This is a genomic window from Ruegeria sp. AB7 (genome assembly GCF_056542625.1).
The window spans coordinates 279,271-324,034 of the sequence record NZ_JBQGAC010000005.1; the positions used below are offsets into that span (position 1 = coordinate 279,271).

A 44,764-nucleotide genomic window follows, 5' to 3' on the forward strand; every position below is an offset into this window, starting at 1 on the left:
CTCAGCATCGTTCAGACCGGCATCCGCAAGATTTCCTGATAGGCTTCAACGACTTTGTTCCGAACAATCACAGCCGTTTCCACTGCCAACTCTGTCTGCGCCAGCGCCTGAACCAAAGCGTGCGGGTCGGCCTGCCCAACCATCGAAGATTGCGTGACTTGCTCGCTTTGTTTCAGCGTCGCCACGAAATCCTGAAACGAGGATCGCAGCCCTTGCGCTGTCCCCTGATGTTCGGGGTCGGCCTGCGTTGCAGGGCGCGCACCCGTATAGTTCTGCGCGGCGGTAAGTGAGCGAACATCCATTCTGGTATTCCTTTATTTACGGAGTAGATCCATCAGACTCGATGACATCTGCCGGGTCTGGTCGAACATCTTGAGGTTGGCTTCATAGCTACGCTGCGCCTCTCGGGCGTCTGCGATTTCGATCATCAGATCGACGTTTGATCCTCTGTAATGGCCTGTCTCATCAGCCATAGGGTGGCCAGGATCATAAATTCGGCTCAGGTCGCGACGATCGAGTTTGACGCGCCCCGCCTGAACCATCTCTTTTCCGTCCCGTTCGACTGTCTCAAACGGGACTGTCTTACGCCGGTATCCCGGCGTATCGGCGTTCGAGATGTTCTCGGACACATGACGCAACCGCGCTGCTTGCGCACGCAGTGCGCTAGCCGACGCGTCCAACGAGTAGGAAAAATCGCTCATCGTGAAACCCCCTATGCCCGGCCCAGACTCGTGCGCAGCACACCGATTGAAGACTTGTAGATCGCTAATGCCCGGTCATGTTGTCGCTTGACCTCGACAGCTTTCAGCATCTCTTCTTCCAATGAAACACCATTGCCATTCGGATCGCTCGAAGCCGCGACCGTGAATTCAACCCAAGGCTGAGCGCGCACATCACCATTCAGATGACCCGTCCGAGTCGTGGTCATCGCGACCTCTCGGCTCGTGTTTTCAAACGCTGTCTGGAAGGCTTCAATATCGCGGGGCTTGTATCCCGGCGTATCCGCGTTGGCCATGTTGCGCGCAACAACCGCTTGCCGTTGTCCGGCATGGGTTGCCATTGCGTACGCAGTCTTAAAGACGTTCAGGTCATTGAACATCGGGGCTTCTCCCTCGATCAATTTCAATCAAGGCTTAACCCCGATTCCTTTAGAAACCGTTTTCAACAAATCTATTTGGAGGACCTGCGATGGCCGATCTCGATCCGATGCGTTTGAAATGCGAATTCGATAGGATGTCGGCGGTACACCATATCGGGCGTGTGACCGGTGTTGCGCGCGGCGTGGTTGAAATCGATGGTCTGACCGCCCAAGCCCGGATCGGGGATCATCTGACGCTACGCCGACGAAAAGGCCCGGACCTGCCGGGCGAGGTCCTGCATGTCGAAGCAGGCGCGATCCATATGCTGCCAGCCTCCGCACCCGATGGCGTAAGCCTGGGGGATCAGGTCTCTCTCGACCAGATGCCTGCCTTTGCGCCCGGAATGCATTGGCTTGGGCGGGTGATCGATCCGTTTGGCAAACCTCTGGACGGCAAGCCCCTGCTGCCTGGCACGCTTGAACGTGACCTTATGCAGGCCCCGCCAACTGCGGTATCGCGCAAGCCGCTGGGCGGTCGTATGGAAACCGGGTTGGCCATCCTCAACACGATGCTGCCCATTGTCCAGGGTCAGCGAATCGGCCTGTTCGCTGGTTCAGGCGTTGGCAAATCGACACTTCTGGCGACGCTTGCCCGCTCAGTCCAGGCGGATGCTGTGGTCGTTGCATTGGTGGGCGAACGCGGGCGCGAAGTGAATGAGTTTGTCGAGAACGCCCTGGGTGCCGAAGGTCTGAAACGATCCGTCGTCGTGGCCGCAACCTCAGATCAATCGGCCCTGAGACGCAGACGGTGCGCATGGTCGGCCATGTCGGTGGCGGAATTCCTGCGGGATCAAGGGTTAAACGTTCTGTTTCTGGCCGATTCAGTTACCCGCTTTGCCGAAGCGCACCGCGAGATTGCCGCCGCAATGGGTGAAGCCCCATCGCTACGTGGCTACCCGCCATCGGTCACGCCGCTGATTGCAAATCTGTGCGAACGGGCGGGTCCCGGAACTCCCGATCAAGGTGACATCACCGCAGTCTTCAGTGTTCTTGTCGCGGGTTCTGACATGGACGAGCCCATTGCGGACATTCTGCGCGGCGTCTTGGACGGACATGTCGTGCTGAGCCGGGACATCGCCGAACGCGGGCGCTTCCCGGCCATTGACCTCAGCCGATCCGTATCACGCAGCCTACCAGGTGCGGCGACCGCAGATGAGAACCAGTTGATTACAGAAACCCGCAAGCTGGTCGGCAGTTATGAGCAATCTGAGGTGATGATCAAAGCCGGTCTCTATGCCGAAGGAACAGATCCTTTGTTGGATCGCGCCGTCCGGGTCCACGAAGAGCTAGATAGCTTTTTTGCGAAGGCTGATCCCGATGGTATCGAAAACAGCTTTAATCGATTATCTCTGATTTTAAGGCGCGCTGGTGTAAACCCGGTGTCGCAGTCTTAGAATTCAGAACAGTTTTAAGTGTTAAGCCCACCTTAACACCTGCCCTGCTAGGCCAGTAAGCGGGTGAATAGAAGGTGGTGGAGATGGGTGCGCAATCCAATGTGGCGCCAATCATCATCAAGAAGAAACGTGTATCGGGTGGCGATGCTCACCACGGTGGTGCGTGGAAGGTCGCGTATGCGGACTTTGTCACTGCCATGATGGCGTTCTTCATGTTGATGTGGCTGCTGAATGCAACGACCGAGACGCAACGCAAGGGTCTGGCGGATTATTTTTCGCCCACGATTCCGGTCAATCCGGTCTCGGGCGGCGGCGATGGTGCCTTCGGCGGTGACAACATGTTTTCGGAAAAAACCATGGTTATGGATGGATCAGGTGCCAGCAATCGGAACCCCACCGAGGCGAAACAGGCGCGCGGATCAACCGGCGTGGATGCGAAAGGCGGCGGTAAGGGTGCGTTCGAAGATTTCTCGTCGCTCGAGGCGCAGTTGTTGGGGCGCGCTGGGGAAAGCCTTGTGTCCGATAAGATGCGCAAGCACATCGTGACCCGCGTCACCGACGAAGGGCTGGTGGTCGAGCTGTTCGCCACTGAGGATCAACCGTTGTTCGAAGCGGGGACAGACACGCCAACCCAAATGATGCGCGCGCTGACACTTTTGGTAGCGCGGTCTTCTGATCTGGTGACAAACGCAATTGCGGTTGAAGGGCATGTGCGGTCTGCACCCGTCGTGTTGGCGAATAACCCGGTCTGGGATCTGTCGACCGCGCGGGCGCAAAGCACCCGCCAACTGCTGCAGAACAAAGGCATCCAGCCACAGAGGTTGGACCGCGTGACTGGGCACGCGGACCGAGAGCTTTCGGATAAAAACCCCATGGCGGTACGCAATAATCGAATTGAGATCATCTTTTTACGCAACCCTTAAGGGGTAAAGGATAGACAGCATTTTAGCTGTTAGCCGGCTGTTAAGGGCCAGTGCGGTACGTGTTGCAGCAACGAATGACGCAACAAAAGGGCGTACCGATGACCATATCCTCTTCGCTGAATGCCGGTGTGGCAGCGTTGAAGGCCAACGCCAACAGGCTGGCCACGATCTCTGACAACATCGCCAATTCATCAACATTTGGCTATAAAAGGGTCGAGACCGACTTTCACTCCATGGTCACGTCTGGTCAGGGCGGCAGCTATTCGGCAGGCGGGGTCAGAACCACCAGCCAACGCCTGATAGATCAGCGCGGATCGCTGGTAACCACCAACAATTCAACCGATCTGGCCGTGCGCGGTAGAGGCATGCTGCCTGTCCGTCCCAGTTCGCAGATCGCGTCAGGTTCAAATGAGATGCTGCTGACCACGACAGGCTCATTCCGCACCAATGAGGAGGGGTATCTGGTCACACAATCCGGCCTTGTACTTCTTGGCTGGCGTGCCAATCCAGATGGCTCGATCCCCAGCGTCCCGAGGGATACGCCCGCCGCTCTGGAACCCATTCAGCTAAGCGTTAATCAACTTTCGGGCGCCCCCACAACATCCATGAACCTGCGGATGAACCTGCCTGCAACAGCGACCGACGCCGGTGCTCCGGGTGACACGCAGCCCTTGTCGGTCGAGTATTTTGACAATTTGGGCAAGTCTGAAAGCGTCGATATCGAATTGGTCCCCACCGTTCCTGCAACCGGCAGCAGCAATGAATGGACCATGACATTGCGCGATTCAGCCTCGGGCGGCGCTGTCATCGGAGAATATACCCTGACCTTCACCGATAGCCGTACAGCCGGTGGTACACTAGCCAGCGTCACCGCCGTGACCGGCGGTGCCTATGACCCGGCAAACGGCAGCGTTGTCGTCAACGTCGCCGGCGGACCGATGGAGATCAACATCGGCCAGATCGGCGATGCGGACGGCATTACACAGCTTTCCGATACCTTTGCTCCGGTTTCGATCACACGCGATGGTTCGGCCGTTGGCACGATGACAAGCGTACAGGTTGATGAGAACGGCTATGTCTATGCTTTCTATGATACTGGGGTCAGCCGCCGGATGTTCCAGATTCCACTGGCCGATGTGCCGAATCCAAACGGTCTGACGGCGTTGGACAGTCAGACCTATGCCCCCTCGCGCGACAGCGGCACCTTTTTCTTATGGAACGCAGGTGAAGGTCCGACAGGCGATCTCGTGTCTTTCGCACGCGAGGAATCGACCACCGATGTCGCCACCGAGTTGACCTCAATGATCCAGACCCAGCGGGCCTATTCCTCAAGCGCCAAGGTCATTCAGACTGTGGATGAGATGCTGCAGGAAACCACCAATATCAAACGCTGATCTGATGATTGATCAACGAAAGGGATGCGTCCGATGAATATGTCGACAGCACTGAACAACGCTCTGGGCGGGCTGAGCGCAGCCAGCCGTGGTGCGGCGGTGGTTTCAGGAAACATCGCCAACGCCTTGACCCCGGGATATGCTCGCAGATCGCTTGAACTGGCGACCAGCGCAGTTTCTGGTAATGGCGTTCGTGTCGTTGGTATCACTCGGCACCAGGATCCGGTACTGATCGCAAACCGCCGTGCGACCGATGCAGACCTGATGGCAGCCAAAACCGTGGCGCAATTTCATTCAGGTTACGAGAAACTGTTGGGGGCAGCCGACGATGCCACTTCGATCTCGGCCAGACTGGCCCAATTCGAAAGCAGTCTGATTACAGCTGCAAGCCTGCCCGGCTCAGCCCAACGGCTGGATCAGGCTGCCCGTGCAGGCGGTACATTGAGCACAGCGCTCAATACAGCGTCCGAAGGGGTGCGGCAAATGCGATCCGATGCGGATCGCACGATAGGCAAACAGGTCGATACGCTGAATCAGACTCTGAAAGACATCGAGAAACTGAATGCTCGTATCCCCGCTGTCCGCAATTCGGGCGGTGATATTGGCGCGCTGTTGGATCATCGTCAGATTCTGGTCGATCAAGTCAACGAGTTGGTGCCTGTCAACGCGATCGCGCGCGATAATGATCAGATTTCCCTTTATTCCGATGGCGGGTTGATCCTGCTGGAAGGAACCGCGGCCGAGTTTTCGTTCTCGACCACAGGCGATACCATGCCGCATATGACCGTTGGCAACGGGTTGTTGTCCGGGCTCGAGATCAACGGCCGACCCGTTCGCGTGAGCGGAGAGTTCGCCCAAATCCGAGGCGGCGCATTGATGGCCCAGTTCTCGGTCCGCGACGAACTGACCGTCGAAGCGCAAGCCGATCTGGACGCCGTCGCCCGCGACCTGATCGAGCGCTTTGAAACCACCGGGTTGGACCCGACCGCTGCCGCGACCGATCCGGGCGTCTTCACGGATAACGGCAGCCGCTTTGATCCGGTTTCTGAAACCGGTCTTGCGTCGCGCATCTCACTAAATGTTGTGGTCGACCCGGATGCAGGGGGTGACAGCTGGAGATTACGCGCGGGTCTGGGGGCATTGACCCCCGGTGCGCCGGGTGATGCCAGCCAGTTGCAAGCTTTTGGGGCCGTTCTGACCGACTCGCGCCCGGCCCCCAGCGTGGGGTTTGGGACAGGCACGATGCGCGCGGCGGAGATCGCCGAGGCGTTGCTTTCCAAAGCCGGGGCAAACGCACACACAGCTGACCAGCGCAGCAGTTTTGCAGCAAACGCGCAGCTGGAGGTGCAAAAAATCGTCGCGGAGCAAGGTGTTGACAGTGACGCGGAACTGCAGCGCTTGATGCAGATCGAGCAGGCCTATGCCGCAAACGCACGCATCGTCGCCGTCGTGGATGAACTGATGGATACCCTGTTGAGGTTATGAACATGACACTGAATTCGATCGGGGATCTGGCCCGCGGTCTTACCCTCAGAACTCGCAGCGCCGAGATCAAATCACAAATCGAAACACTGTCGTATGAGATGTCCACCGGCAAGGTGCAGGATATCTCGGGCCGTCTGGGTGGTGATTACTCGCACCTACTGGATCTAGATCGCAGCCTGGAACGGTTGGACGCGCTTTCCATCGCCACCGCCGAGGCGCGGCTATTCACGGACGCAATGCAATTGAGCCTGACAACGCTAAGCGGCTCGGTCGCCGAGATGTCAGCGTCGCTGCTATCATTCGGCACGGCGAACCAGACCGTGACACATGAACAAGCATCGGTTCAGGCACGAAATGAGCTCGACACAATGATCTCAGCCCTGAATACGCGGGCGGGAGGGCGCAGCCTGTATTCTGGAACATCGACTGACGTCTCACCTCTGCCCTCCGCTGAAACATTATTGACAGCGCTGCAGGCCGAATTGATAGGGCTGACCTCCCTAACAGATATCCAACAGGCCGCTGAGGATTGGTTCAACGACCCCGCCGGATTTGATGCGGTGATATATCAAGGTGGCACAGACACCTTGGCTCCGATGCAGATTTCCGAGAACGAGCGGATCACGCTTCCGATCACTGCGACAGACCCCACGCTCAAGGACGCTTTGCGCGATGTTGCGGTTGCGGCTCTGGCCACAGATGATGCGCTTGGATGGACACCTGATCTACGAACCGCATTGTTCACGCAGCTTGGTGTTGAGTTGGCCAATACACAGGATGCGACGGTCAATTTGCGCGCCCAGGTCGGCGCGGCTGAGGCGCGTGTGGCGCAAGCCGCAACGCGCAACGCCGCCGCAAAGACCAGCGCTGAGCATGCGCGCAATGCGTTGATCGCTGCAGATCCCTATGAGACTGCAGCACAGTTGCAAACCGTGCAGTTCCAACTGGAGAGTCTGTATTCCGTGACCGTTCGCAACGCCAACCTGTCACTGGTGAATTTCCTGAGATGAAGATACTCGTATTCCTTTTGATAACCTTACCCTGCATTGCCAATGCGGGGGCCATACGCCTGAAAGATCTGGTGGATTTCGACGGTGTCCGCGGCAATGATCTGGTTGGCTACGGCCTTGTGGTTGGCCTGAATGGCACCGGCGACGGCTTGCGCAATTCTCCGTTCACCGAAGAGATTATGTCCAACATTCTCGAACGGCTGGGTGTAAACGTGAATGGCGAAGATTTTCGCCCCAAAAACGTCGCCGCCGTATTGGTCACCGCCACCCTACCACCCTTCGCGCGCGTCGGCGGTCAGATTGACGTCACCGTCTCTGCCATTGGAGATTCCAAAGGACTTCTTGGGGGGACATTGATCATGACACCCCTGAATGCAGCAGATGGTCAGATTTATGCCGTGGCGCAAGGGACAGTGCTAGCCGGAGGCGCTGCGGTTGAAGGCGAAGCAGCGTCGGTTGTAAGCGGGGTGCCGACATCGGGCGTCATACCCTCGGGCGCGCGTGTGGAGCGCGAGATCGATTTTCAGCTTGCTGATTTGACTCAATTCAGACTGGCGCTGAGAGAACCGGATTTCACGACCGCAAGCCGCATTGAGGCCGCCATCAACAGAGAATTCAACCGCGCCGTCGCACTCATGCGCGATTCCGGCACTGTGGAGTTGAGCATTGAGGCGACGCGGGCCGTATCAACCGCGCATGCGATTGGACGTATTGAAAACATACTGGTCGAACCCGAAAGCAAGGCCCGCGTCGTGGTGGATCAGAGATCCGGCACAATTGTTATGGGTCGGGACGTCAGGATTTCACGCGTGGCGGTATCGCAGGGCAACTTGACCCTCACAGTCGAGGAAGCCCCGATTGCCGTTCAGCCCAATCCGTTTGCGCGGGGTGAAACCGTCGTTGTTCCACGCACCTTTGCCGGGATCGAAGAGGAAGAAGGAACCGGGCTTGCAGAAATCCCCGAGGCAACCACCTTGTCCGAAGTGGTCGCCGGGTTGAACGCCTTGGGCGTGTCGCCACGCGATATGATCGACATCCTGAAAACCATCAAAGCTGCCGGGGCACTTCATGCTGAGTTCATCGTGAGATGAGCAGTCAGACCACAGCGCACGCCTTTTGGTGTACCACTTTACTTGGATTTCCAACTGTCCAGCCAGCGGCGAAAGCCCTTGCGCTTTTCATCTATTGCATCACCAGCGGCGTAAAGACCATCTTCCATGTTCTCCAAAACAGGATCGATCTTCTTTTGCCGAAACCGCCGCCATCGAACCCAGATGGCCCAAACCAGCGCAGCAAACAAAGTCAGGAAGACAATATTGAACCACGGGATGATGCGGACATCCGGCCCCTCGACATGCCGGATGAAAATTGCGTTGGGAAAAATCGACATGAATTCATTCCGCCAGCCGTAGTGCGTTACGACCACCCAATCGGGGTTATCTTTGGTCGACTTGGCATCGTTGGCCTCGGTGTAAAGGTTCGCAGTGTCGAACTTGAAATAAGGCGGCCAGCCCCAACCGGTGTCTTCGTTGCGATAGACAATCGGCTTCCCGTTGGCGCGTACGGCCTGAATGAACTGTACATCGCGGTTTGACAGGCTGGTGGATTGATCTTCAGGCTCGGACCAGAAGATTCGCGTCCAGTCCGTCAGGTCCTGACGTTCCTCATAGGTGTTGACGATCCGCACCACATCGTGCTGCGGTAGGGAATACTGCAAGATCACGGCGATCGTGCCCCAGAAGATGATAATGAACGCCCATTTCACATAGGCCATGCCTTAACCCTCACATGTAATTCACGATGTAGATCAGCGCGCCAATCGCCACCCAAGGTACAATATAGACACCCAAAATCAGTTTGCGCCGGAATGAGTTGTCGTAGACGTGCAAACCACGCGCAACAAACGCTTCTTTGTTACCGGTTTTGCCCTTTTCGTCCCACCACGTCTCCAACTTTCGCCGCCTAACTCCTCGCGAATAAAAGGACAGCGCGAAATAGGCAATCGTCTGGATCACCAGCAGGATCAGAAACAGGCGCATCGCTCCGAACATCTTAATCTCTCCTGACCGCGCCCCAAGGGCCGACCCGTGCGATCACTGTTTCGCTGACCCGGTCATTGCCGGTCATATCCGGTTCATGACCAAATAGAGCCGCCCGCGCACCAGCCTTGTCCACCTGATACTCGCGGGCAAGGAAGTCGGCAACATAGGCTTTCTTGGTCTCGGGCCAGGTCCTGTAAGTACTATAAAACAATTCCTTGTGGCAGATGAACATCTGCCGCGGATCCAGCGGAGCCAATTCGGTCAACAGCATATTCACCAGATCGCGGTTCGGCGTATCGGCTGCGCGCAATGTGTAGAAATAGGCGGGATGATCCGAGGTGATGCGTGGCCAGCGCCCACCATCCGTCGCCCAGCGCAACAGTTGTGCGAGGCCGTGGTACGCCTCGGGTAGGCGATCGGCGTGATTGCGGGCCAGTCGTCGCATATCGCTGCGATCCAGCCCGCTCAGATCAACATCTGCGTCAGCAGCCGCAGCAATGGTCAGAAAGTCCATCTTCTGTTGTAAGATCGCTGCGGCATCCACGCCGCGCGCCTTAACGATAGGTTCAACCAGATCGTTGTAGTCGAGAAACTTGGCAATCTGGTTCCGTTGCGACGGGTCTAAAATGTATTTGATCGGCATATCGTCAGGCTTTTCGCCCATGCAAATCGCCGCCGGGTGATCCATATCCGGGAACAGGTAGAGCCCGCCAAAGTGTGCTGTCCAGAAGTTGCGCTGCTCGAAAGCGGTATGGCGCAGGCGCACCGGATTGCGCGTTACGTCGCCAGTTTCTTTGGCGGTTTCGATCATCTTGGCGATCAGCACATCGTCGAACCAAGCGTCCTCTTCGGTTTTGAACTGTTCGACCATGCCCGCCAGTTGCTGGGCCTTGCGCAGGGTGCCGCCCGCGGTGTCGGCCTCGATCTCGATCTTGCTCAGGTTCAACAGGTCTCGCGGAGTGGTGAGTTTGATGACCGAGTTCACAAGCTCTCCGGCCACAGCATCGGTGGCGGTCAGGGCAAACAGCTGCGCCTCGTTCATCTCGATGAACTCACGCAGGATATCCCGCGAGGTCGAGAATTTGACGTTCAGCAGAGGCGCGCGCTTCTGCTCGGTCGTCAGCAGGATGAACTGCCGGTTGACCCCGTTGGGGTTGAGGTAGAGCTCGTCCTCCAACTCAATCCTCACCTCGGGCGAATAGCCTGAGATATCGACGTGAAAATCCGTCAGCGCCGTGGTCTTGCCCGCCAGATGTTGCAGTGCGCGGTTATACCGCTCGACCAGAGCCGGGCTTGAGATGTGGACGAGGTTGCCGAACATCAGGCCTTTTTCGATGAGGCGGATCATGCTGGATCACCGTTTCGGAACTGAAGCCTTATACCCAGACCAAGTGCAAACAAGTAGGGCAATGCGAGTAAGACCAGAATAGCGTAATGCCAAACTTCAGAGCCCATAACTTGTTTCGGGTCATAATAATTCCAAAACCATCCGAGTCCGAGTAACAAGGGGATAAGACCGACAAATGGACCTACACAAACACTGAGCGAGAACCAAACAAGGAACCTAAGCGCAAACAGCTTGCCTTCTGGCACGGGTAAATTACTGCGAACGGCGAAGCTCGTTGTCCAGCAAGCGAAGGACACTCCTATCAACAGGATAGCAATGAGCTGCGCAGCTTCCATCACCCCTTCCCCTCCAGATACCGCCGCTTGGCCTCTTCCATCTGGCCCATCTCGCGGACGGCGTTCTCGATGGCGACCTCGTCGCTCTTGTCGGCATAGCGGAATTCGCTGTCGGCGTAGCGGTTGATCTCCTGCATCACCATCTCGACTGTGATCGGCTGGCGCAGGTCCTCGATCATAGCTTTCTTGCTGTCGTAGTCGCGGAACAGGAACAGGTCGGGGTTTTCCATCCACTCATCGGGCAGTTCGAAATCCATCGCGCGGACCTTGACCGCATCGGTGATGTTCTTGATCGCGCGCCCGGTGAACCGCTCATCCGCCTGTTGGATCGCTTTGAGGTAGGTGCCCAGTTTGGCAATCGTGTCCATCTGGCCGATCTCGCCGGAGACGCGGTCAAAGACCTGCAGCAGGGCATCCTCATGCGGGCGGGCGTGGCTTTCGAAACTGGCGACGACGGCCTTTTTGATCTCCTGCGCGGCATAGGCGTCGTGTTCGCCCAGCGGAATGTCGTGGTTGCGGCCCATCAGCAGGTGCAGGATGTCGATGTAGTCCTCACGCGTTTGCGGACCGTCCACTAGGAACCGCGCGCCCGCCCGCTGGCGTAGGGCGTCGTCCACATTCTCTGGGTAGTTCGAGAACATGCCAAAGGTGCAGTTGCCGCGCACGACGGTGTTGGCCCCCGCAAAGCTCTCCATCAGCACGGCCGTGATTTCCAACTGTCCGGCTGACGACTGCCGATCGCCGCGTTTGCCTGCCAGTTGGTCGATATCGTCGATGGTGCCGAAGCCGATAACCGAGGGGTCGATGATCGTGTTGATAAATGCCTTGGCATTCTGGCCGGATTTACCCTGATAGCTGTCGATATTGTCGGTGCTAAGGTTCTGATAGCGGAACGGATAGCCTGCGTTCTGACAATAGTCGTTGATCAGCCCGGCCATCATCTGGATCAGAGCGGTCTTGCCGGTGCCCGGTTTGCCGTCGCCCATGAAGGTAAAGATGAACCCGCCAAGCTCGGCAAACGGGTTCAGGCGTCGGTCGAAGTCGTAGGCCATCACCATCTTGGCCAGCTTCATCGCCTGATATTTGGCGATATGGTTGCCGACCACCTCGTTCGGTTTCTTGAACGTCATGGTCAGGGTGGTGGATTTGGCCTTTGATGCCGGTTCGAAGCCCCGGATGGTCAGATCATCTGCCTCGATATGCCAAGCGGCACTCTGGAACGATGCCAGATGGCCTGCGGACTGGGCGCGTAGAGCGACCTTTTCCATCAATTGCTCGGCATAGGCGCTGGTGGCTGCGATCAGGTGGGCATCATCGGGGGCGTGTTTGGCAAGGGTTTGGTCCAACTCCCACAGCGCGCCGTGCAAGGCGAGTTGGCCGTTGTCGGTCAGGACCTCTTCGATCTCACCGATATCGACAGTGGTCTCTCCCAGATGCGAGGACATCAAGTACGCCAGCGCATTGCCGAAGGTGTGCGAGGTGATCAGAGCCTCGGCAGTCAGCAGTTCCGAGAATTCGGTCTTTCGCGCGGCGGGCAAATCGCCCGCAAGGTTCGCGCGTTTCAAGTCTGCCAACGGTGTCTGTTCGGCGTAGGCCTCGCTCACCGCCAGAGCGATGGCAACCGCACGGCGGATTGCCTGCTGCGTGGTGGCCTGCGGTGGCGAGACCAGCGCATCGCCATCATCCGAGGCCTCGATCCGTTCGACCAAATGCACCCCGTCTGCGCGCACTGTGCGCCGTGTCACCAAACCCGGCGTGGTGGACCGAAACCTCCGTCCGGTCGACACCCCCGGCGACCGTTCCGTCGACGTCTCCACCGCCTTGGCAATCCGCGGCGCGTGTTCGAACCCATTCAGCAAGGCGGTCGCTGCCGGGTAATGCTTGCGAATATCCGCCTCGCGCAATTCCATCTGATCTGACGTCAAAATCATCTTAAAAACCGCCCTTGCTTCATCTTTTTCAAAAATACTCTCGCCGAAGGCGAAACTAATACCTCAACACCTGCCCTGACTTGCTGACCACGAACTTGCGCACATCGGCAAAACCCGGCGGATTGCGTTCGGCCAGCACCTGAAACGGACGCTGGGGCAGGATGATCGACCGTTGGGTGCGCGTGGCTCCGGTCTCGGCCCCCTGCCCGCCGAACGGGTCAAGCGCAAAGACTTCGCGCTCGACGGTCGAAAACCACCCGGCGCGTTCTTCGATCACATTTTCGCTTTCCAGCTCTTCAGTGGTCCAGGCCAGCGCCCAATCCTGACCTTGCGGAGATTGCGCATCCTCCAGCACCTGCCGCAGGGGGCCGGATTGTTCGGTATAGGCCGAGGAATACATTGGCCCCACATGAATGCGGCGCAGGTGTTTGGGGTGCAGGTCGTCAAAGTCCTGATCAAAGCCCTTAGCGATGGTGACCAGTTTCAAACCGCCCAGAGACTGCGCCATCAGATGCGCCTGCACTTCGGGCCAGCGGCGTTGGTCTTTGGGAAGGGCGGTTTTGCCGCTGTCCTCAAGCTGCATCAGATAGATGACGGGCAGGTTGATCTGGCTGTCATAGACCGCCCAGTGGATCAGGAATTTCCGCCGCTCGCCTTCGTTGCCGATCCAGTGGCATTCGGGATCGTTCCGAGCCCAGAACAGCTCTCCTTTCAGCAATTCCTCGTAATAGAGCCTTTGTGACAGCGCGAATTGCAGTTTGGTGGGAATTTCCTGATCGCCAATGATCGTACGCACCATGTCAGATTTTAGGTCATCCTCGGACGGCATATTCGCCAGATGCACCTGCGCCTGCTGCGCGTCGTTGGCCATGGTCAGCAGCTCGGCCGCCACCGGAAACCCGCTGTCGCGCTTGTCCATGGCGAGGCTACCAAAGAACCGCCCCGTATCGCGCCCGACCAGTAGGTATTTCATGGAAAGCGCGCGGAACGTATAGAGCAGTCCCGAGAGGTAGCGCGACACGATCCGCACCTCTTGCTTGCTGATCGCGCCCTCCGCCTCCATCGTTGCGGCTACGCGCAGAAGGTGGACGGTGATCACCTCGAATTTGCGGAAATAACGGCGTGAGGCGAAAGTGTCGGTCAGGCCGACATGGTCTTGGGTGGGGTCAGTCATGCGATTCTTTTGGCTCAAATGGTCCCGCTACTTCTCGATGCAAAAAAGGCCAGAATCCTCTTTCGTTACCATGGATCATTGGATCGCCAATGAGTTGCTTGCCGAACCAAGCCCCAATTCGAATTCCGAAGGCCCATTCGATCAGGCAGAAGTATTTCCAAGATACCCAAAGAAGTAGCGGGAAGAATACGTTGAACATCCTAACCCAAAGCCATGCGAATATCGGCAGTCCCAACCCAATAGCCGAAACTATCTGAACAAGTTGCCAGTTGGGGGAACCTGCAGATTGATAAGTCACGGAACCTATTACCAGGCATGTTAGCACCGTCAGAAACAGGACGGTCGCAAGCAAAAGAGTCGTTGTTTTCATGGTAACTCCCGACCCTTTCCTCAACCCCCATACAAATTCTTATCATGCTTCTCGACAATCGAGGCGAACCGGCGGGCAAAACGCTCATCGGCCTTGGCTTTTTTCTCCAGCACGTCGCGGGCGAAGACCATGTGGTCCTCATGCGCCTCAAGCATGTCGGCCATTTTCTGGTTGGTCGCGGTGCCGATGGCGGCCATGGCGGTTTGCGCCTCTTGGTCGGTCTGCACGCCGATCTCGTTGATGCGGTGGGCCACGTCCTGCTGCTGGGCGGTTTTCAGCGATTTGGTCAGGGCGTCATACAGCACCACGCGCTGCTGCGTGTCTGTCTGCAGCTTGTTGATCAGCACCATCTGCGTCGCCGCCTGGTTCTGCAGGGAATCGACCCAGGTCTTGCCCTTTTCGATATAGCGCTCCAGCGTCTGGGACTTGGCCAGCTTGACCTGCTCTTCCTGAACCTTGGCGTTGTATTGCTTGTTCAGCTCGGCCAATTCAGTCTCTAACTGGGTCCGCGCCGCAGCATCCTGTTCCACGCTGATCTTGTTCTCCAACGTAATAATAGCCGGGTCCATGCCCTGAATCTCGGCGCGCAGAGCCTCCAGTTCGGCCACGGTCGCCTCTCGGTCGTCCAGCGTCACGGTCAGGTTGTCCTCGACCTTCACACGCTGTTCTTCCAACACGGACAGTTGTCCCTCCAGCAGCTTCACGATCACATCGGATTTAGCGATCAAGTCCTGCAGCTTGTCGTCGATATTGGCCGTGCGCATACGCTCCTGCCGCATGGACTCGGATTTGGCCTTGGCGAAGATGCCAACGAACGACTCCCACCCGGTTTTCGAACGCATTTCGTCGAAATCCTTGGAAAACGCGTTGGTCACGTCGTCGAGCCCCATGATCAACTCAGCGATGTTGGCGTTCATCACCTCGGTATGGGCGTGCACATCTTCCAAAGTGGCATTTTCAATGTCGATATCTGCCTCTGCGGTTCCGATCTTGGCACGCGCCGCTTCGATCCGTGAGGTCAAGCCTTCAATCTGCGACTGGCTTTCGCGGACTTTCTGTTGCGTCTCTTGAATCAATGCTTCGAATTGCTGGTTCGACATCTGCTATCCCTATTCTTCTTATCATCCAATGACATAGGGAATGTTATGGCAATTTACATCCCCTTGGGTCTCCAAATCACCAAGACTGTGACAAACTCGACGATAAAAAGATAGACGCAGAGACAAGGCCGAGACACATTGCCTACTGGTTTTCAGAAGGGAAAATAGAAGCTCTTGGATTTCTTAAGTTGAAGTTGCCGAAGGGCAAGGTCAGTAGTTCGAATACCGGAAATTGACCACAGCATCATCTTGAATAGCGCAATGGGCTTTTATGTGGCTCCGCGCATCATTGCTGTCCTTCGAGCGCGCGACCTCCAGATCAATCAGATCGATGCCATCAGAATTTGTCGTATAGGAAAGCGTCCGCTCAAAATCGACGGCATAGTAGCCTTGATTGCTCATGGCGGTGTGGGTCCGATGCATACAAAGCCCGATCGCATTCTCCTCGGGCGAAACGTGCGGGTGCTTCTGGTACTTTGATCCGTGCTTGTGATGGTGTTTGGCGATCGACGCTCCCAGCACACCCAACGCGACCCCAGCGATAAGCGCTCCTGTATCGTTGGCACGGGTTGATGTCGCGGTCAGTGTGGTCGATGCAACAACGGCACAGACTATAGCGGCAAAAACGGATTTCATTCGCATCTATTTCGTCTCCCTCTGTAGGCAGTGAACAAAATTCAGTTCATTGAAGTGTTCCAGAAGAGACTAGCCTGACGACCTAAACTATTGCCAGATTTTCGTGAAAACGTGTTGCCCACCAAGTCCTTGTTGCGATGGATACAACTTCGCCCCGCGCCTGGAGGAACGCGGGGCGTGTGGTGCGACAATCCAGAGAGGCGGGACTGTCGCTATGTGATCAACAGCCTCAGTTCACGGCTTTGGCGTCAACCACGTCCTTTTCAATGGCCTTGCCAGACGAAATTTCGATCCGGCGCGGTTTCAGCGCTTCTGGCACTTCGCGCTTCAGATCGATGTTCAGCATGCCGTTTTCATGGCTCGCGCCGGTGACACGAACGTGGTCGGCCAGAGCAAAGCGGCGCTCGAACGCGCGGGTGGCGATGCCACGGTGCAGGTAGCTGCGCTCTTTTTCGTCCGAAGCTTTCTTGCCGGAAACCACCAGAGAATTTTCCTTTACCTCAACCGACAGATCGGCCTCGGAAAACCCGGCAACAGCGACCGAAATGCGGTAGGTATCAGCATCGGTCTTTTCGATGTTATAAGGGGGATAGCTGGGCTGAGCCACGTCATTGGTCAAAACCCGGTCCATCATGTCTGCAATCTGGTCGAAACCGATGGTTGCGCGGTGAAGTGGTGCGAAGTCAAATGTACGCATGTCGTATCCTCATCTTTGAGCGATTCACGAAATTGCCCTCCGAAATGGACGGGCGGTGATTTATGCCGGACCCCAGCTTTGGCGATCCGGTAAAATTCAGATGGGAAGTAAAAGGACCGGGTTCAAGACCCGCCCGCGCTGAGGAATTTAGCACCCGAACTGGACTTGGCTGAACCCGGCTGCAATCTGCGGATTGTTGCCGTGGGTCGGGGCGCGTCACGACGCAATATCGCCTTGAGTTCCGAGACAATCCCCGACAGCTCCATCCCGTAGCCGATCTTGCGTTGACCATCCGATGCGCCCGCCGAAACAACCGACAGGATCTGCCAACGTGGGCCTTTCTTTGCTAAAATAGCGGAGCCCGACGAACCGAATGTAATATCGCAATCAAAGCTGATCAGCCCCTGCCCGCGTTGCAGGATGCGGCAAGAGCGTTGGCGCGTGATCGCCTCGGCCCGACCGCGACCATACGAGGCGACGCTGATTTCGCTGTCGCTGACGCGGCCGCTGTGCAACGCGAACGGATCAGCAATCGAATAGGGAATCGGCTCTTCCAGCCGCATTAGAGCCACATCAATTCGAACACGTGACGCCGATACCGGCGCATTGGCAACAAAATCGGGATGGGTCGCAATCTGGATGACCTTGCGATCCGCAAGCGCCTGACCGTCGCTCAAACCGGCGCGAAAGGTCAATTCACCGGGGGCATAGGGTTTTCCGGTGGCCTTGCTCACAGCGCAATGCGCCGCTGTCAGCACGATGTCCTTTGCGATCAAAGTACCGGTGCAAAAGCCCTGTTCGCCGATATCCAGACGTCCGACCGCCTCCCACCCATACAGATCATCGCGATCCGTCAGTCGGCGCTTGCCGCTGGTCTGGGCCTGCGCGGCAGTTACGAGAATAGAAACAAGCAAGGTGATACTTAGAAAAACACGCATCATGGCTTAATGAACTTTGCTCCGAGGTTTTTGGTGTTGTTGTCCAATGTGGCGTACATACCCCGCCCCTGCGAAAGCTCGGCCCGCAACAATTCCAGCGATTCATCCAAGGCGGTGCCCAGCGCAACGCGTTGACCCTGCAATTCGGCCTTCGCTGCAACGACCGACACAATGCGTGGCCGCTCGCCGTCAAACGAAAAGATCGGCGCGCCGGATGCCCCGAAATCCACGTTGCAGGACATAACCAGAATTCCAGCCTGTCGCCCAATGACGGAACAGACTTCCTGCAGTGCTGGCGCTTCGGCGCGGTCATGCGCGTACGAGACAACCCCCACCTCTTGACCGCGGGCAGGACGGCGTCCGGTTTCGAAAGGAATGACCGAGGTGTTGCGGATCGGCTGCCACAGCTCGATCAGCGCAATATCATGACGCACCCGCGTTGCAGAAACATTGCCTTCATACACATAGTCGGGGTGAACCACTGTTCGACGCGCCGGGCGATAAGCCGAGGCGGAACCGAGGCGCCAACCGGCCAGAAACTCGATCCGGGCCGGATTAATTCGCTGTTTCGTGGTTTTGTCGTACAGACAATGCGCAGCCGTCAGTACCAGAGTCGGAGATATCAGCGATCCGGTACAAAACCCGGTGCCGTCGATATCCAGCCGACCAACTGCCATCCACTCGCGCCCAGCATCGGTGGTTTCCAGGCTCCTAAGCCCAGTATCCTGCGCCTGTCCTGCCAAGGGCAGCAAGCTGAAGACAATAGCCGTGATCCAGTTGCGCACGCGGGTCTCCGGTCATGAGGTCCGACCAAGATTCGTATGCCGTTGGTGCGGCGAAAATAGGGCAATTGCCCCTTGTATGAATTTCAACCGGACCTGATGCGCGAGTGCAGCAATCGATCAGCGCAGTTGGGGTACCCCAGCCATGCCGTCGCGCAATGCGCGCGGTTCCGGCCCTCCGGTGGCCCAGTCCAGCAGCTCGACTGTGTGGACAACGGGCGTGTCAGTCCCAGAGCCGATCTGCATCATGCATCCGATGTTACCTGCCGCGATAACATCAGGGTTCCTAGCCTCAAGCGTGCGCACTTTTCGTTCTTTCAACTGACCCGAAATCTCAGGCTGCATCAGGTTGTAGGTTCCTGCACTGCCACAGCACAAATGACTATCCTTAGGCTCTAACACTGTGAATCCAGCCGATTTCAGCAGGTTCTTGGGATAAGAGGTAACCTTTTGCCCATGTTGCAATGAACACGCCGCGTGGTAGGCAACAACCAGTTCTTTCTTGTCGCTGTCCGGCATCTCTAGCTGCACCAAAAGCTCACTGATATCCATCGCCAGGGCGGATACACGCCCCGCATCCGCCGCCAGCGGATCACTGCGGAACATGTGCCCATAATCTTTGACCGTGGTACCACACCCCGAGGTGTTGATCACGATCGCATCCAGACCATCACCATCCATTTCGCGTGTCCAGGCCCGGATATTGGCTGCAGCAGACGCATGGCTTTCACCGGTTTTACCCATGTGATGGGTTAATGCGCCACAACAGCTGGCACCTTCGGCGACAACGACCTCGCAGCCCAATCGGGTCAGCAGGCGAATCGTGGCGTCGTTGATGTCGGTGTTCAGCGCTTTTTGCGCACAGCCCGTCATTAGGGCGACGCGTTTCTTCTTAGCGCCTTTTGCTGCAAAGCTCTGAGGGTCATCATTGCGACTGACTGGTGGAATATATCTCGGCGCCATGTCCAGCATCGCCTTTAGCCGGGCATCCGGCATCAGAAACCGGAACGGACGACCCAGCTTTGCCCCGATTAGAGCCCAGCGAAAGCGTGTCGGATAAGGCAGGATTCTGGCCAATATCCAGCGCAGAGCACGATCCGAGATCGGGCGCTTGTAGTTGTCTTCGATATATTCCCGTGCGTGGTCCACGAGGTGCATGTAATGCACGCCCGAGGGGCACGTGGTCATGCAGGCGAGGCAGGATAGGCAGCGATCGATATGCTTGACAGTCTTTTCGTCCGGAACACGCTCATTCTCCAACATGTCCTTGATCAGATAGATGCGCCCGCGAGGGCTGTCCAACTCATCGCCTAGCACCTGATAAGTCGGGCAGGTTGCTGTACAGAAACCACAGTGAACACAATTTCGGAGTATCTCGTTGGATCGCTGAATCGCTGGGTCTTGCAACTGCTTTTCGGTAAATTTCGTCTGCATCGCCTACCCCATCAGACCCGGATTGAACACGTTCCGAGGGTCAAATCTCTTCCGAATTGCCTTTGTTAGAGCCTGAATCTGCGTGCTCTCTGGTTGGAATCGCCCAAATTCAACGATGGTGTCAGCCTCTGCGCGTACCAGCGTTGCATGTCCTTCAAAGTGACCCAGTCGTGCACGCAGATCGGTGCCCTTTGGCACCAATACCCAGATCAAGCCCCCGCCCCAGTCAAATAAGGTTCGATCCGCGTCGATCCGTTCTGCAAGGCTGGCTGCATCGCCGGGTTTCACCGATAAGCGCCAGACATCACCTTCCAGATCCTGAAACGCACGCAGATCGCGCAGATCGACCCAGTGGTTGCTCGAATTCTCTAACTCGGTGCATTCGCCCCCAAGGATTTCGCGCAATCGACCTACCCGATAGGCAACCGAGTCGGCAAATCCTTCGATCCGCAACAAGGCCTGACCATCCGGTGGATCATAGGCTGCGCTGCTCACCTCGAAGGGGGATTTCAGGGCAGTGGACATGAGATCAACTGCGGTTCCTACATCAGCGGCCCCGACTGCCAGAGTGGTCTCGACCTCAGGTCTAGGCAGCACTTTCAGTGAGACCTCGGACAGCACCCCTAGCGTGCCCCAGGAACCCGCCATGAGCTTGACCAGATCGTAACCGGTGACATTCTTCATCACCCGCCCGCCATTCTTGATCACCTGCCCCAACCCGTCGACATAACGTACGCCCAACAGGAAATCCCGGCACGCGCCAGCCTGAATTCGACGCGGCCCCGAGATGTTGGCCGCGACAACACCGCCGATTGTCGGTTCCCCCGTGGTGCCCAGCAAACCGCGATGATCCATCGGCTCGAACGCCAGTTGCTGGCCCTCGGCCTCCAAAGCCGCTTCGATCTCAGTCACTGGAGTCCCGGCATGCGCGACCAGAGTCAATGCGCCCGGCTCATACTGTGTAATTCCGTGCAGTCCCGACAGGTTCAGCACAGGCTCGGGCCCATCAAGGCCGCGCGTGCCGCCTCCGGCAATACGCACTGGGCCATCCAGGCCGGCAACGATGTCCGCAAGTTCAGCCTCGGTTTCAGGTGTCATGGCACTTCATCTTTTCGAAAATACTCTGGGTATTGATGGGGAAGGCTCATCTATTCCGCGGCCATCCTGCGCGTGGCAGACACCTTTAGCGGAAACACCTTGGCTGGGTTCAACAGCCAATTCGGGTCAAACACATCTTTCACCGCCATCTGCGCCTCAAGATCCTGTGGTTCATATTGGTGTGTCATCAGATCACGCTTTTCGATGCCGACCCCATGCTCACCAGTCAGGCAGCCCCCCGCATCAACGCAAAGCTTCAGGATGTCCGCCCCGAACGCTTCACATTTCTCAAGATCGCCGGGTTTGTTGGCGTCAAACAGGATCAAGGGGTGCATGTTGCCGTCACCGGCATGGAACACATTGCCGACTGGCAGGCCATAATCTTTGCTCAGCTCCCCGATCCGGCGCAGGACGAAGGGTAGCGATGAGACCGGGATCGTCCCATCCAGACACATATAATCGTTGATTTGCCCCATCGCGCCAAAAGCCGATTTCCGCCCCAACCAGATACGGGCGCTTTCATCAGCCGATTGGCTTTCTCGCAGCTCAACCGGATTATGCCGCTTGGCGATCTCGATAATCTTCGACAACTGGCTATCGATCTCTGCCTCTGATCCTTCAACTTCGACAATCAGCAACGCCTCGCAATCAGGATAACCCGCTTGGGCGAAATTCTCGCAGGCTCGAATACAAAGGCGGTCCATGAACTCGATCGCGACAGGCAATATGCCCGATTTGATTATGTCAGAGACGCATTGACCGGCTACTTCATTATCGTCAAAGCCCATCAGAACGGGCCGCGCGCCCTCAGGTTTGCGCAGGATGCGCAACGTTGCTTCAGTTACGACACCCAATTGCCCTTCGGATCCGCAGATAACACCCAACAGGTCCAACCCGCCTGCATCCAGATAAGCACCTCCAATTTCGACCACGCTGCCATCCATCATGACCATAGTCACACCCATCAGATTGTTGGTCGTCACCCCGTATTTCAGGCAATGCGCCCCGCCCGAATTCATCGCGATATTTCCGGCAATGGCGCAGGCAAGCTGGGATGAGGGATCGGGGGCGTAAAAGAAATCCTCTTCTTCAACGGCACCGGTTACACTCAGGTTGGTTCGGCCGGATTGCACCTTGATAAACCTGTTGTCGTAATCGATTTCCAGAACTTCGTTCATCCGTGCAACGCCTAGAATCACACAATCTGCCGTCGGCAGGGCACCACCCGCCAATGACGTGCCCGCGCCGCGCGGTACAACCGGCACACCCAGTTCATGGCAAATGCGCAAGACATCTGAAACCTGCTGCGTGGTCGAAGGCAGTACAGCCAGCATTGGCGGGCATTTATAGGCGGTCAGCGCATCACATTCATAAGCCCTGGTCTCGGCCTCTTCATGGATAACAGCATCCTTCGGCAGCACTTGCTGTAGTCGCGCAACCAATGCCTGCTTGCGTGCTAAGACATCCGGATTTGGCTTGGGCATTTCCATCGCTGATCCTCCATTTGGTAAAATTATATTACCAATTTTATCGACTGGCAAGTTGCCGAATCCAACAATAGTGTCGCGGCATGACCTGGATCGACCGCACATTACTGTTTTCCTCGCTGGACTATGCAGCCGTTTTGCTATTGTTCGCGACATGGCTGGGGATTGGGTGGAGGATCGAAAATCCGTCCTCTCAGAAACCATCGGTTTCATTGATGATGGATGATTTTCGCAAGGTCTGGATGCGTGAAATGGTGACGCGCCAGCCGCGTGTGTTCGATGCACAAGTGATCTCGGCCATGCGTCAGGGCAGCACGTTCTTCGCTTCGACAATCATGATTGCAATAGGCGGCGGCTTGGCATTGCTTGGCAATACCGAACGCCTTGCTGGGGTTGCTGAAGATCTTGCCATCGGCCGTGCGCCTGCCATGGTTTGGGAAATCAAGATACTGATTATTCTGCTTTTTCTGTCGAACGCTTTTCTGAAATTTGTCTGGTCGCATCGCCTGTTTGGGTATTGCGCAATTCTGATGGCCGCTGTTCCAAATGATCCCGATGATCCACAGGCCTATCCACGCGCCACACAATCTGCTGATATCTGCATCACGGCGGCTCGTAGTTTCAATCGCGCGTTGCGGGCGACATATTTTGCGTTGGCTTCAATCGCATGGATACTTGGACCGGTAGCCCTGATCCTAAGCTCAATCGTCACATTCGGTGTGCTCTATCGTCGCGAATTCGCCTCGCATTCACGCACCGTAATCATGACTGCGCCACCAAACACAGAGTCGTGATCGCGATGCGATGCGCGAGCGCATAGTTTGACCCCATGCGAAATCTGATTCTCAGCGCCTTACTGGCCAGCCCCGCATTCGCCGACCCTCCGATGGTCGAACAGGTTTCAGCCCAATCAAATGGGGATACCTGGCGGTTCGACGTCACGATCCGCCACTCCGACACCGGATGGGATGACTATGCCGATGGCTGGCGTGTTCTGGATATGCAGGGGAACGAGCTGGGGATGCGTGTGCTGCATCACCCTCATGTCGATGAGCAGCCCTTTACACGGTCACTTGGCGGGGTGGTGATTCCGGACGGGACCACGCAGGTGCAAATTCAGGCGCGCGACAATGTCGGTGGTTGGAGCGAAGACACGACCGTGGTCGATCTGAACTGACCCTCAGAACACCCCGAGGCTGAGACCTGCGGCCAAGGCCGCTCCAACCTCACGACAGTTTTCAAGTTGTTCTTCAGGAATGATCTTTTCGGCCAAGATCGCTTTGGGTGTTTGCGCATGAGTGCAGATGATCAGGGGCGGTTGCACCTCTTTCAACCGCCACCCCGTTGCGATCCGAGCCATCTGGCGCGCGGCATTTTCGCCATCTGATCCGGCGCAGACCATCTGCGCATAGGGTCGACCTTCGATCCTCCCCAGCACAGGATAATAACAGCGGTCGAAAAACTCTTTCATCAGACCCGAAATCGCGGCCAGGTTCTCGGGCGCGCAGAAGATATAGCCATCGGAGGCCAGCAAGTCGTTCGGCCCGGCATGATCGGCAGTTTTCAGGATGGTGTTCGCTTCATCCCGCGCCGCTTCGGCTGCGGCTTCAGCCATTTGCCGGGTGCCGCCGGTGCGCGAATGGTAGACGATCAATAGCTGCGCCATGTCAGACCCGGTGATAAGGGCCGCCTGAAAGGATGGTCGCGGCCCGGTAAAGTTGCTCGGCCAGCATCACACGGACCAACATATGGGGCCAGACCATTGACCCAAAGGATAGGGAAAAATCAGCCTCCGCCCGCAGATTTGGGTCTATTCCGTCCGCTCCGCCGATGATCAGCGCCAGATCCTGTCGGCCCGCGTCGCGCCATCCACCCAGCTTTTTTGCAAATTCAGGCGAGGACAACACCCGTCCGCGCTCATCTAGCGTACAGATCACCACACCCTTGGGCAGCGCCTTGCGCAGCAGGGCCGCCTCGGCCCCCATGCCTGCGTTTTTCTTGTCTTCGACCTCGATCACCTTCGCAGGACCAAGGCCCAGCGCGCGGCCGGTCCTGTCAAATCGGGTCAGGTAGTCGTCAAGCAGGGATTTCTCCGGTCCGGCGCGCAATCGCCCGACCGCAACGATGCTGATACGCATGTCTCTCTCGCCTCCGACCCCTCAATACAGGCCGGGATAGCGCCTCAATTCGCCGAGGCGCTGCCGCCCTGAGGCAGCCACATCTTTTCCAGCTGATAGAATTCACGCACTTCGGGGCGGAAGATATGAACGACCACGTCGCCCGTATCGATCAGCACCCAGTCGCCGGCATCCTTGCCTTCGACCTTCGAGGTGAAACCGAATTCCTGCTTGATGCGATCCGTCAGCTTTTCCGCCATGGCCGAGACCTGGCGGGTCGACCGACCTGAGGCAATCACCATGTGATCCGCAACAGAAGACTTACCTTGCAGGTTGATCTGCACGACGTCTTCGGCCTTGTCATCGGAAAGTGAGGAAAGGATACGTTCAAGCAGCTTGTCGCTGATTGACTGAGAGTGGGCCATTACACCGGCCCCATCATCGGCGGGCAAACCCGCCTGTGTATGTAGAGACAGGACATAGTCCTCCTTTGCTGCGCGCCGTGAAACCCCGGCGCCGGGGTACTAATAAGGTAACAAGGGGATTGCAACATTTCAATGAAAGGGCCGACGCTGCGCCCCACATCCAGTCACTCTTTGGCGAGATGTTGCACCTCGGCGTCGGCCTCCGGGCCGCCCAATACACGGATTTCACGCTGCGGGAACGGAAGCGAGATGTCTTCGACCTTGAACGCATCCCACAGCGCCAGGAAGACATTGCCTCGAATGTTTGTCAGACCCTTGTTCGGATCACTGATCCAGAAGCGCAACACATAGTCCACACTGCTGTCACCGAAACCAGTGATATGGCAGACAGGTTCATGTTTGCCTCCACTCAGCACTCGACCGACCGTCTTGACGGCACGGATCGCTGTCGCGCGGACTTTGTGCGGGTCGTCGTCGTAGCTGGTGCCGAAATCAAGATCCAACCGCACGAAACGGTCGGAATGCGACCAGTTTACAACCTGATTGGTAATCAGATCTTCGTTTGGAATCAGATATTCCCGACCATCCCGCGTAACCACCGAGACATAGCGCGCGCCCAGCGCGTTAATCCAACCAAATGTGTCGCCCAGTGAAATCACGTCGCCCGGTTTGATCGACCGGTCCATCAGGATGATAATGCCCGAGATCAGGTTCGAAACCACTTTTTGCAGGCCAAACCCGATCCCGACGCCAATGGCCCCGGACAGCAACGCTATGCCAGTCAGATCAAACCCGAGGGTGCGGATCGCCGCCATGAACACCGCCCCGTAGAGCAGCACCTGAATACCCTTGGCCAGAAGAACCTGCATCGATGGTGTTATGTCTTGATTGTTCGTAAGGCCGCGCTCAGCCGCGCGTGTGCCGACACGCGCCAAAGTCAGCAGGACGCCGATCAGCAGTACAGCCTTGATGATGCCCAGCGCCGAGATATGAAGATCACCGATAGAAATGGCGACGCCATCAAGGAAACCGGCTACATCATCCGTCAGGTTCAACGCAATCAACGTGGCATAGACCCACATAGACCATTTAAATATTTGTCGCAGCGTTCGGTTTCTCACCAATCGCGAAACCAACGCGATGGCCAGCCATGCAACAGCCAGCGTTGCGAAGACACCAAGTATGTAGCTCCGCGACGGCCATGTGACCTGTTGCATCACCAGATAAAGCCCACCAGACAGCAACACAAAATAGACCAACGTCAGACGGCGCATCAGTTGTATCAATATCCGCAAGTGCCATTTCGGCCATCCCACCCGGGCCCTCGCCCAGGTTTCCCATCGGCCCTGCGTCAGCAGTTTCAGCAAGAATGAAATTGCCCAGAGAAACAAGATGATGATGAGTTGATACTGCCGCCATCCCGGGGTGACGATCAACTCGACCAGACCTTCAATTTGCGAGGAAAACGCCGCCGTCATGTTGGCGTAAAGCTCCGAGAGCGTCTCCGGTAGTAAATCCTGGTTCATTCACCTCTCCTGCAGGTCAGCTTGGACAGCGATGCTGGATGATGCAAGCCCGCAGTGAGACGGTTGGGATTGAACCTTGATTGACACGAATGCCCGTTATATCTGGTGCGTATGAGACTCAATGTGGCCCAAGAACAGAATCTGGAAGATCGCGCGCGTCTGCGTGAACGGTTCTTTGGGGCTGCCCGCACGGTCTTGGCCCGCCTATCGGCGGCCTAAGCCAACTCGCCAGCTATTTCTCATTTCATACGGGAGAGGACCGATGTCCCCCAAAACACTCTATGACAAGATCTGGGATGCCCATGTCGCCCACGAGGCCGATGATGGCACCTGCCTGCTGTATATCGACCGCCATCTGGTTCACGAAGTGACCAGCCCACAGGCGTTCGAAGGCCTGCGCATGGCGGGCCGCAAGGTGCGCGCGCCAGAAAAAACCATCGCCGTGCCGGATCACAACGTTCCGACCACGCCGGACCGTGTGAATGGTATCGAAAACCCGGAATCACGCATTCAGGTCGAGGCACTGGACAAGAACGCCAAAGATTTCGGCATTCACTATTACCCTGTGCACGACGTCCGTCAGGGCATTGTGCATATCGTCGGCCCCGAACAGGGCTGGACCCTGCCCGGCATGACCGTTGTTTGCGGCGACAGCCACACGGCGACTCATGGTGCATTCGGCGCTCTGGCGCACGGCATCGGCACATCCGAGGTTGAACACGTTCTGGCCACCCAGACTCTGATCCAGAAGAAGTCCAAGAATATGAAGGTCGAAATCACCGGCAAACTGCAGCCGGGTGTGACCGCCAAAGATATCACTCTGGCTGTGATCGGCGAGACCGGTACTGCTGGCGGCACAGGTTATGTCATCGAGTATTGCGGCGAAGCGATCCGCGATCTTTCGATGGAAGGGCGCATGACCGTCTGTAACATGGCCATCGAAGGCGGTGCCCGCGCTGGCCTGATCGCACCGGATGAGACTACGTTCGAGTATGTCAAAGGCCGGCCCCATGCGCCGAAAGGTGCCCAGTGGGAAGCCGCGATGGACTGGTGGAAGACGCTTTACACCGACGAAGATGCGCATTTCGATAAAGTCATCACGCTGCGTGGTGAAGATATCGCGCCGGTCGTCACTTGGGGCACCAGTCCCGAAGATGTGCTGCCGATCACCGCATCCGTACCGCATCCCGAAGATTTCGAAGGCGGTAAAGTCGACGCGGCCCGCCGTTCGATCGAGTATATGGGCTTGGAAGCCGGTCAAAAGCTGAGCGATGTTGAAATCGACACTGTTTTCATCGGCTCTTGCACCAACGGTCGGATCGAAGACCTGCGCGCTGCGGCGGAAATCCTGAAAGGCAAGAAGATCAAGGACGGCATGCGCGCCATGGTCGTACCAGGCTCGGGCTTGGTGCGTGCACAGGCCGAAGAAGAAGGTTTGGCCGAGATCTTCAAAGATGCCGGTTTCGAGTGGCGTCTCGCGGGCTGTTCAATGTGTCTGGCGATGAACCCCGACCAGCTGCAACCGGGCGAGCGCTGTGCCGCGACTTCGAACCGCAACTTCGAAGGCCGTCAGGGTCGCGGTGGGCGTACCCATCTGCTGAGCCCCGCAATGGCTGCCGCTGCGGCAATCACAGGACGGCTGACAGACGTCCGTGAATTGATGTAAGAGTCTCTCATATCTAGATATTTGATGGAGAGACTAACATGAGTGATTGGGTCAAATGGCTACTGCTTGGACTTTTGTCCATAGCATTCGGGGTGTTCGTATTGGGCGCACCGGTCGTGGCGTCCGTTGCCGTAACAGTAGTAACTGGTGTGTTGCTATTGATTGCGGGCGGAATGCAGATCGTTGGTGGCTTCACGGTTGAAGGCACTGGCAACAAGATCCTGTCACTCATCATGGGTGCGGTCATGCTGTTTCTAGGCTGGTCCTTTCTGGATCACCCGCTGCAGGGCACGCTGACGCTGGCAACTGTGATGCTGATCCTGTTCATGGCAGGCGGCATCGCGCGGGTCATTCTGTCGTTCCAGATGAAAGGAACGCAGTTTTTCTGGCCCACGATGATCTCGGGCATCTTGTCGATCATCCTCGCCGGCATCATCTGGACCTATGTAGGCAAGGAACCGGCTGCTCTGCTGAGCATACTGGGGATCTTCCTGGGCATTGAGATGCTGTTCAACGGGTTCGGATTGGTCTTCATGGCGTTCTTCGTCAAGAACGCACCCAAGGACGAAACAACAGAAGCGAAAGAAGCTTAAACGCGGAGCACGGGCGCGGCCCTACCCCGCAGGAGTGTAGAAATGGAAAAGTTCGAAAAAGTCCACGGGGTGGCCGCCCCAATGCCACTGATCAATATCGACACCGATATGATCATTCCCAAAGTGCACCTGAAAACCATCAAACGCTCTGGCCTGGGTGTCGTGCTGTTTGATGAGATGCGCTATCACGATCATGGCGGCGAGAACGAAGATTTCGTTCTGAACAAACCCGCTTATCGCAACACCGAGATTCTGGTGGCCGGCGACAATTTCGGTTGCGGCTCGTCGCGGGAACATGCGCCATGGGCGATCAAGGATTTCGGCATCAAGGTGGTGATCTCGACCAGCTTCGCCGACATCTTTTTCAACAACTGCTTCAAGAACGGCATCCTGCCCATCGTAGTCGAAGAAGAGCATCACGCGATTCTTATGGATGACGCGCACAAGGGTGAAAACGCCCGCATGACCGTGCATCTGGAAGATCAGCAGATTACCACTTCGGATGGCATGGTCATCGAGTTCGACATTGACCCACACCGCAAGCACTGCCTGCTGAACGGTCTGGACGATATTGGCCTGACGATGGAAAAAGACCATCACATCGACAAGTTCGAAGATCATGCGAGTCAGGCCCGCCCCTGGGTATGATTCTGGGGACGAATCTGTTGATACTCAACCTAACAGGGTCGCAAGCGCGGCCCTGTTCGCATTCTTGGGGCAAAAACCCAGAGCACCACAACATGTAGGTATCAATTTGAGATACACGTCGGATTTGCGTCGAAATTGATGCAATCCCGCACCAGTTGCGCCATCATTTTGCCCGAAATTGCGTGTTATTTGCTCATTGGCTTGAGCGAAATACCGCTTATCGGCAAAGTTGGCACCCATGAGGTAGCCGCCAACGAACGAGCGGTGAGCACAAGTTGGACGATAAGTCGGCACAGAATCGACTACGCCGGTTTGAAAAAGGGTTCGGATTGTGATTGCACGCACAACGGGGGCGGCGATACGTGGATTATTGGTAGCACTTATGGTGCTTACCCCTGCGTTGTACCTGCCTACATCGACGTCGAATGGGACTGAGATTGTCGTCTTTCTGGCGATCCTTGCGTTTATCCTGACTTTCTCGGAATACAACTCGGCCTTTCCAAGCTTTATCGAATTTCGTGACGCACCACCTGTGAACAGGCTGCGCTTTGTAGGTTTGATGTCGATGGTTACCTTCCTGACGCTGATCTGCAAAAACGCCTATGCCCCCTCGGAACTTACCGGCCTGTTTTATTCAGTTGGCCTGATGGTCGCGAATGTGGTGGATTTCCCCTACTCCCCCGTTCGTCTTGTGGTTCTGATGCTGCCCGCCGATGCCAGCCAGCCCCTCGTAGATTTGGTGCGTATCTCCGCCAGCGTCGCTTATGTCGCGGCCTTGGTTACCATCGCCAGCTTTGCCTATGCAGTAAAGCTTCGGGGATGGCCAACAGGCAACGGCGCGTTCAACGTCTGGACCAATCTGCCCCTGTTTGACCCAACCAAGGGTGGTGATGTGGTCACCCGTCTGCAGCGTGACGGGCGGCTCAACATCGCAATTGGGGCTTTGCTGCCTTTCCTGATTCCCGCCCTGATCAAACTGATGGCTGCTTTCATCACGCCGATCGCGCTCAGCAATCCGCAGACATTGATCTGGACCCTTTGCGCATGGGCATTCCTGCCTGCCAGCATGATCATGCGAGGCATGGCGACACTGCGCATTGCCGGCCTGATCGTTGAGAAGCGCCGCGCATACTCAACTTCCGAGTCAACTCAGATCGCATGATCCGACTGCTGGTTCTGTTGCTGTTGCCGTTTACGGCACAGGCAAAGACATTGCGCATCGCAAGTTTCAATACGGAACTCAGTCGCGAAGGTCCCGGCCTGCTGCTGCGTGATATTCGGCGGAACGACCCTCAGGTCGCTGCGGTGATCGAGGTGCTGATGACAACCCGTCCCGATATCGTCGCGCTGCAAGGCATCGATTGGGATTTAGACGGGCTTGCCCTTGCTGCGCTGGTCGAGGCGCTGAAAAGCAACGGCTTGGATTATCGATACAGTTATGCCGAGCAACCCAATTCCGGGATCGAAACCGCGTTGGATCTGGATGGGGACGGCGAGACGGGCGGCCCGGGCGATGCACAAGGCTGGGGGCGGTTCACCGGCCAGAATGGGCTGGCAGTGCTGTCCCGCTATCCTATCGCTACTGATCAAGTGCGGTCATTCACCCAGATGCGGTGGCGCGACTTGCCGAATGCCCAGCTGCCAGCCGAGGATGGAGAGCCCTTCCCATCACCACAAGCGCAGGCTGTTCAGCGGCTGTCTTCTACATCGCATTGGGTCGTTCCGGTCGACACCCCGAGTGGTCGCCTAAACCTGATGACGTTTCACGCCAGCCCGCCTGTCTTTGATGGACCTGTAGATCGGAACGGACTGCGCAACCGGGATGAAATTCGGCTCTGGTCGCTTTTGCTGAACGGTGATCTGGGTGAGAAACCTATGGGGCGTTTTGTCATCGCAGGTGATGCGAACCAGGATCCTTACAATGGCGAGGGTCGCAAAACGGCAATCCGTAATCTTCTGGCCGATCCGCAACTGCAGGATCCGATGCCTGTTGACCCTGCGGGGTCAACTTCAACAGTTTTGTGGAAGGGCGTTGGCGAGATGAGAGTGGATTATGTCCTACCTTCGGCGGATTGGCGTGTGCACGATGCGGGCATTTACTGGCCGGAACCCACATCCCGTGACGCGGCCGTCGCCGCAAGCCGTCACCGGCTTGTCTGGGTCGATCTATTCGACGAATAGGCTTCGATCATGAACGTATGACTGTGCCGAGTCGCTGGCGGGATTCATGTTGCACAGGTTCAGACACGGCGTTCCTCAACGCATCATTTAGATCGGTCTGCGCAAATTCCGGGAGCAGAGCATCAAAGAGGCGTCTGTCCAGCCGGTGAGAAGTATTCCATAGATACCTCATCTCAAGCAAATGAGGCGCCATACGCCAGAACGGGCGGGCCAGATGCAAAGGCCACCATGCCATCTGTTTGAGGGTAAGCTCACGCCCAACAACCTGCGAAAGCGCCAATGCCATTTCATTGCCGGTCAAGGTGTATCCAGCATAGGGGACATCGCAGAAACGCGGTAGCAGGCTGCGCATTTCTGCCAATTCCACAGCAGCACGAGTTAAATCGGGCAGATAGGCCCAAGCATGCTCGATATCTGGATTGCCGGGATACACAAAGCGCCCGCGCCGCAAGTGTTTGATGAGAATCTGATCGAACCAATTGCCAGAGGTCGTGGTATCTATGAAATCACCTGCCCGCAACATGATGGTCCGAACCGACGAGGCAAGATAAGCCTCTTCCATCTCGATCCGAATGCGTCCCAGCGGATTTCGCGCAAGATGCGGTGTCCTGGTAGACCAGGCGCCGGGCGTATCCGCACCGAAAACATAAACGTTCCCCGGGACAATGACCGTCAAGTCACGCTCTGATGCAGCGGCGATTACCTGACGATGCAACTCTGGCACATGCTCCGCCCAGTCGGGGTAAAGCGGGTTCCAGGCGTTCACGATGACGTCTACTCCATGTAGCGCCGCGCGCAATTCCTCCCTGCGTCGATCAAACTTTTGCACAATCCATCCCGCATCCGAAAAAGCTCTTGCAGCGTTGCGTCCAAATCGACCGGTGGCCCCGAGAATAAGTACCGTTTGTGGCATTGATCCCTCCGTTCCGGATCAATCTATTCATTCACGATGTTTTGGAAATTGCGAAAAATCGCAGATTATGTATTCGTTTTTGAATGGCTAAAACACTCCAACTATCCGACTGGTCCTTAGTTCAAAGCTTTCTGGCGGTCGCCGAAACCGGCTCACTATCCGCAGCCGCAAAGCAACTGGGTCGCAGCCAGCCGACGCTTGGACGTCAGGTGCATGCGCTGGAAGAAGAATTGGGGGTCTCGCTGTTTGATCGTCACGCGCGTGGACTGACGCTCAGCGAAGTGGGGCAGCAAGTGCTGCCAATGGCGCAGCAGATGTACAGCGCAGTCAATGCCCTGGGGCTGACGGCAGCGGGTCAGGCGCAACAGCTGGAAGGGTCGGTCAGGATCACCGCTTCGGTATTTGTATCGCATCACCTATTGCCGCCGATACTTGCCGCAATCCGTGAGGCAGAACCGGCGATTCAGCTTGATCTGGTCGCCTCGGATGCCAGCGAAAACTTGCTGTTCCGCGAGGCCGATATTGCCGTGCGCATGTATCGGCCCGAACAGGTTGACATCGTGGCAAAGCATATCGGTGAGGTTCCGTTATGTTTCTGCGCCGCCCAAAGCTATCTGGATCGTGCAGGGCGACCAACAACGCCGACAGAGTTGATGCAGCACGACCTTGTGGGATTTGACACCAATGAAGACATTATCACCGCTATGCGGAACAAGGGCTGGCCTGCCAGCCGGGACAGCTTTGCCACGCGATGCGACAACCAGACCGCCTATTGGGAATTGATCCGCGCAGGGTGTGGTGTGGGCTTCAGCCAACTCAGCATCGCGCAGTCCGATCCTCTGGTCGAAGTGCTAGATATTGATGTCGAGATACCGGTGCTGCCGGTCTGGCTGGCTGCCCCTCAGGCGATGCGACAGACCCCGCGCATTCGCAGAGTCTGGGATTTACTGGCCGACGGGTTGAAGGCCCGGCTTTAAAACCGCCTACAGCGCGCCGGTATAGGTGCCGCGCGCAGGATAGTTATTGGCCAAGGTGAATTTCAAACCGCCGACGATGTCCGACATCGGCGGCCGCGCAAAAGGCGTTGTCTGCTGCCAGACGTAATAGAGGGTCTGATCAGGTTTGATATAGAAATGTCCTGGCTCAGCGAACAACGCTGGCTCGGCACTACCTTCACGAGCCACCGAGATGTTCAGGCCCCAGACATCCCGCGCGTCGGCCATGGACAGGCCGTATCCTACGCGCAGCTTCGACACTCCGGCCTTCTCAACCGTCTCGGCCGCACGTTCGTCGGTATCCGTGGTGATCATGATCACCTCAATCCCCAGCTCGGCGAATTCATCCAGCGCAGCCTCGACCTCACCCATTTGGCGAACGCAGATCGGGCAATGCAGACCGCGATACTGAATCACCAGCGTTCCGTTTTCGCCGGTGTCGCGCTCAAGATCAAAGGTGCCATGGCTTACTGTTTCGATTTTTAGCGATGGGGCCGGATTTCCGGGTGTCAGCATGTGGTTTCCTCGTGATTTGATGGGTTCGTCTCATTGACCCGATGCGCCGCAAACGCTAGGGCCTGTGCGACAAAACGCAAGGAGACTGTCGATGTCCAACCCCTCGCTCCTCATCCTGCCCGGAGACGGAATTGGCCCGGAAGTTATGGCCGAAGTGCGCAAAATCATCGATTGGTTCGGCGCCAATCGCGGTCTTCAATTTGACGTGAGCGAGGATCTGGTCGGCGGCGCTGCCTATGATGCGCACGGGAAGCCCCTATCGGATGAGACCATGGCCAAGGCACAAGACGTCGACGCCGTGCTGCTGGGGGCTGTTGGCGGCCCTAAGTATGACGATCTGGATTTCAGCCTGAAACCCGAACGCGGACTGCTGCGTTTGCGCAAGGAAATGGACCTGTATTCCAACCTGCGCCCAGCTCAGTGCTTCGACGCGCTGGCGGATTTCTCGTCGCTGAAGAAGGATGTGGTCGCTGGCCTCGACATCATGATTGTGCGCGAGCTGACATCGGGTGTCTACTTCGGTGAGCCGCGCGGCATCTTTGAAGAAGGCAATGAGCGCGTTGGCATCAACACCCAGCGGTACACCGAATCCGAGATCGAACGCGCAGCACGTTCCGCGTTTGAGCTGGCGATGCGCCGGAACAAGAAACTGTGCTCGATGGAAAAAGCCAATGTGATGGAATCGGGCATCCTGTGGCGCGAGGTCGTGACACGTGTCGGTCAGGAATACCCCGAGGTCGAGCTGTCACACATGTATGCAGACAACGGCGCGATGCAGCTTGTGCGCGCGCCCAAACAGTTTGACGTGATCGTCACCGACAACCTCTTTGGCGATGTACTATCCGATTGCGCAGCGATGCTGACCGGATCTTTGGGCATGCTGCCGTCTGCCTCGCTGGGCGCACCGATGGCGAATGGCCGCCCTAAGGCCATGTATGAACCCGTTCATGGCTCGGCCCCGGACATTACAGGTCAAGGCAAGGCCAACCCAATTGCGTGTATCCTCAGCTTCGCCATGGCACTGCGCTACAGCTTTGATCAGGGCGACGAAGCGGATCGTCTGGAAGCGGCGATCGAGAAGGTTCTGGCCGACGGCGTTCGCACAGCTGACCTGCTGGCCGAAGAAGGGGTTGAGCCGGTTTCGACCAGCGAAATGGGTGATGCAATTCTGGCAGCGCTAGACGAAAGCGTCTGATCTTACGATCATTCAGACTAGCAAAGGCGGTGCCCAGCGCACCGCCTTTTTTTTGTTCGTCAGTTTCCGAAGATGTTGTTTAGCAGGTTGTTGATCGCACGGTCCAAACCGGTTTGATTCTTACGGCGCTGTTGCTGCGGCTGCGCGGTTCTAACCGGTGGGTCCGGCGCCAACATGGGCAACGGCGTGGGCGTCATCCCTTCTGTCACGCGCAGCATGGTCTCTTTCCATATCTCCGCCGGCAAGCCTCCACCCGTGACACCTGACAACGGCGTATTGTCATCATACCCCATCCAAACGCCCGTAACGTAGTCCGCGGTAAATCCGATAAACCAGGCATCCCGCGCGGCCTGGGTCGTGCCGGTCTTGCCCGCCACCTGCCAGCCCGGCAGCTTCGCGCGCCCACCCGTACCTTCAGAGACCACACGCTCCATCATCCAGGTCAGTTGTTTGGCGGCCTTGTCGTTGATGACGCGTTCACCGATACCGGTTGTCGTGATCATAACTGGATCGGTCTCACCAAGCAGCTTCAACTCGGTCAGGCCATAGGGTTCCACCGCTGAACCGCCGTTCAGGATACCAGCGTAAGCGCCCGTCATCTCTATCAGCGTGCTTTCCGATGCGCCGAGCGCCAGCGCGAGTCCCTCGGCCAGATCACTTGAAAGGCCGAAACCACTGGCAACCGTGCGCACGTTGTCCAGCCCCGAGATATCCGCCACTTTGACTGCGGGAATATTCAACGAGTTCTTCAACGCATCTGCTAATGTCACCCGGCCATAGAACTTATTGGTGTAGTTCTTCGGGCACCACTGACCTGAACCTGCGATGTTCCAGCACGTTGGTTCATCCATCACCGTGTCCAGCGGTGAATATCCCAACTCCAAGGCCGTCGCATAGACAAACGGTTTGAACGACGAACCCGTTTGACGCAGAGCCTGCGTAGCCCGGTTGAACGCCCCCGAAACACGGGTCTTGCGCCCACCGACCATACCTCGAACCGCGCCATCCGCCGACATCACGACAATGGCGGCCTGCGCTTTAGACCCTTCGCGCACCTTCTCCTGGAAGATGAATTTCAGCGCCTCTTCTGCCGACGTTTGAATGCGCTGATCCAGTGTGGTTCGGATCACCACGTCCTCGGTTGTGTTACGTGTGAAAAACTCAGGCCCGCTGGCCATGACCCAATCGGCAAAGTAACCACCAGCACGCGCGGCAGCGGCCTCGGACAACTGCGCCGGACGGCTGCGGGCCTCGCTGGCCTGCGCGCTGCTCAGATAGCCCTGGGTCTCCATTAGCCCAACCACCAAACGTGCCCGATCTTGTGAACGTTGTAGGTTGTTCGTTGGCGCATAGCGTGTCGGGGCCACCAATAGACCTGCCAGCATTGCCGCCTCGGCCGGAGACACTTCGGCTGCCGAAATACCGAAATACCGCTGGCTGGCGGCCTCGAAGCCGCGGGCTCCCGCACCGAGGAAGGCGCGGTTCAGATAGATCGTCAGAATTTCATCCTTGGAGTATTTGACCTCCATCGCAATGGCGTAAACTGCCTCTTTCGCCTTGCGCCATAGCGAACCCTGACGGCAATCGGCTTCATATGCAGCCTCAGACTCCCATTCGCTGGGCTCATAAGGCACACCCAGGCATAGAAGTTTCGCGGTTTGCTGGGTGATCGTTGAACCACCGTGACCAGACAACGGTCCACGTCCTTCGCTCAGGTTAATGCGTACCGCGCTGGCGACACCGCGCGGGCTGACGCCGAAATGGCGGTAGAACCGTTTATCCTCGGTTGCAATCACGGCGTTCTTGAGATGCGGCGAAACTGTATCCGCCGTAATCACGCCGCCAAACTGATCGCCGCGCCAGGCAAAGACCTTGCCGTCGCGATCCAGCAAGGTCACCGAACCACGTGCCCGCCCATCAAGCAGGGCATCGACATCCGGCAATGAGGTGTAAACAACACCCACCGCCAGCGCCAACAGCAACCCCGCCACTGCGCCGACCCTCCAAGTGATCCCCCAAATTATGCGCCAGAGCCAGCGGAACAGCCGGCGGAAAATGCCACCGCCCTTCCCACCAGAACTGCGCCGCGTTTTCTTCCGCGCCGTTTTGCGCGGAGCGGCTTTTCGGGCCGTCGACTTCTTACCAGCAGGTTTTGCTGCCCGCTTGGTCGCCGCAGGCTTTCGGCCTTTGGACGGGTACCTTTTATCCGCGACAAGGCGCGATTTGCGACGGTTGGACTCAGTCATGCTCAAACTCTGCCCGGTTATGCTTTTGGGGCACCATACCCCGCCGGAACGGCCATGTAGAGGTGTGAAATACCCGTATTTCCCCTCACAAGTTTGCCTATATTTTCACCAAATAGCGTGTTTTGTGCAAAAATTGTGCATAATTGCTGATTTTTTACCCTCATTTGCCCTCCGAAAACGTTCCATCTGAACCTCTGTCGCGCATTTTTCTGCAGGTGCAAAATGCCGGGCCGCCCGGAGTAGTAGAGGGGAAAGACGTGAAACTGATCATTGCGACAATCAAACCGTTCAAGCTTGAGGAGGTGCGCGAAGCACTGACCAATGCAGGCGTGCGCGGCATGATGGTGACTGAGATCAAAGGGTTTGGCTCGCAATCGGGTCACACCGAGATTTATCGCGGTGCCGAATACGCCGTGAATTTCGTTCCCAAGATCAAGCTTGAGATCGTGGTGCCCGCCACCATGGCCGACCAGATCGTCGAAACCATCACCACAACCGCCAAGACCGGCAAGATCGGTGACGGCAAGATTTTCGTCCTCGATGTCGAGCAAGCCTTGCGCGTGCGGACCGGGGAAACCAACGAAGAGGCGCTTTAAGCGCGCTTACTCACAATCACTCGAGGACTAACAATGAACCTGATGAAATCTCTCATCCCTGCCGCTGCGATCGTCGCACTGCCGCAGATGGGTCTTGCGCAAGAGGCCGCTACCGGAGAGCCCGCGCAACACACCCAATATATCTTCACCACGCTGCTGTTCCTGATGGGCGGTTTCCTGGTGTTCTTCATGGCTGCAGGCTTTGCCATGCTCGAAGGCGGGCTGGTGCGCTCAAAGAACGTCGCGATGCAGATGACCAAAAACATCGCGCTGTTTTCAATCGCCGCGATCATGTACTGGCTGATCGGCTTCAACCTGATGTACCCCGGTGATGGTTGGACAATTTCTGGCTGGCTGGGCCCGTTCTTCTCGACCACCGTGCTTGACCCAGTGGGTGTCGGTGCAGATGCTGCGGCGCTTGACTACGCCTCAATCGGTTCGGATTTCTTCTTCCAACTGGTCTTTGTCGCAGCGACCGCCTCGATCGTGTCCGGTGCGGTGGCTGAACGGATCAAATTGTGGCCCTTTCTTGCCTTCGTTGTTGTCCTAACCGGCATCATGTACCCGATCTCGGGCTCGTGGCAGTGGGGTGGTGGTTGGCTGTCCGAAGCAGGCTTCTCGGACTTCGCTGGTTCGACCATCGTGCACTCGGTCGGTGGCTGGGCGGCTCTGGCAGGTGCCCTCATCCTTGGGCCGCGCATCGGTAAGTACAAGGACGGTAAAGTGCACCCGATGCCTGGTTCGAACCTGGCTCTGGCCACTCTGGGTACCTTTATCCTGTGGCTGGGTTGGTTCGGCTTCAACGGTGGTTCGCAGCTGGCGATGGGCACTGTAGGAGATGTCTCGGACGTATCGCGCATCTTTGCCAACACTAACATGGCTGCTGCATCTGGTGCCGTTGCCGCCCTTATCATGACACAACTGCTGTACAAAAAGCCCGACCTGACCATGGTGCTGAACGGCGCGCTGGCGGGACTGGTGTCGATCACTGCTGAGCCGCTGGCCCCAACCCTGTTCGGCGCTCTGTGGATCGGTGCTGTGGGCGGCATCATTGTGGTCTTCGCGGTTCCGATGCTGGACAAGTTTAAGATCGACGACGTAGTCGGCGCCATCCCGGTTCACCTGTTCGCCGGTATCTGGGGCACCATCGCCGTGATCTTCTATGGCGAAGCCAGCCTGATCACTCAGCTGACCGGCATCATTGCTTATGGGGTCTTCACCTTTGGTGCTGCTCTTATCCTTTGGTCGATCCTGAAGGCCACCGTAGGTATCCGTGTTAGCGAAGAGGACGAGATCAACGGCCTCGACATGGCTGAACTGGGTATGGAAGCCTATCCGGAATTCTCCAAGGGCTAATAGCCAACCAAGTAAAAACAAAAAAACCCGGGCGTTCGCGCCCGGGTTTTCCTTCATTCAAAGATATCGCTCAGACGCCGACATCGACAATCGCCTGCGCCAGAATGGGCACAGTATTGGCGTTCAAACCAGCGATGTTCAGACGGCTGTCACCGACCATGTAAATGCCGTGATCGGCACGCAGCTTTTCAACCAGTTCTGGCGCGGCCCCCAGTCGCGAGAACATGCCGCGATGCTGGGCGATAAATCCAAATCGATCCGATCCACTAAGGCTCTGCAGCTCATCAGCCAGTTGCTGACGCAGGCCCAGCATGGAAAGGCGGACATCTTCCAATTCGGTCGCCCAATCTGCCCGCAGAGCATCGTCATTCAGGATCGTCGTCACCACCCGCGCGCCGTGATCAGGCGGGAATGAGTAGTTCTGGCGGTTCAAAAATGCCAGCGTAGACTGGTTCAGTGCAGTCTGTGCCGGATCGTCACTGATCGCCATCAGCAGGCCGGTGCGTTCGCGGTAGACGCCGAAGTTCTTCGAACAAGACGCCGCGATCAGGCAGCGCTTCACTGACGATGCGACCAGACGGGTTGCCTGCGCATCTTCTTCCAGACCGTCGCCAAAGCCCTGATAGGCAATGTCGATCATTGCGACGAGGCCACGTGCGTTGATCAGGTTCACGACCTCTTGCCATTGCACCATATTTAAGTTGGCACCCGTTGGGTTGTGGCAACAGCCGTGCAGAAGAACCACGTCGCCTGCATTGGCAGTTTTCAGGTCCTCGATCATACCGTCGAAATCGACGCCACGCGATTCTCCGTCGAAATATCGGTATTGGACTGTCTCGATCCCCAGATAGTTCAGGATCGACAAATGGTTTGGCCATGTGGGGTTCGACACGAAAACACGCGCGGTGGGGTTGGCCATACGGATCATCTCAAACGCCTGACGACAGGCTCCGGTACCACCGGGGGTGGCTACGGCTGCGATGTTGCCACGCGGGACAGAAGTTCCGAGGATCAAGTCGATCATCGCGTCCGCAAAGGCTGGATCACCAGCCAGACCGGTATAAGCCTTGCTCTTCTGCTCTTCGAGAATACGCTTTTCAGCTGCTTTCACCGCGCGCATCACCGGAGTGACCCCTTCGGCGTTCTTGTAGACGCCAACGCCCAGATCGATCTTCTGATCACGTGGGTCGTCGCGGTACATCTGCATCAACGCCAGAATCTTGTCTGCCGGCTGCGGTTTAAGGTTCTCGAACATCAGTTCTCTCCGGTTGCGACGGGCAGGGTTGGGAAGGCACCCCATTCAGCCCAGGAGCCGTCATATAGCGCGTGGTCTTTCTTGCCCATGCGTTCCAAGGCAAGGCTGAGAATTGCGGCAGTCACACCAGAGCCACAGGATGTGATCGCGGGTTTCGATAAGTCGACGCCGGCATCTTCGAAAACCGCGCGGCAGTCTTCGGGCGACTTCATCGTGCCATTCTTGTTCAACAGCATTCCAAAAGGCACGTTGCGCGAGCCTGGGATATGACCCGAGCGCAACCCCTCGCGCGGTTCGGCTTCGGTCCCGAAGAAACGGGCCGCCGAGCGGGCATCGATGATCTCGTGATCCGCAAGCTTCGCGGCTGATGAAACTTGCGTCACATCGCGGACAAGGTGGTTCTGAACCCGCACCGTCATATGACGGTCGCGAATAATGGGGGGCAGGTCTTCGATCTCGCGCCCTTCGGACTGCCATTTTGGCAGTCCACCATCCAGAACGGCTACATTGTCCTGTCCCATCAGACGGAACAACCACCAGACCCGCGCCGCCGACATCAGCCCCGCACCGTCATAGACCACGACCTGATGGCCATCGCCAACGCCCATCGCGCGCAGGCGCGACATGAACTTCTCGACCGGAGGTGCCATATGCGGCAGGTCGGAACGATGGTCGGATATCTCATCAATATCAAAGAACCGCGCACCAGGGATGTGGGCAGCGACATACTCTGCCTTGGCGTCTCGCGCTTGCTGCGGCAGGTACCACGACCCATCCAGAATCCTTAGATCCGGATCCTTGAGATGTGCGGCAAGCCATTCGGTAGAAACGAGGGTTTTTGGATCGTCCTGCATCTATGCCTCCCCTAAGCGAGCTTGGGTTTTCCCTATACTTGGCAGGATGCAGGTTCAAGGCTGGATAGCGCTAGCGTCCCGACCACACTGGATTTATCGCAAACGACGCAGGCGATAATACTGGATGATCCCAATAACGCTGATGATGATCCAGAAGCCTTCGATCAGCATGGACGCAAGATTGAAGTTCTGCAGCAGTGAGAACACGATCAGCACCGAACCGATAAGATTCACCAGCGGAAAGGCCAGATCCTCCGAGTTCATCACTCGCATCTGGGTCGCAAAATATGCCGCAACAACGATCAAAGCCCCGAATGAGCCGATGGCATCGACGACGGTCAAACTGTCCAGTAGTGCGGTCATTGTATGGGGCTTTCCTATTCTGAAACTTCCGCTGGTTGCGAATAGTGGTGCATATTTAGAAAAGCAGCGCCCTGATCACCAGCGCGGTATCCATGCGGCACATCCGCAGAAAATCGCAACCCTTGACCGGATTGCAGCGGAACCCAGTTTCCATTTCGCAGCACGTCCAATGCTCCGCTCAGAACAAAAACCTCTTCGGTTACGCCTGCTGCATGGGCCGGAGATTCGTGGCTTTGATTGGGTGACAACTCGACATGAAATGTTTCGGCCCCCAATGCGGGATCAAAAGGAAAGACAATTTTGACTTCGATACTTCCCGGAAATCTCACGGTACTGAACACATCAGCATCTGTCGTGTCACGCATTGCAGCAGTACCAATCAATGCACTCAGCGGGAGCTGGAAACCCTTCGCGATCTTCCACAGGGTCGCGATGGTCGGGCTTGATTCGCCACGCTCGATCTGGCCCAGCATGGCTTTGCTGACCCCGGTGAGTTCCGCGACTTTTGACAGGCTCAGCCCGGATGCCGCCCGCACATCCCTTAGTTTCAGCGTTAGTTCGTCCGATTCCATACCCGCGCCCTGCGATTTGTCTTGTGCGTTATAACGTACATATGATACGTGCGCTATAACGTACACACCCAATATCGCAGTTTGGGCAATAGGGATACAGCATCATGCCAATGTACCGATCCAGAACCTCCACCCATGGCCGCAACATGGCCGGTGCCCGCGGCCTGTGGCGCGCCACCGGTATGGGAGACGACGATTTCGGCAAACCGATCATCGCCATCGTCAACTCGTTCACCCAGTTTGTACCCGGTCACGTCCACCTGAAGGACCTGGGACAGATGGTTGCGCGTGAGGTTGAGGCCGCTGGCGGTGTCGCCAAAGAGTTCAACACCATCGCGGTCGATGACGGCATCGCCATGGGCCATGACGGGATGCTGTATTCGCTGCCCTCGCGTGAGGTGATTGCGGATTCTGTTGAATACATGGTTAACGCCCACTGCGCGGACGCTATGGTCTGTATCTCGAACTGCGACAAGATCACGCCCGGCATGTTGATGGCGGCCATGCGTCTGAACATCCCTGCGATCTTTGTCTCGGGTGGACCTATGGAGGCGGGCAAGATCGACATCGCCGATCTGGACGCCAAGAAGATCGACCTTGTCGACGCGATGGTTGCTGCGGCGGATGATCGCTTCACCGATGAGCAAGTTCAGCACATCGAGGAAAACGCCTGCCCTACTTGCGGGTCGTGTTCGGGCATGTTTACCGCGAATTCGATGAATTGTCTGGCCGAAGCACTGGGACTGGCGCTGCCAGGAAATGGCTCAACTCTAGCCACCCATGCCGACCGGAAAGAGCTGTTCCTAGAGGCCGGTCGCCGCATCGTCGAGATCACCAAGCGCCACTATGATCTGGACGAGAAAGGCTTCCTGCCGCGTGAAATCGCCACGTTCGACGCGTTCGAAAATGCCATGAGCTTGGATATCGCAATGGGTGGATCAACCAATACGGTGCTTCATTTGCTGGCCATCGCGCACGAAGGTGAAGTGCATTTCACCATGTCCGACATGGACCGCCTGAGCCGCCAAGTGCCCTGTTTGTGCAAAGTCGCGCCCAACATCGAAAACGTGCACATGGAAGACGTCCACCGCGCTGGGGGCATCTTCTCGATCCTTGGTGAACTCAGCCGCGCAGGCTTGCTGCATGAGGATTGCCATACAGTGCATTCGGGCACCATGGGTGAAGCAATTGCCAACTGGGACATCAAAGTCGCCAACAACCCGAAGGCTCAGGACCTATTCAAAGCGGCGCCCGGCGGCGTGCGTACTACACAAGCCTTCAGCCAGTCGAACCGCTACAAGGAGCTGGACACTGACCGCGAAGGCGGCGTGATCCGTTCGAAAGAGCATGCATTCAGCCAGGATGGCGGTCTGGCGGTATTATTCGGCAACATTGCGCGCGACGGCTGTATCGTGAAAACTGCGGGTGTGGATGAGAACATCCTGAAATTCACAGGCTCAGCTTATGTCTGCGAAAGCCAGGATCAGGCAGTGAATGATATTCTGACCGGCAAGGTCAAGGAAGGTGACGTGGTGGTGATCCGCTACGAAGGCCCGCGTGGTGGGCCGGGAATGCAGGAAATGCTGTATCCGACTTCGTATCTGAAATCCAAGGGACTGGGCAAAGCCTGCGCGCTGCTGACTGACGGTCGTTTCTCGGGTGGCACCTCGGGCTTATCAATCGGCCACGTCTCGCCCGAAGCAGCGGAAGGTGGTGAGATCGGTTTGGTGAAAACCGGCGACACGATCGAAATCGACATTCCCAACCGCAGCATCCATCTGGCGGTCTCCGACGAAGACCTGGCCGCGCGGCGCGAAGAGCAGGACGAGAAGGGCTGGCAGCCCGTTGCACCACGTAAGCGTAAAGTGTCCACCGCGCTAAAAGCCTATGCCAAATTGACGACCAGTGCCGCAAAAGGGGCCGTCCGTCAGGTCTAAGCACTGCGGGTGAGCGAACACTCCCGCACCCGATACATGGAATCGGCTGCGCCGATTCCATGTATCGGAATTTGGGCCCGGCGCCGCGCTTTGC

General features: G+C 57.0%; 49 protein-coding genes (1 of these 49 cut by a window edge). 19 read left to right on the top strand and 30 right to left on the bottom strand.

The features are described 5' to 3' along the window. The 4 genes in view from ACR0EN_RS14995 to ACR0EN_RS15010 are tightly spaced (at most 12 nt apart) and all read right to left on the bottom strand, a layout consistent with a single transcriptional unit that may run on beyond the window. Positions 1-8 carry the 5' portion of a flagellar biosynthetic protein FliQ gene (locus ACR0EN_RS14995; RefSeq protein WP_170818492.1) on the bottom strand. 265 nt of this gene lie to the left of the window's left edge, so the window shows 8 of its 273 coding nt (coding positions 1-8); the start codon lies at positions 6-8; the stop codon falls past the left edge of the window. A 3-nt stretch (positions 9-11) separates the two neighbouring features. Beyond that, positions 12-302, bottom strand: a complete 291-nt coding sequence (fliE, locus tag ACR0EN_RS15000; protein ID WP_170734158.1) for a flagellar hook-basal body complex protein FliE — start codon at positions 300-302, stop codon at positions 12-14. A gap of 12 nt (positions 303-314) precedes the next feature. Then, a complete protein-coding gene (gene flgC, locus ACR0EN_RS15005) occupies positions 315-701 on the bottom strand; it encodes a flagellar basal body rod protein FlgC (protein WP_170395265.1) in 387 nt (128 codons plus the stop codon). A gap of 11 nt (positions 702-712) precedes the next feature. Continuing rightward, positions 713-1,099 carry a FlgB family protein gene (locus tag ACR0EN_RS15010; RefSeq protein ID WP_170818491.1) on the bottom strand — a complete coding sequence of 129 codons (387 nt, stop codon included), beginning with the start codon at positions 1,097-1,099 and terminating at the stop codon, positions 713-715. A 107-nt stretch (positions 1,100-1,206) separates the two neighbouring features. On the opposite strand from ACR0EN_RS15010, the gene ACR0EN_RS15015 reads away from it, so the two are divergent. The 6 genes from ACR0EN_RS15015 to ACR0EN_RS15040 all read left to right on the top strand — a co-directional run bounded on the left by ACR0EN_RS15015 (position 1,207) and on the right by ACR0EN_RS15040 (position 8,435). Next, positions 1,207-2,532, top strand: a complete 1,326-nt coding sequence (locus ACR0EN_RS15015; protein ID WP_480587565.1) for a FliI/YscN family ATPase — start codon at positions 1,207-1,209, stop codon at positions 2,530-2,532. 83 nt (positions 2,533-2,615) lie between these two features. After that, positions 2,616-3,455: a flagellar motor protein MotB gene (locus tag ACR0EN_RS15020; protein ID WP_170818489.1), complete on the top strand. Its 840-nt coding sequence runs from the start codon at positions 2,616-2,618 to the stop codon at positions 3,453-3,455. Between the two features lie 98 nt (positions 3,456-3,553). Then, the gene (locus ACR0EN_RS15025; protein ID WP_255611994.1) at positions 3,554-4,849 is read left to right on the top strand and encodes a flagellar hook protein FlgE; all 1,296 of its coding nucleotides are present in this window, start codon (positions 3,554-3,556) and stop codon (positions 4,847-4,849) included. Between the two features lie 33 nt (positions 4,850-4,882). Next, positions 4,883-6,334, top strand: a complete 1,452-nt coding sequence (gene flgK, locus ACR0EN_RS15030; RefSeq protein WP_480587513.1) for a flagellar hook-associated protein FlgK — start codon at positions 4,883-4,885, stop codon at positions 6,332-6,334. Positions 6,335-6,336: 2 nt separating this feature from the next. After that, the gene (locus ACR0EN_RS15035; RefSeq protein ID WP_480587516.1) at positions 6,337-7,344 is read left to right on the top strand and encodes a flagellin; all 1,008 of its coding nucleotides are present in this window, start codon (positions 6,337-6,339) and stop codon (positions 7,342-7,344) included. After that, the gene (locus ACR0EN_RS15040; RefSeq protein ID WP_170818486.1) at positions 7,341-8,435 is read left to right on the top strand and encodes a flagellar basal body P-ring protein FlgI; all 1,095 of its coding nucleotides are present in this window, start codon (positions 7,341-7,343) and stop codon (positions 8,433-8,435) included. Before ACR0EN_RS15035 ends, ACR0EN_RS15040 begins: the two co-directional genes overlap by 4 nt. A gap of 38 nt (positions 8,436-8,473) precedes the next feature. Here ACR0EN_RS15040 and ACR0EN_RS15045 read toward each other — a convergent pair whose 3' ends face one another. The 15 genes from ACR0EN_RS15045 to ACR0EN_RS15115 form a co-directional block, all read right to left on the bottom strand. Beyond that, positions 8,474-9,118: a DUF1523 family protein gene (locus tag ACR0EN_RS15045; RefSeq protein WP_170408694.1), complete on the bottom strand. Its 645-nt coding sequence runs from the start codon at positions 9,116-9,118 to the stop codon at positions 8,474-8,476. Between the two features lie 10 nt (positions 9,119-9,128). After that, positions 9,129-9,395: a hypothetical protein gene (locus tag ACR0EN_RS15050; protein ID WP_170395242.1), complete on the bottom strand. Its 267-nt coding sequence runs from the start codon at positions 9,393-9,395 to the stop codon at positions 9,129-9,131. Position 9,396: 1 nt separating this feature from the next. Further along, positions 9,397-10,734 (bottom strand): DUF6638 family protein, encoded by a 1,338-nt coding sequence (locus tag ACR0EN_RS15055; protein WP_480587519.1) that lies wholly within the window; start codon positions 10,732-10,734, stop codon positions 9,397-9,399. Further along, on the bottom strand, positions 10,731-11,069 hold the full coding sequence (locus ACR0EN_RS15060) for a hypothetical protein (RefSeq protein WP_480587522.1): 339 nt from the start codon (positions 11,067-11,069) through the stop codon (positions 10,731-10,733). Before ACR0EN_RS15060 ends, ACR0EN_RS15055 begins: the two co-directional genes overlap by 4 nt. After that, on the bottom strand, positions 11,069-13,000 hold the full coding sequence (locus ACR0EN_RS15065) for an AAA family ATPase (protein ID WP_480587526.1): 1,932 nt from the start codon (positions 12,998-13,000) through the stop codon (positions 11,069-11,071). The genes ACR0EN_RS15060 and ACR0EN_RS15065 overlap by 1 nt, the downstream gene beginning before the upstream one ends. Positions 13,001-13,055: 55 nt before the next feature. After that, positions 13,056-14,174, bottom strand: coding sequence for a hypothetical protein (locus ACR0EN_RS15070; RefSeq protein WP_170818482.1), 1,119 nt, complete (start codon positions 14,172-14,174; stop codon positions 13,056-13,058). Continuing rightward, on the bottom strand, positions 14,167-14,544 hold the full coding sequence (locus ACR0EN_RS15075; protein WP_170818481.1) for a hypothetical protein: 378 nt from the start codon (positions 14,542-14,544) through the stop codon (positions 14,167-14,169). The genes ACR0EN_RS15070 and ACR0EN_RS15075 overlap by 8 nt, the downstream gene beginning before the upstream one ends. Positions 14,545-14,564: 20 nt before the next feature. Further along, entirely contained in the window at positions 14,565-15,644 is a 1,080-nt protein-coding gene (locus ACR0EN_RS15080) for a coiled-coil domain-containing protein (RefSeq protein ID WP_170736835.1), read from the bottom strand. 210 nt (positions 15,645-15,854) lie between these two features. Beyond that, on the bottom strand, positions 15,855-16,286 hold the full coding sequence (locus ACR0EN_RS15085; protein WP_170395209.1) for a hypothetical protein: 432 nt from the start codon (positions 16,284-16,286) through the stop codon (positions 15,855-15,857). A 223-nt stretch (positions 16,287-16,509) separates the two neighbouring features. Beyond that, the gene (locus ACR0EN_RS15090; protein WP_170395206.1) at positions 16,510-16,977 is read right to left on the bottom strand and encodes an Hsp20 family protein; all 468 of its coding nucleotides are present in this window, start codon (positions 16,975-16,977) and stop codon (positions 16,510-16,512) included. 122 nt (positions 16,978-17,099) lie between these two features. Next, a complete protein-coding gene (locus ACR0EN_RS15095; protein WP_480562695.1) occupies positions 17,100-17,918 on the bottom strand; it encodes a trypsin-like serine peptidase in 819 nt (272 codons plus the stop codon). After that, positions 17,915-18,700: a trypsin-like serine peptidase gene (locus ACR0EN_RS15100; RefSeq protein WP_480587529.1), complete on the bottom strand. Its 786-nt coding sequence runs from the start codon at positions 18,698-18,700 to the stop codon at positions 17,915-17,917. Before ACR0EN_RS15100 ends, ACR0EN_RS15095 begins: the two co-directional genes overlap by 4 nt. Positions 18,701-18,817: 117 nt before the next feature. Further along, complete coding sequence (gene glcF / locus ACR0EN_RS15105; protein ID WP_480587533.1) at positions 18,818-20,131, bottom strand: glycolate oxidase subunit GlcF; 1,314 nt, start codon at positions 20,129-20,131, stop codon at positions 18,818-18,820. Positions 20,132-20,134: 3 nt separating this feature from the next. Continuing rightward, complete coding sequence (locus ACR0EN_RS15110; RefSeq protein WP_170613615.1) at positions 20,135-21,229, bottom strand: FAD-binding protein; 1,095 nt, start codon at positions 21,227-21,229, stop codon at positions 20,135-20,137. A gap of 50 nt (positions 21,230-21,279) precedes the next feature. Further along, positions 21,280-22,719, bottom strand: a complete 1,440-nt coding sequence (locus ACR0EN_RS15115; protein WP_170818478.1) for an FAD-linked oxidase C-terminal domain-containing protein — start codon at positions 22,717-22,719, stop codon at positions 21,280-21,282. An 80-nt stretch (positions 22,720-22,799) separates the two neighbouring features. Here ACR0EN_RS15115 and ACR0EN_RS15120 point away from each other — a divergent pair, with 80 nt between their 5' ends. Both ACR0EN_RS15120 and ACR0EN_RS15125 read left to right on the top strand, forming a co-directional pair. Next, on the top strand, positions 22,800-23,510 hold the full coding sequence (locus tag ACR0EN_RS15120; protein WP_170395190.1) for a DUF599 domain-containing protein: 711 nt from the start codon (positions 22,800-22,802) through the stop codon (positions 23,508-23,510). A 35-nt stretch (positions 23,511-23,545) separates the two neighbouring features. Next, complete coding sequence (locus tag ACR0EN_RS15125; protein ID WP_480587536.1) at positions 23,546-23,893, top strand: hypothetical protein; 348 nt, start codon at positions 23,546-23,548, stop codon at positions 23,891-23,893. 3 nt (positions 23,894-23,896) lie between these two features. On the opposite strand, the gene ACR0EN_RS15130 is transcribed toward ACR0EN_RS15125, so the two are convergent. The 4 genes from ACR0EN_RS15130 to ACR0EN_RS15145 form a co-directional block, all read right to left on the bottom strand. Next, positions 23,897-24,382 (bottom strand): flavodoxin family protein, encoded by a 486-nt coding sequence (locus ACR0EN_RS15130; RefSeq protein WP_480587539.1) that lies wholly within the window; start codon positions 24,380-24,382, stop codon positions 23,897-23,899. Between the two features lies 1 nt (position 24,383). After that, entirely contained in the window at positions 24,384-24,854 is a 471-nt protein-coding gene (gene rlmH / locus ACR0EN_RS15135; RefSeq protein ID WP_170515789.1) for a 23S rRNA (pseudouridine(1915)-N(3))-methyltransferase RlmH, read from the bottom strand. 44 nt (positions 24,855-24,898) lie between these two features. Further along, positions 24,899-25,258 (bottom strand): ribosome silencing factor, encoded by a 360-nt coding sequence (gene rsfS, locus ACR0EN_RS15140; protein WP_039541351.1) that lies wholly within the window; start codon positions 25,256-25,258, stop codon positions 24,899-24,901. 164 nt (positions 25,259-25,422) lie between these two features. After that, positions 25,423-26,784 (bottom strand): mechanosensitive ion channel family protein, encoded by a 1,362-nt coding sequence (locus ACR0EN_RS15145; RefSeq protein WP_480587542.1) that lies wholly within the window; start codon positions 26,782-26,784, stop codon positions 25,423-25,425. Positions 26,785-26,907: 123 nt separating this feature from the next. Between ACR0EN_RS15145 and ACR0EN_RS15150 the strand changes: the two genes are divergently transcribed. From ACR0EN_RS15150 to ACR0EN_RS15175, 6 genes are all read left to right on the top strand, one after another. Then, positions 26,908-27,003 (top strand): isopropylmalate isomerase, encoded by a 96-nt coding sequence (locus tag ACR0EN_RS15150; protein ID WP_260023663.1) that lies wholly within the window; start codon positions 26,908-26,910, stop codon positions 27,001-27,003. A 43-nt stretch (positions 27,004-27,046) separates the two neighbouring features. After that, the gene (leuC, locus tag ACR0EN_RS15155) at positions 27,047-28,450 is read left to right on the top strand and encodes a 3-isopropylmalate dehydratase large subunit (protein WP_170395174.1); all 1,404 of its coding nucleotides are present in this window, start codon (positions 27,047-27,049) and stop codon (positions 28,448-28,450) included. 38 nt (positions 28,451-28,488) lie between these two features. After that, entirely contained in the window at positions 28,489-29,043 is a 555-nt protein-coding gene (locus ACR0EN_RS15160; protein WP_170395171.1) for an HdeD family acid-resistance protein, read from the top strand. Positions 29,044-29,085: 42 nt separating this feature from the next. After that, complete coding sequence (gene leuD, locus ACR0EN_RS15165; RefSeq protein WP_170395169.1) at positions 29,086-29,691, top strand: 3-isopropylmalate dehydratase small subunit; 606 nt, start codon at positions 29,086-29,088, stop codon at positions 29,689-29,691. 331 nt (positions 29,692-30,022) lie between these two features. Then, positions 30,023-30,853: a hypothetical protein gene (locus ACR0EN_RS15170; RefSeq protein WP_170395166.1), complete on the top strand. Its 831-nt coding sequence runs from the start codon at positions 30,023-30,025 to the stop codon at positions 30,851-30,853. Beyond that, the gene (locus tag ACR0EN_RS15175; protein ID WP_480587545.1) at positions 30,850-31,872 is read left to right on the top strand and encodes an endonuclease/exonuclease/phosphatase family protein; all 1,023 of its coding nucleotides are present in this window, start codon (positions 30,850-30,852) and stop codon (positions 31,870-31,872) included. Before ACR0EN_RS15170 ends, ACR0EN_RS15175 begins: the two co-directional genes overlap by 4 nt. A 7-nt stretch (positions 31,873-31,879) precedes the next feature. Here ACR0EN_RS15175 and ACR0EN_RS15180 read toward each other — a convergent pair whose 3' ends face one another. Continuing rightward, positions 31,880-32,785, bottom strand: a complete 906-nt coding sequence (locus ACR0EN_RS15180) for a Rossmann-fold NAD(P)-binding domain-containing protein (protein WP_170818475.1) — start codon at positions 32,783-32,785, stop codon at positions 31,880-31,882. A gap of 83 nt (positions 32,786-32,868) precedes the next feature. On the opposite strand from ACR0EN_RS15180, the gene ACR0EN_RS15185 reads away from it, so the two are divergent. Beyond that, positions 32,869-33,762 (top strand): LysR family transcriptional regulator, encoded by an 894-nt coding sequence (locus ACR0EN_RS15185; RefSeq protein ID WP_170395159.1) that lies wholly within the window; start codon positions 32,869-32,871, stop codon positions 33,760-33,762. Positions 33,763-33,768: 6 nt separating this feature from the next. Here ACR0EN_RS15185 and ACR0EN_RS15190 read toward each other — a convergent pair whose 3' ends face one another. Continuing rightward, a complete protein-coding gene (locus ACR0EN_RS15190) occupies positions 33,769-34,296 on the bottom strand; it encodes a redoxin domain-containing protein (RefSeq protein ID WP_170515492.1) in 528 nt (175 codons plus the stop codon). 91 nt (positions 34,297-34,387) lie between these two features. Here ACR0EN_RS15190 and leuB point away from each other — a divergent pair, with 91 nt between their 5' ends. Next, positions 34,388-35,491 carry a 3-isopropylmalate dehydrogenase gene (leuB, locus tag ACR0EN_RS15195; protein ID WP_480587548.1) on the top strand — a complete coding sequence of 368 codons (1,104 nt, stop codon included), beginning with the start codon at positions 34,388-34,390 and terminating at the stop codon, positions 35,489-35,491. A gap of 59 nt (positions 35,492-35,550) precedes the next feature. Here leuB and ACR0EN_RS15200 read toward each other — a convergent pair whose 3' ends face one another. Further along, positions 35,551-37,737: a PBP1A family penicillin-binding protein gene (locus ACR0EN_RS15200; protein ID WP_170647320.1), complete on the bottom strand. Its 2,187-nt coding sequence runs from the start codon at positions 37,735-37,737 to the stop codon at positions 35,551-35,553. A 257-nt stretch (positions 37,738-37,994) separates the two neighbouring features. Between ACR0EN_RS15200 and ACR0EN_RS15205 the strand changes: the two genes are divergently transcribed. Both ACR0EN_RS15205 and ACR0EN_RS15210 read left to right on the top strand, forming a co-directional pair. Next, on the top strand, positions 37,995-38,333 hold the full coding sequence (locus tag ACR0EN_RS15205; RefSeq protein WP_039541190.1) for a P-II family nitrogen regulator: 339 nt from the start codon (positions 37,995-37,997) through the stop codon (positions 38,331-38,333). A 33-nt stretch (positions 38,334-38,366) separates the two neighbouring features. Then, a complete protein-coding gene (locus ACR0EN_RS15210) occupies positions 38,367-39,689 on the top strand; it encodes an ammonium transporter (protein WP_170395150.1) in 1,323 nt (440 codons plus the stop codon). A gap of 70 nt (positions 39,690-39,759) precedes the next feature. On the opposite strand, the gene ACR0EN_RS15215 is transcribed toward ACR0EN_RS15210, so the two are convergent. From ACR0EN_RS15215 to ACR0EN_RS15230, 4 genes are all read right to left on the bottom strand, one after another. Next, the gene (locus ACR0EN_RS15215) at positions 39,760-40,944 is read right to left on the bottom strand and encodes an amino acid aminotransferase (protein WP_170818471.1); all 1,185 of its coding nucleotides are present in this window, start codon (positions 40,942-40,944) and stop codon (positions 39,760-39,762) included. Then, on the bottom strand, positions 40,944-41,798 hold the full coding sequence (sseA, locus tag ACR0EN_RS15220; protein WP_170818470.1) for a 3-mercaptopyruvate sulfurtransferase: 855 nt from the start codon (positions 41,796-41,798) through the stop codon (positions 40,944-40,946). The genes ACR0EN_RS15215 and sseA overlap by 1 nt, the downstream gene beginning before the upstream one ends. A 93-nt stretch (positions 41,799-41,891) precedes the next feature. Beyond that, on the bottom strand, positions 41,892-42,161 hold the full coding sequence (locus ACR0EN_RS15225; protein ID WP_170395139.1) for a CBU_0592 family membrane protein: 270 nt from the start codon (positions 42,159-42,161) through the stop codon (positions 41,892-41,894). A gap of 14 nt (positions 42,162-42,175) precedes the next feature. Further along, positions 42,176-42,733 (bottom strand): XRE family transcriptional regulator, encoded by a 558-nt coding sequence (locus tag ACR0EN_RS15230; RefSeq protein ID WP_170395136.1) that lies wholly within the window; start codon positions 42,731-42,733, stop codon positions 42,176-42,178. A 104-nt stretch (positions 42,734-42,837) separates the two neighbouring features. Between ACR0EN_RS15230 and ilvD the strand changes: the two genes are divergently transcribed. Beyond that, entirely contained in the window at positions 42,838-44,670 is a 1,833-nt protein-coding gene (gene ilvD, locus ACR0EN_RS15235) for a dihydroxy-acid dehydratase (RefSeq protein ID WP_170395133.1), read from the top strand. Positions 44,671-44,764: the final 94 nt, after the last annotated feature.

What these genes read in the sequence shown, in the direction of transcription:
- fliE (WP_170734158.1), bottom strand. Translation starts at nt 302, where the DNA reads ATGGATGTTCGCTCACTTACCGCCGCGCAGAACTATACGGGTGCGCGC.
- flgC (WP_170395265.1), bottom strand. Translation starts at nt 701, where the DNA reads ATGAGCGATTTTTCCTACTCGTTGGACGCGTCGGCTAGCGCACTGCGT.
- ACR0EN_RS15010 (WP_170818491.1), bottom strand. Translation starts at nt 1,099, where the DNA reads ATGTTCAATGACCTGAACGTCTTTAAGACTGCGTACGCAATGGCAACC.
- ACR0EN_RS15015 (WP_480587565.1), top strand. Translation starts at nt 1,207, where the DNA reads ATGCGTTTGAAATGCGAATTCGATAGGATGTCGGCGGTACACCATATC.
- ACR0EN_RS15020 (WP_170818489.1), top strand. Translation starts at nt 2,616, where the DNA reads ATGGGTGCGCAATCCAATGTGGCGCCAATCATCATCAAGAAGAAACGT.
- ACR0EN_RS15025 (WP_255611994.1), top strand. Translation starts at nt 3,554, where the DNA reads ATGACCATATCCTCTTCGCTGAATGCCGGTGTGGCAGCGTTGAAGGCC.
- flgK (WP_480587513.1), top strand. Translation starts at nt 4,883, where the DNA reads ATGAATATGTCGACAGCACTGAACAACGCTCTGGGCGGGCTGAGCGCA.
- ACR0EN_RS15035 (WP_480587516.1), top strand. Translation starts at nt 6,337, where the DNA reads ATGACACTGAATTCGATCGGGGATCTGGCCCGCGGTCTTACCCTCAGA.
- ACR0EN_RS15040 (WP_170818486.1), top strand. Translation starts at nt 7,341, where the DNA reads ATGAAGATACTCGTATTCCTTTTGATAACCTTACCCTGCATTGCCAAT.
- ACR0EN_RS15045 (WP_170408694.1), bottom strand. Translation starts at nt 9,118, where the DNA reads ATGGCCTATGTGAAATGGGCGTTCATTATCATCTTCTGGGGCACGATC.
- ACR0EN_RS15050 (WP_170395242.1), bottom strand. Translation starts at nt 9,395, where the DNA reads ATGTTCGGAGCGATGCGCCTGTTTCTGATCCTGCTGGTGATCCAGACG.
- ACR0EN_RS15055 (WP_480587519.1), bottom strand. Translation starts at nt 10,734, where the DNA reads ATGATCCGCCTCATCGAAAAAGGCCTGATGTTCGGCAACCTCGTCCAC.
- ACR0EN_RS15060 (WP_480587522.1), bottom strand. Translation starts at nt 11,069, where the DNA reads ATGGAAGCTGCGCAGCTCATTGCTATCCTGTTGATAGGAGTGTCCTTC.
- ACR0EN_RS15065 (WP_480587526.1), bottom strand. Translation starts at nt 13,000, where the DNA reads ATGATTTTGACGTCAGATCAGATGGAATTGCGCGAGGCGGATATTCGC.
- ACR0EN_RS15070 (WP_170818482.1), bottom strand. Translation starts at nt 14,174, where the DNA reads ATGACTGACCCCACCCAAGACCATGTCGGCCTGACCGACACTTTCGCC.
- ACR0EN_RS15075 (WP_170818481.1), bottom strand. Translation starts at nt 14,544, where the DNA reads ATGAAAACAACGACTCTTTTGCTTGCGACCGTCCTGTTTCTGACGGTG.
- ACR0EN_RS15080 (WP_170736835.1), bottom strand. Translation starts at nt 15,644, where the DNA reads ATGTCGAACCAGCAATTCGAAGCATTGATTCAAGAGACGCAACAGAAA.
- ACR0EN_RS15085 (WP_170395209.1), bottom strand. Translation starts at nt 16,286, where the DNA reads ATGCGAATGAAATCCGTTTTTGCCGCTATAGTCTGTGCCGTTGTTGCA.
- ACR0EN_RS15090 (WP_170395206.1), bottom strand. Translation starts at nt 16,977, where the DNA reads ATGCGTACATTTGACTTCGCACCACTTCACCGCGCAACCATCGGTTTC.
- ACR0EN_RS15095 (WP_480562695.1), bottom strand. Translation starts at nt 17,918, where the DNA reads ATGATGCGTGTTTTTCTAAGTATCACCTTGCTTGTTTCTATTCTCGTA.
- glcF (WP_480587533.1), bottom strand. Translation starts at nt 20,131, where the DNA reads ATGCAGACGAAATTTACCGAAAAGCAGTTGCAAGACCCAGCGATTCAG.
- ACR0EN_RS15110 (WP_170613615.1), bottom strand. Translation starts at nt 21,229, where the DNA reads ATGACACCTGAAACCGAGGCTGAACTTGCGGACATCGTTGCCGGCCTG.
- ACR0EN_RS15115 (WP_170818478.1), bottom strand. Translation starts at nt 22,719, where the DNA reads ATGGAAATGCCCAAGCCAAATCCGGATGTCTTAGCACGCAAGCAGGCA.
- ACR0EN_RS15120 (WP_170395190.1), top strand. Translation starts at nt 22,800, where the DNA reads ATGACCTGGATCGACCGCACATTACTGTTTTCCTCGCTGGACTATGCA.
- ACR0EN_RS15125 (WP_480587536.1), top strand. Translation starts at nt 23,546, where the DNA reads ATGCGAAATCTGATTCTCAGCGCCTTACTGGCCAGCCCCGCATTCGCC.
- ACR0EN_RS15130 (WP_480587539.1), bottom strand. Translation starts at nt 24,382, where the DNA reads ATGGCGCAGCTATTGATCGTCTACCATTCGCGCACCGGCGGCACCCGG.
- rlmH (WP_170515789.1), bottom strand. Translation starts at nt 24,854, where the DNA reads ATGCGTATCAGCATCGTTGCGGTCGGGCGATTGCGCGCCGGACCGGAG.
- rsfS (WP_039541351.1), bottom strand. Translation starts at nt 25,258, where the DNA reads ATGGCCCACTCTCAGTCAATCAGCGACAAGCTGCTTGAACGTATCCTT.
- ACR0EN_RS15145 (WP_480587542.1), bottom strand. Translation starts at nt 26,784, where the DNA reads ATGAACCAGGATTTACTACCGGAGACGCTCTCGGAGCTTTACGCCAAC.
- leuC (WP_170395174.1), top strand. Translation starts at nt 27,047, where the DNA reads ATGTCCCCCAAAACACTCTATGACAAGATCTGGGATGCCCATGTCGCC.
- ACR0EN_RS15160 (WP_170395171.1), top strand. Translation starts at nt 28,489, where the DNA reads ATGAGTGATTGGGTCAAATGGCTACTGCTTGGACTTTTGTCCATAGCA.
- leuD (WP_170395169.1), top strand. Translation starts at nt 29,086, where the DNA reads ATGGAAAAGTTCGAAAAAGTCCACGGGGTGGCCGCCCCAATGCCACTG.
- ACR0EN_RS15175 (WP_480587545.1), top strand. Translation starts at nt 30,850, where the DNA reads ATGATCCGACTGCTGGTTCTGTTGCTGTTGCCGTTTACGGCACAGGCA.
- ACR0EN_RS15180 (WP_170818475.1), bottom strand. Translation starts at nt 32,785, where the DNA reads ATGCCACAAACGGTACTTATTCTCGGGGCCACCGGTCGATTTGGACGC.
- ACR0EN_RS15185 (WP_170395159.1), top strand. Translation starts at nt 32,869, where the DNA reads ATGGCTAAAACACTCCAACTATCCGACTGGTCCTTAGTTCAAAGCTTT.
- ACR0EN_RS15190 (WP_170515492.1), bottom strand. Translation starts at nt 34,296, where the DNA reads ATGCTGACACCCGGAAATCCGGCCCCATCGCTAAAAATCGAAACAGTA.
- leuB (WP_480587548.1), top strand. Translation starts at nt 34,388, where the DNA reads ATGTCCAACCCCTCGCTCCTCATCCTGCCCGGAGACGGAATTGGCCCG.
- ACR0EN_RS15200 (WP_170647320.1), bottom strand. Translation starts at nt 37,737, where the DNA reads ATGACTGAGTCCAACCGTCGCAAATCGCGCCTTGTCGCGGATAAAAGG.
- ACR0EN_RS15210 (WP_170395150.1), top strand. Translation starts at nt 38,367, where the DNA reads ATGAACCTGATGAAATCTCTCATCCCTGCCGCTGCGATCGTCGCACTG.
- ACR0EN_RS15215 (WP_170818471.1), bottom strand. Translation starts at nt 40,944, where the DNA reads ATGTTCGAGAACCTTAAACCGCAGCCGGCAGACAAGATTCTGGCGTTG.
- sseA (WP_170818470.1), bottom strand. Translation starts at nt 41,798, where the DNA reads ATGCAGGACGATCCAAAAACCCTCGTTTCTACCGAATGGCTTGCCGCA.
- ACR0EN_RS15225 (WP_170395139.1), bottom strand. Translation starts at nt 42,161, where the DNA reads ATGACCGCACTACTGGACAGTTTGACCGTCGTCGATGCCATCGGCTCA.
- ACR0EN_RS15230 (WP_170395136.1), bottom strand. Translation starts at nt 42,733, where the DNA reads ATGGAATCGGACGAACTAACGCTGAAACTAAGGGATGTGCGGGCGGCA.
- ilvD (WP_170395133.1), top strand. Translation starts at nt 42,838, where the DNA reads ATGCCAATGTACCGATCCAGAACCTCCACCCATGGCCGCAACATGGCC.